48 protein-coding genes and 1 tRNA gene (1 of these 49 running past the window's edge) are annotated in these 57,671 nt (G+C 62.4%); 24 read left to right on the forward strand and 25 right to left on the reverse strand.

Annotated elements, in window-relative coordinates:
- Positions 1-122 precede the first annotated feature (122 nt).
- Positions 123-1,013 (reverse strand): UTP--glucose-1-phosphate uridylyltransferase GalU, encoded by an 891-nt coding sequence (gene galU / locus BM216_RS30750; RefSeq protein WP_093003805.1) that lies wholly within the window; start codon positions 1,011-1,013, stop codon positions 123-125.
- Positions 1,014-1,214: 201 nt separating this feature from the next.
- Here galU and BM216_RS30755 point away from each other — a divergent pair, with 201 nt between their 5' ends.
- Together BM216_RS30755 and BM216_RS30760 are read left to right on the forward strand one after the other, a co-directional pair.
- Complete coding sequence (locus BM216_RS30755; RefSeq protein ID WP_093003807.1) at positions 1,215-2,435, forward strand: lytic murein transglycosylase; 1,221 nt, start codon at positions 1,215-1,217, stop codon at positions 2,433-2,435.
- Between the two features lie 145 nt (positions 2,436-2,580).
- Positions 2,581-3,687, forward strand: a complete 1,107-nt coding sequence (locus tag BM216_RS30760; protein ID WP_244530419.1) for an SGNH/GDSL hydrolase family protein — start codon at positions 2,581-2,583, stop codon at positions 3,685-3,687.
- Between the two features lie 28 nt (positions 3,688-3,715).
- Here BM216_RS30760 and BM216_RS30765 read toward each other — a convergent pair whose 3' ends face one another.
- The 5 genes from BM216_RS30765 to gltB all read right to left on the reverse strand — a co-directional run bounded on the left by BM216_RS30765 (position 3,716) and on the right by gltB (position 12,256).
- Positions 3,716-4,180 (reverse strand): hypothetical protein, encoded by a 465-nt coding sequence (locus tag BM216_RS30765; RefSeq protein ID WP_093003811.1) that lies wholly within the window; start codon positions 4,178-4,180, stop codon positions 3,716-3,718.
- A gap of 48 nt (positions 4,181-4,228) precedes the next feature.
- Positions 4,229-5,734 carry a DASS family sodium-coupled anion symporter gene (locus tag BM216_RS30770; RefSeq protein WP_093003813.1) on the reverse strand — a complete coding sequence of 502 codons (1,506 nt, stop codon included), beginning with the start codon at positions 5,732-5,734 and terminating at the stop codon, positions 4,229-4,231.
- Positions 5,735-5,906: 172 nt separating this feature from the next.
- A complete protein-coding gene (locus BM216_RS30775; protein WP_093003815.1) occupies positions 5,907-7,361 on the reverse strand; it encodes a glutamate synthase subunit beta in 1,455 nt (484 codons plus the stop codon).
- 12 nt (positions 7,362-7,373) lie between these two features.
- Positions 7,374-7,532, reverse strand: coding sequence for a hypothetical protein (locus BM216_RS34375; RefSeq protein ID WP_177230997.1), 159 nt, complete (start codon positions 7,530-7,532; stop codon positions 7,374-7,376).
- Between the two features lie 5 nt (positions 7,533-7,537).
- Positions 7,538-12,256 carry a glutamate synthase large subunit gene (gene gltB, locus BM216_RS30780; RefSeq protein ID WP_177230998.1) on the reverse strand — a complete coding sequence of 1,573 codons (4,719 nt, stop codon included), beginning with the start codon at positions 12,254-12,256 and terminating at the stop codon, positions 7,538-7,540.
- A gap of 477 nt (positions 12,257-12,733) precedes the next feature.
- Between gltB and BM216_RS30785 the strand changes: the two genes are divergently transcribed.
- Positions 12,734-13,786, forward strand: a complete 1,053-nt coding sequence (locus tag BM216_RS30785) for a threonine aldolase family protein (protein ID WP_093003819.1) — start codon at positions 12,734-12,736, stop codon at positions 13,784-13,786.
- 4 nt (positions 13,787-13,790) lie between these two features.
- Here BM216_RS30785 and BM216_RS30790 read toward each other — a convergent pair whose 3' ends face one another.
- The gene (locus BM216_RS30790; RefSeq protein ID WP_093003821.1) at positions 13,791-14,645 is read right to left on the reverse strand and encodes a LysR family transcriptional regulator; all 855 of its coding nucleotides are present in this window, start codon (positions 14,643-14,645) and stop codon (positions 13,791-13,793) included.
- A 189-nt stretch (positions 14,646-14,834) separates the two neighbouring features.
- On the opposite strand from BM216_RS30790, the gene BM216_RS30795 reads away from it, so the two are divergent.
- Positions 14,835-15,833, forward strand: a complete 999-nt coding sequence (locus BM216_RS30795; protein ID WP_093003823.1) for a bile acid:sodium symporter family protein — start codon at positions 14,835-14,837, stop codon at positions 15,831-15,833.
- Between the two features lie 5 nt (positions 15,834-15,838).
- Here BM216_RS30795 and mazF read toward each other — a convergent pair whose 3' ends face one another.
- From mazF to BM216_RS30810, 3 genes are all read right to left on the reverse strand, one after another.
- A complete protein-coding gene (mazF, locus tag BM216_RS30800) occupies positions 15,839-16,177 on the reverse strand; it encodes an endoribonuclease MazF (RefSeq protein ID WP_093003825.1) in 339 nt (112 codons plus the stop codon).
- Positions 16,174-16,416 carry an AbrB/MazE/SpoVT family DNA-binding domain-containing protein gene (locus tag BM216_RS30805; protein ID WP_093003922.1) on the reverse strand — a complete coding sequence of 81 codons (243 nt, stop codon included), beginning with the start codon at positions 16,414-16,416 and terminating at the stop codon, positions 16,174-16,176. The genes mazF and BM216_RS30805 overlap by 4 nt, the downstream gene beginning before the upstream one ends.
- Before the next feature lie 140 nt (positions 16,417-16,556).
- Positions 16,557-17,039, reverse strand: coding sequence for an Hsp20 family protein (locus BM216_RS30810; protein WP_093003827.1), 483 nt, complete (start codon positions 17,037-17,039; stop codon positions 16,557-16,559).
- A gap of 305 nt (positions 17,040-17,344) precedes the next feature.
- Between BM216_RS30810 and BM216_RS30815 the strand changes: the two genes are divergently transcribed.
- The gene (locus BM216_RS30815; protein ID WP_244530420.1) at positions 17,345-18,508 is read left to right on the forward strand and encodes a hypothetical protein; all 1,164 of its coding nucleotides are present in this window, start codon (positions 17,345-17,347) and stop codon (positions 18,506-18,508) included.
- Positions 18,509-18,752: 244 nt separating this feature from the next.
- Here the strand turns inward: BM216_RS30815 and BM216_RS30820 are convergent, their stop codons facing one another.
- Entirely contained in the window at positions 18,753-19,742 is a 990-nt protein-coding gene (locus BM216_RS30820) for an AraC family transcriptional regulator (RefSeq protein ID WP_093003829.1), read from the reverse strand.
- Between the two features lie 183 nt (positions 19,743-19,925).
- Here BM216_RS30820 and BM216_RS30825 point away from each other — a divergent pair, with 183 nt between their 5' ends.
- Complete coding sequence (locus BM216_RS30825; protein ID WP_093003924.1) at positions 19,926-20,816, forward strand: SDR family oxidoreductase; 891 nt, start codon at positions 19,926-19,928, stop codon at positions 20,814-20,816.
- A 60-nt stretch (positions 20,817-20,876) separates the two neighbouring features.
- Here the strand turns inward: BM216_RS30825 and BM216_RS30830 are convergent, their stop codons facing one another.
- Both BM216_RS30830 and BM216_RS30835 read right to left on the reverse strand, forming a co-directional pair.
- Complete coding sequence (locus BM216_RS30830; RefSeq protein WP_093003831.1) at positions 20,877-22,076, reverse strand: metallochaperone AztD; 1,200 nt, start codon at positions 22,074-22,076, stop codon at positions 20,877-20,879.
- 152 nt (positions 22,077-22,228) lie between these two features.
- Complete coding sequence (locus BM216_RS30835) at positions 22,229-23,068, reverse strand: enoyl-CoA hydratase/isomerase family protein (RefSeq protein WP_093003833.1); 840 nt, start codon at positions 23,066-23,068, stop codon at positions 22,229-22,231.
- Between the two features lie 102 nt (positions 23,069-23,170).
- On the opposite strand from BM216_RS30835, the gene BM216_RS30840 reads away from it, so the two are divergent.
- Complete coding sequence (locus tag BM216_RS30840; protein WP_093003835.1) at positions 23,171-23,572, forward strand: winged helix-turn-helix transcriptional regulator; 402 nt, start codon at positions 23,171-23,173, stop codon at positions 23,570-23,572.
- A 69-nt stretch (positions 23,573-23,641) separates the two neighbouring features.
- Positions 23,642-24,631, forward strand: a complete 990-nt coding sequence (locus BM216_RS30845; protein WP_093003837.1) for an alpha/beta fold hydrolase — start codon at positions 23,642-23,644, stop codon at positions 24,629-24,631.
- A gap of 34 nt (positions 24,632-24,665) precedes the next feature.
- On the opposite strand, the gene hisN is transcribed toward BM216_RS30845, so the two are convergent.
- Both hisN and BM216_RS30855 read right to left on the reverse strand, forming a co-directional pair.
- Entirely contained in the window at positions 24,666-25,442 is a 777-nt protein-coding gene (gene hisN, locus BM216_RS30850) for a histidinol-phosphatase (RefSeq protein WP_093003839.1), read from the reverse strand.
- Between the two features lie 365 nt (positions 25,443-25,807).
- Positions 25,808-26,683, reverse strand: coding sequence for an N-formylglutamate amidohydrolase (locus tag BM216_RS30855; protein ID WP_244530421.1), 876 nt, complete (start codon positions 26,681-26,683; stop codon positions 25,808-25,810).
- 212 nt (positions 26,684-26,895) lie between these two features.
- Here BM216_RS30855 and cpdR1 point away from each other — a divergent pair, with 212 nt between their 5' ends.
- Positions 26,896-27,261, forward strand: coding sequence for a response regulator CpdR1 (gene cpdR1 / locus BM216_RS30860; RefSeq protein ID WP_093003843.1), 366 nt, complete (start codon positions 26,896-26,898; stop codon positions 27,259-27,261).
- Positions 27,262-27,446: 185 nt separating this feature from the next.
- Positions 27,447-27,521, forward strand: a tRNA-Val gene (locus BM216_RS30865).
- A 151-nt stretch (positions 27,522-27,672) separates the two neighbouring features.
- Here the strand turns inward: BM216_RS30865 and BM216_RS30870 are convergent.
- Positions 27,673-29,760, reverse strand: coding sequence for a methyl-accepting chemotaxis protein (locus BM216_RS30870; protein WP_177231000.1), 2,088 nt, complete (start codon positions 29,758-29,760; stop codon positions 27,673-27,675).
- 306 nt (positions 29,761-30,066) lie between these two features.
- On the opposite strand from BM216_RS30870, the gene BM216_RS30875 reads away from it, so the two are divergent.
- Positions 30,067-30,303 (forward strand): hypothetical protein, encoded by a 237-nt coding sequence (locus BM216_RS30875; RefSeq protein ID WP_093003847.1) that lies wholly within the window; start codon positions 30,067-30,069, stop codon positions 30,301-30,303.
- Positions 30,304-30,380: 77 nt separating this feature from the next.
- On the opposite strand, the gene BM216_RS30880 is transcribed toward BM216_RS30875, so the two are convergent.
- The 4 genes from BM216_RS30880 to BM216_RS30895 all read right to left on the reverse strand — a co-directional run bounded on the left by BM216_RS30880 (position 30,381) and on the right by BM216_RS30895 (position 34,429).
- Positions 30,381-30,554 (reverse strand): DUF1328 domain-containing protein, encoded by a 174-nt coding sequence (locus tag BM216_RS30880; protein WP_093003849.1) that lies wholly within the window; start codon positions 30,552-30,554, stop codon positions 30,381-30,383.
- A gap of 73 nt (positions 30,555-30,627) precedes the next feature.
- Positions 30,628-31,662 carry an ABC transporter ATP-binding protein gene (locus BM216_RS30885; protein WP_093003851.1) on the reverse strand — a complete coding sequence of 345 codons (1,035 nt, stop codon included), beginning with the start codon at positions 31,660-31,662 and terminating at the stop codon, positions 30,628-30,630.
- Positions 31,659-33,200, reverse strand: a complete 1,542-nt coding sequence (locus BM216_RS30890) for an ABC transporter permease (protein ID WP_244530424.1) — start codon at positions 33,198-33,200, stop codon at positions 31,659-31,661. Before BM216_RS30890 ends, BM216_RS30885 begins: the two co-directional genes overlap by 4 nt.
- Positions 33,201-33,406: 206 nt before the next feature.
- Positions 33,407-34,429 carry an iron ABC transporter substrate-binding protein gene (locus BM216_RS30895; RefSeq protein ID WP_244530422.1) on the reverse strand — a complete coding sequence of 341 codons (1,023 nt, stop codon included), beginning with the start codon at positions 34,427-34,429 and terminating at the stop codon, positions 33,407-33,409.
- A gap of 202 nt (positions 34,430-34,631) precedes the next feature.
- Here BM216_RS30895 and BM216_RS30900 point away from each other — a divergent pair, with 202 nt between their 5' ends.
- From BM216_RS30900 to BM216_RS30920, 5 genes are all read left to right on the forward strand, one after another.
- Complete coding sequence (locus BM216_RS30900; protein ID WP_093003858.1) at positions 34,632-35,171, forward strand: RNA polymerase sigma factor; 540 nt, start codon at positions 34,632-34,634, stop codon at positions 35,169-35,171.
- The gene (locus tag BM216_RS30905; protein ID WP_093003860.1) at positions 35,168-35,980 is read left to right on the forward strand and encodes an anti-sigma factor family protein; all 813 of its coding nucleotides are present in this window, start codon (positions 35,168-35,170) and stop codon (positions 35,978-35,980) included. Before BM216_RS30900 ends, BM216_RS30905 begins: the two co-directional genes overlap by 4 nt.
- 70 nt (positions 35,981-36,050) lie before the next feature.
- Positions 36,051-38,120: an ATP-dependent helicase gene (locus BM216_RS30910; protein WP_093003926.1), complete on the forward strand. Its 2,070-nt coding sequence runs from the start codon at positions 36,051-36,053 to the stop codon at positions 38,118-38,120.
- Positions 38,121-38,204: 84 nt separating this feature from the next.
- On the forward strand, positions 38,205-38,480 hold the full coding sequence (locus BM216_RS30915; RefSeq protein ID WP_093003862.1) for a DUF4242 domain-containing protein: 276 nt from the start codon (positions 38,205-38,207) through the stop codon (positions 38,478-38,480).
- Positions 38,481-38,622: 142 nt separating this feature from the next.
- Positions 38,623-38,889: a hypothetical protein gene (locus tag BM216_RS30920; protein WP_143102924.1), complete on the forward strand. Its 267-nt coding sequence runs from the start codon at positions 38,623-38,625 to the stop codon at positions 38,887-38,889.
- A 93-nt stretch (positions 38,890-38,982) separates the two neighbouring features.
- Here the strand turns inward: BM216_RS30920 and BM216_RS34910 are convergent, their stop codons facing one another.
- From BM216_RS34910 to BM216_RS30940, 5 genes are all read right to left on the reverse strand, one after another.
- A complete protein-coding gene (locus BM216_RS34910) occupies positions 38,983-39,471 on the reverse strand; it encodes an alpha/beta hydrolase (RefSeq protein WP_244530423.1) in 489 nt (162 codons plus the stop codon).
- Positions 39,472-39,683: 212 nt separating this feature from the next.
- Positions 39,684-39,995: a hypothetical protein gene (locus BM216_RS33845; RefSeq protein ID WP_143102926.1), complete on the reverse strand. Its 312-nt coding sequence runs from the start codon at positions 39,993-39,995 to the stop codon at positions 39,684-39,686.
- Between the two features lie 38 nt (positions 39,996-40,033).
- A complete protein-coding gene (locus BM216_RS30930) occupies positions 40,034-40,582 on the reverse strand; it encodes a hypothetical protein (RefSeq protein WP_093003868.1) in 549 nt (182 codons plus the stop codon).
- Between the two features lie 120 nt (positions 40,583-40,702).
- Entirely contained in the window at positions 40,703-41,422 is a 720-nt protein-coding gene (locus BM216_RS30935; protein WP_093003870.1) for a DUF1003 domain-containing protein, read from the reverse strand.
- Positions 41,419-43,275: an ABC transporter ATP-binding protein/permease gene (locus BM216_RS30940; protein ID WP_093003872.1), complete on the reverse strand. Its 1,857-nt coding sequence runs from the start codon at positions 43,273-43,275 to the stop codon at positions 41,419-41,421. The genes BM216_RS30935 and BM216_RS30940 overlap by 4 nt, the downstream gene beginning before the upstream one ends.
- 146 nt (positions 43,276-43,421) lie before the next feature.
- Here BM216_RS30940 and BM216_RS30945 point away from each other — a divergent pair, with 146 nt between their 5' ends.
- The 8 genes from BM216_RS30945 to glgC all read left to right on the forward strand — a co-directional run.
- Positions 43,422-43,874, forward strand: a complete 453-nt coding sequence (locus BM216_RS30945) for a cupin domain-containing protein (protein ID WP_093003874.1) — start codon at positions 43,422-43,424, stop codon at positions 43,872-43,874.
- 143 nt (positions 43,875-44,017) lie between these two features.
- Positions 44,018-47,374 (forward strand): transglutaminase family protein, encoded by a 3,357-nt coding sequence (locus BM216_RS30950; RefSeq protein ID WP_093003876.1) that lies wholly within the window; start codon positions 44,018-44,020, stop codon positions 47,372-47,374.
- A gap of 6 nt (positions 47,375-47,380) precedes the next feature.
- Positions 47,381-49,801 carry a circularly permuted type 2 ATP-grasp protein gene (locus BM216_RS30955; RefSeq protein WP_093003878.1) on the forward strand — a complete coding sequence of 807 codons (2,421 nt, stop codon included), beginning with the start codon at positions 47,381-47,383 and terminating at the stop codon, positions 49,799-49,801.
- Positions 49,802-49,822: 21 nt separating this feature from the next.
- Complete coding sequence (locus tag BM216_RS30960) at positions 49,823-50,716, forward strand: transglutaminase family protein (RefSeq protein ID WP_093003880.1); 894 nt, start codon at positions 49,823-49,825, stop codon at positions 50,714-50,716.
- Positions 50,717-50,848: 132 nt separating this feature from the next.
- On the forward strand, positions 50,849-52,018 hold the full coding sequence (locus BM216_RS30965) for a vWA domain-containing protein (RefSeq protein ID WP_093003882.1): 1,170 nt from the start codon (positions 50,849-50,851) through the stop codon (positions 52,016-52,018).
- A gap of 327 nt (positions 52,019-52,345) precedes the next feature.
- Complete coding sequence (locus BM216_RS30970; protein WP_093003884.1) at positions 52,346-54,808, forward strand: glycogen/starch/alpha-glucan phosphorylase; 2,463 nt, start codon at positions 52,346-52,348, stop codon at positions 54,806-54,808.
- Complete coding sequence (gene glgB, locus BM216_RS30975) at positions 54,808-57,042, forward strand: 1,4-alpha-glucan branching protein GlgB (protein ID WP_093003886.1); 2,235 nt, start codon at positions 54,808-54,810, stop codon at positions 57,040-57,042. The genes BM216_RS30970 and glgB overlap by 1 nt, the downstream gene beginning before the upstream one ends.
- Positions 57,039-57,671, forward strand: partial view of a glucose-1-phosphate adenylyltransferase gene (gene glgC, locus BM216_RS30980; protein ID WP_093003888.1) — the 5' portion only. The gene runs 630 nt beyond the window's last position; only the first 633 of its 1,263 coding nucleotides appear in the window; it begins with the start codon at positions 57,039-57,041; its stop codon lies beyond the right edge, outside the window. The genes glgB and glgC overlap by 4 nt, the downstream gene beginning before the upstream one ends.

Here is a 57,671-nt window from a genome sequence, read left to right on the forward strand (position 1 = left end):
AGGGCTGAGCCCTGTACAATACAGGACCCAGCCCTCAAAACTGCCCAGCGCCTAATCTGTCCAACTTAATGGGGTCAGTTCATGGCGGCGCGGGCTTTTTCGTGATCTGTATTTGCTGAGGCTTACTTCAGCTTGGAAACCAGCGCCTTCAGCGGCTCTTCGATCGCCGGACGGATATCCGCGCGCTGCAGCGCAAAGGCGATATTGGCCATGATGAAGCCGTCCTTGGCACCGCAGTCATAGGTCTCGCCGGTGAACGGATAGGCGGCGAATTCCTGTTGCTTGGCCAATGCCAGCATGCCGTCGGTCAGCTGGATCTCGTTGCCGGCGCCGCGCTCCTGGGTTTCCAGGATCTTGAAGATCTCCGGCTGCAGGATGTAGCGGCCGTTGATGAAGAAGTTCGACGGCGCGGTGCCCTTGGCCGGCTTTTCGACCATCTCGGTGATCTTGAACCCGCCGTCACCAACATCGGCGCCTTTGCCGACGATACCGTATTTATGTGCCTGTTCCGGAGCACATTCCTCGACGGCCAGAACGTTGCCGCCGGTCTTTTCGTAAAGCTCGACCATGCCCTTCAGGCAGCTTTTTTCCGACGACATGATCATGTCGGGCAGCAGAACGGCGAAGGGCTCGTCGCCAACGATGTCGCGGGCGCACCAGACGGCATGGCCGAGACCAAGCGGCACCTGCTGGCGGGTGAAGCTCGCGGTACCGGCCTTCGGCAGGATATGCGACAGGAGCGTCAGTTCGGCATTCTTGTTGCGCTCGCGCAGCATCTGCTCCAGCTCGAACTGGATGTCGAAATAGTCTTCGATGACCCCCTTGCCGCGACCGGTGACGAAGACGAAGTGCTCGATGCCCGCTTCGGCGGCTTCATCCACCACATACTGGATGACCGGCTTGTCGACGACGGTCAGCATTTCCTTCGGCACGGCCTTGGTGGCGGGAAGAAAACGCGTTCCGAGCCCGGCTACCGGGAAGACCGCTTTACGAATTTTGCGCTGTTCAGACACTCATGCCTCCTGGATGCACATCATTGTGCGGATTTGAAACCTTCGGGGTTCTATTGTGCAATTGCTACCGTTTCGCAAAAGGCTCCCACGAACCCGTGATCTATGGTAAAGAATTTGTTGACTCTATTCTGATAAGACATCGATGAGCCGCATGCCAGTCTCGCCATGAATGGCGAATGAACAGAATGGATACGACTGCCGATGACCAAACCCCGCACCCAACGTTCGCGTAGCCTCGCTCTTTTGCTTGCTGCCAGCCTTGTCGCCGGAATATGGCCATTAGAAGCCCAGGCCGATGCCGGCTTCAAGTCGTGGGTTGCCAATTTTTACGCTACAGCTGCAAAGAGCGGCATCAGCAAGTCGACCTATAACAAGGCCTTCGCCGGCATCAACGGCCCGGACGAGGACGTGCTGCAGAAGGCCCAGTACCAGCCGGAATTCAAGTCCAGGATCTGGGAATATGTCGACAGCCGCGTCAATCCCTATACGGTCAAGATCGGCCGCGAGATGGCCGCCCGCCATGGCCAGACGCTGAACGCGATCGAGCGCCATTTCGGCGTCGACAAGCATATCCTTCTCGCCATCTGGTCGATGGAATCCAACTACGGCGCCGTGCTGGAAAAGCCGGACCGCCTGCATCACGTGCCGCAGGCTCTGGCAACGCTCGCCTGGGCCGACCCGAAGCGCGCCAAGTTCGCCCGCACACAGCTGATCGCGGCGCTCAAGATCCTGCAGAACGGCGACGTCACGCCGAAGCAGCTGACCGGTTCCTGGGCCGGCGCCATGGGCCATACGCAGTTCATCCCGACCAGTTACCTGCTCTACGCGATCGATGCCGACGGCAACGGCAAGCGCGACATCTGGCATTCGATCCCGGACGCACTGGCCACCTCCGCCAACCTGCTCGCCAAGAACGGCTGGACCACGGGCAAGACCTGGGGTTACGAAGCCGTGCTCCCGGCCGGTGCAGCCAGGTATGAAGGCCAGACCAAGACGCTTGCCCAGTGGGCGGCGCTCGGCTTTGCACGCCCGAACGGCAAGGGCTTTCCACGCGGCAGCGATCGCGCCGAACTCAAGCTCATGGCCGGTTCGGATGGCCCGGCCTTCCTGATGATGAAAAACTTCTTCACCATCAAGAAATACAACGCCGCCGACAGCTACGCGCTGGCCGTCGGCCTGCTCGCCGATGAGATCGCCGGTTATGGCGGCATGCAGCAGTCCTGGCCGCGTCCGCACGGCACGCTCGACATGAAGGAAAAATTCGAGCTGCAGTCGCGCATGAAGGAACTTGGCTACTACGATGGCGAGATCGACGGCAATTTCGGCTCCGGCTCGAAGGCTGCCATTTCCGCCATCCAGAAGCGCCTCGGCATGAGCCAGGACGGCGAGCCGTCGCAATCGCTTCTCAAAGCAATTCGTTGACTTGTAGAGATAGCGGCGCAAAATCCCCGGCAATGACCGCCGGGCAGGACTGGAAATGGTGATGGGCAGGCCGAAACAGAAAAGAGCGTGGCAGCGTATCGGCTGCACACTCACGGCTGGCCTTATCTTGGCGACGAGCCTGCCATTGACGGCTAGCGCCCAGGAGCGCTGGCCTCGCCGCAACCTTTTCGAGATGCTTTTCGGCGGCCCTCGCTACGAGAGAGAAGAGCCGCCGCGTCAATATAATCGACGCGGCGACGGCGTCATCGAGATGGCGCCGCGCAGGGAGCGCAATCGCAGCACCCGAGTAGCCGCGCCCCGCCCGCCTGCCCCCGTCGTCCCGCCCAAGCCGGAACCCGTCGCCAAGCTGGAAAACGCCCGCAAGATCCTCGTCGTCGGCGACTTCTTCGCCGGCAATATCGGCGGCGAACTTGAGACGACCTTCGAAGCCTCGCCAGGCGTTGCCGTCATCACCCGCAGCGATGGTTCCTCGGGCCTGGTACGCGACGACCACTACGACTGGCTGGGCGAACTCCCTGCAATTCTCGACGAAGCCAAACCCGCGATCGTCGTTGTCATGTTGGGTGCCAACGACCGCCAGCAGATGACCTCCGGCAAGCGTGAAAAATTCCGCACCGAGGAATGGTTCACCGAATACAAGCGCCGCGTTTCCGAGCTTGCCAAGACGGTCGCCACCCGCAAGGTGCCGCTGCTCTGGGTCGGCCTGCCCGCCTTCCAATCGCCTTCCATGATGGCAGACGCGGTAACGCTGAACGCCATCTATCGCGCCCGCACGGAAGAGGTCGGCGGCGAATTCGTCGATATCTGGGACGGTTTCGTCAGCGAGGACGGCAAGTTCATCGTCACCGGCTCCGACGTCAGCGGCCAGCAGGTGCGCCTGCGCGGCTCGGACGGCATCACCTTCACCAAGGCCGGCAAGCAGAAGCTCGCCTTCTACGTGGAAAAGCTCGCCCGTCGCCACCTGGGTGACATGGCAAGCCCCGAACTGGTCAATCTCGACGCCGACAGCCTTCCCGAGCTCGGCCTGCCGGCGACTGCGAGCAAGGCGCTTCTCGCTCACCCGATCAGCCTCTCCGACCCGGAACTGGACGGCGGCAAGGAGCTTCTGGGCGCGATGCCGAATACCGACATCCAGTCTCAGTCCCCGCGCGACAAACTGGTCAAGCGCGGCGAGATGGAAGCCGCCCCCACCGGCCGCGTCGACGACTACAGGATCTCGACGACGCAGTAAGATCTCCCTCCGAGTTCACACCGCCCGCTTATAGCTTGAGCGTCGCATGCGCCCTCGCCATTCCCGTGGCATGGTCTATCCCATCGATGAATGCCTGCGCCCGCGGTATCGCGTCGTGCAGGTACTGATCCGGCCCCAGCATCTTGCGCTGGTTGAGCTCGGCCGTGTCGAGAAGATCGAACTCCACCGTCTCAAGCGTGCAGCTCCAGCCCGGACGATGCATCGACCAGCCTTTGGCGTGATGCGCCAGCAGCCTCTCCCGACTGGAATACCCGTGATAATCGAAGGCGATCAGGCCGTCGGTGACGTAGATGTGGTTACCCGCGAAACCGTCAGCAGGAATGATCCGCTCGGCTTGAAATCCCTTCATCGGCGGAGATCGCAGAAAAATGCCTGCCAGGATATGGCAGGCGCCGTGACCGAAGAAGATCATGTCCGGCAGAGCCCAGCGCCTGACCGGATCCTTCTTGATGCCGTGTTTCAGGATGTACATGCCGGAATGATCGGCTGATTCCGCCTGAACGCAAACATCTTTATTCCCTCACCAGTAGCCCAGCACCCGCCACCATGTCGCCCCGATGACAGCGAAGATCGCGAGGTTGACGATGCACATGACGAGACCGACGCCCCACCATTTGCCCATCGTCACATAGCCGCTGCCGAAGATGATCGGCGATGTTCCGGTCGCATAATGGGTCAATGTCATCATGATCGCCGAGGCGGCCACCATCATCAGCACGAAGAGAGGCTGGTATTCGACAGGGATGAGCAGGATTCCGACGCTGAGGAAAGCGAGCATCATGGCGCTGACATGCGCCGTCGTGCTTGCGAACATGTAGTGGGCGAAGGTGAAGATCAGCACCAGCACCGCCGCGGTCATCTCCCACCCCAGTTCGGCATGCGAGATCATGTCCTTCATGCCGTTCGAGAACCAGCCGATGACGCCGAGCTTGTTCAACTGGTCGGCCATCATCACCAGCGCCCCGAACCAGATCAGCGTATCCCAGGCGCTCTTCTCGCCGAGCACGTCATCCCAGTTGATCGTCCCGGTGATCAGCAGCGCGAACAGGCCGAGGATCGCAACCACGGTCGGATCGAGCGTATAGGCCGGCCCGAGGATCATCGCCGGCACATTGGCCCACAGCAGAAGCAGCATGGCGAAGGTGCCGATCATCACCATTTCCTTCGCCGAGACCGGCCCCATGGCCGCCAGTTCCTGCCGGGCATAGGCAACCGCATCCGGCGTCTTCTTCAGCTCCGGTGGCGAGATGAGATAGATCACCAATGGCATGACGATCAGTGCAATGACGCCGGGCACGAACATGGCCAGCGCCCAGCTGACCCAGGTCAGCTGGATCGCACCGCCGGTCGACTTCGCGACATATTCCAGCACTAGCGGGTTGGGCGCCGTCGCCGTCAGGAACATGGCCGAGGTGATCGGGTTGGCGTGATAATTCACCAGCGCCAGATAGGTGCCGACCCGTCCCTGCGTCCCCTTGGCCGGATCGGAATCGAAGGCGTTGGCGATCGACTTCATGACCGGATGGATGATGCCGCCGCCGCGCGCGGTATTGCTTGGGGTGAATGGCGCAAGCAGTAGTTCGCACAATACCAGACCATAACCGATGCCGATCGTCCGCTTGCCGAGAAGCGTGATGAAGACGAGACCGATCCTGCGTCCGAGCCCCGTTTTGCGCAGGCCGAGCGAGATCAGCACGGCGATGACGATGAGCCAGATCAGCGGGCTGGCGAAACTGCTCAACGCATCCGCCACCGCGCCCTTCGACGATGGGGAGGTAACCTGCGCCAACGAGACGATGACGATCGCCATGAGCGCCATCACGCCGATCGACATGACCTTGAGGATGATCGCGAGAATGGTCGTCAGGAAGATCGCCAGCATCTTCCAACCATTCTCGTCCAGGCCGGACGGCGCCGGCAGCGCCAGAAGCGTCAGGAGGAAGATGGTTGTCACGACCGCCGGCACGATCCTGAAGGGGACCACCCCCTTGAAGTAGGTATAGACAGCCGGAACATGTAAGCGCATTGCCGCGTCCTTCGGATAGCGTGACCTCCTCCACGCCGATCCGTTACATGTTCGAACTGCCCTCCCATTGATGTCGGTCAAAGTGACCGGACAACCTGCCTCAGACAGCAAAACAGCCCCTTCCCGCTGCGGCGGAAAGAGGCTGCTGGATAGTTTCTAGTTCGTCGCGCTGTTAACGCGGCAGGACGGAGCTCCCCATCAGAGCTTCGTCGATCGCGCGGGCGGCTTGGCGACCTTCGCGGATCGCCCAGACGACGAGCGACTGGCCGCGGCGCACGTCGCCCGCAGTCCAGAACTTGTCGACCGAGGTCTTGTAGTCGCGGTCGTTGGCAACGACGTTGGTCGAGCCGCGGCGGTCGACATTGAGCTCGAGCTTGCCGTCGAGTTCCTTCAGCACGCTGTCCGTCGCCGGGCCGGAAAAGCCGATGGCGATGAAAGCGAGATCGGCCTTGATGATGAAGTCCGTGCCGGCGATCGGCTTGCGGCGCTCGTCGACTTCGCAGCAGCGTACGCCGGTGAGCTGGCCGTCTTCACCGATGAATTCGAGCGTCGCCACCTGGAATTCGCGGATCGCGCCTTCGGCCTGGGAGGACGAGGTGCGCATCTTGGTGGCCCAGAAGGGCCAGACGGCAAGCTTGTCTTCCTTCTCCGGCGGCTGCGGGCGGATGTCGAGCTGGGTCACCTTGACGGCGCCCTGACGGAAGGCCGTGCCGACGCAGTCGGATGCCGTGTCACCGCCGCCGACGACGACGATATGCTTGCCGCCGGCGAGGATCGGCTCGGCCGCCCAGGCGACGCTGTCGATGTTTTCGCGGCCGATGCGGCGGTTCTGCTGCACGAGGTAAGGCATCGCGTCATAGACGCCATGCAGGTCGGTGCCCGGAATGCCGGCCGGACGCGGGGTCTCGGAACCGCCGCAATAAAGCACGGCGTCATGCTCCGCGGTCAGCTGCTCGACGGAAATGTCGACGCCGATATTGGCCCCGTAATGGAAGGTGACGCCCTCGCCCGTCATCTGCTCGACGCGGCGATCGATGAAGTTCTTCTCCATCTTGAAGTCCGGAATGCCGTAGCGCAGCAGGCCCCCGGCCTTCGACTCGCGCTCATAGAGATGCACCTCGTGGCCGGCGCGGGCGAGCTGCTGGGCCGCCGCCATGCCGGCCGGGCCGGAGCCGATGACGGCAACCTTCTTGCCCGTCTTCACCGTCGCCGGCTGCGGCACGATATGGCCGAGCTCATAGGCCTTGTCGGCAATCGCCTGCTCGACGGTCTTGATCGCGACCGGTGCATCCTCGAGGTTCAGCGTGCAGGCTTCCTCGCAAGGCGCCGGGCAGACGCGGCCGGTGAATTCCGGGAAATTGTTGGTGGAATGGAGGTTGCGGATCGCCTCCTCCCACTTGTTGTTATAGACGAGATCGTTCCAGTCCGGGATCTGGTTGTGCACCGGACAGCCGGTCGGGCCGTGGCAATAGGGGATGCCACAGTCCATGCAGCGGGCCGCCTGCTTCGTCACTTCTGCATCCGACATCGGGATCGTGAATTCGCGGAAATGGCGGATACGATCCGACGCAGGCTGATACTTCGCCACGCTCCGGTCGATTTCCATGAAACCCGTAACCTTGCCCATGTCATTCCCTCTTCAAAGCAGGGTGCCAGTCGGCCCCCAGTACCAGCAGGCGAAACCCATGGTCGCCCCCAATACGATGAATTCTATTGCGACAGTGCCGCTCGCCAGGAACACGGCCGCCGGAACAGCGACCGCGATGCTCACCGAAATCAGCCGGTGAACGTGCGCCATTTGGCTTATTCCGCCGCGATGCCCATCCGCATGCGTTCCATCTCGACCAGCGCGCGGCGGTATTCGACCGGCATGACCTTGCGGAACTTCGGCCGGTATTCACCCCAGCGATCCAAGATCTCCTTGGCGCGGGTCGAGCCGGTATAGTGCATGTGGTTGGAGATCAGCTGGTAAAGGCGCTCCTCGTCGTGGCGCGTCATGTCCTCGGACACGTCGACGCGTCCCTTGTGCATGATGTCGCCGCCGTGATGGTGCAGCTTCTCCAGCATGTCGTCCTCTTCCGGAACCGGCTCGAGTTCGACCATCGCCATGTTGCAGCGCTTGGCGAAATCGCCCTTCTCGTCGAGCACATAGGCCACGCCGCCCGACATGCCCGCCGCGAAGTTGCGGCCCGTCTCGCCGAGCACGACGACGATACCGCCGGTCATGTATTCGCAGCCGTGGTCACCGACGCCCTCGACGACTGCGATGGCGCCGGAATTGCGCACCGAGAACCGCTCGCCGGCAACGCCGCGGAAATAGCATTCCCCGGTCGTCGCGCCGTAGAGCACGGTATTGCCGACGATGATCGAGTTCTCCGCAACGATCTTCGACGTCTCCGGCGGGCGCACGATGATGCGGCCGCCAGACAGGCCCTTGCCGACATAGTCGTTGCCGTCGCCGACGAGATCAAAGGTGATGCCGCGGGCAAGGAAGGCGCCGAACGATTGGCCCGCCGTGCCCGTTAGGGTCACATGGATCGTGTCATCCTTCAGGCCCTTCTGGCCCCAGCGCTTGGCAAGCGCGCCCGAGAGCATCGCACCGGCCGAGCGGTCGACGTTCTTGATCGACGCTTCGATGACGACCGGCTCCTTGCTTTCGATCGAGGCCTGCGCCTTCTCGATCAGCTTGCGGTCGAGAATGTCGTCGATCGGATGCTTCTGGCGCTCGGTCCAGTAGGTCGCGCTTTTCGGCGCTTCCACCTTGTGGAAGATCTTCGAGAAATCGAGACCTTCCGACTTCCAGTGCGCCAGCATGTCGTCCTTCTCCAGCAGTTCGGAAAGGCCGATGATGTCGTCGAACTTGGTGAAGCCGAGCGATGCCAGGATTTCGCGCACTTCTTCGGCGACGAAGAAGAAGTAGTTGATAACGTGTTCCGGCGTGCCCTTGAAGCGCTTGCGCAGAACCGGGTCCTGGGTGGCGACGCCGACCGGGCAGGTGTTGAGATGGCACTTGCGCATCATGATGCAGCCGGCGGCGATGACCGGAGCAGTCGCGAAACCGAATTCGTCCGCACCAAGAAGCGCGCCGATGATGACGTCGCGGCCGGTCTTCAGGCCACCGTCGACCTGCAGCGCGATACGTGAACGCAGCCCGTTCAGCACCAGCGTCTGCTGGGTTTCGGCGAGGCCGATTTCCCAAGGTGAACCGGCATGCTTCAGCGAGGTGAGCGGAGACGCGCCCGTACCTCCGTCGAAGCCTGCGACCGTGATATGGTCGGCACGCGCCTTGGCGACACCGGCGGCAACCGTGCCGACGCCCACTTCGGACACCAGCTTGACGGAGATGTCAGACGTCGGGTTGACGTTCTTCAGGTCGTAGATCAGCTGCGCCAGATCTTCGATCGAATAGATATCATGGTGCGGCGGCGGAGAAATGAGACCGACGCCCGGCGTCGAGTGACGGGTCTTGGCGACGGTCGCATCCACCTTGTGGCCGGGCAGCTGACCGCCCTCGCCGGGCTTTGCCCCCTGCGCCACCTTGATCTGCAGCATGTCCGCATTGACCAGATATTCGGTCGTGACGCCGAAGCGGCCGGACGCGATCTGCTTGATCGCCGAACGCTCGGGGTTGGAAGAACCATCCGGCAGCGGCAGGTAGCGATCGCTCTCCTCGCCGCCCTCACCCGTGTTCGACTTGCCGCCGATCTTGTTCATGGCGATCGCCAGCGTCGTATGCGCCTCGCGGCTGATCGAGCCGAAGGACATGGCGCCGGTCGAGAACCGCTTGACGATATCGACCGCCGGCTCGACCTCGTCCAGCGAAACCGGCTTGCGGCCGAGAACCTCGGCGGACTTGATCTTGAACAGACCGCGGATCGTGTTCATCCGAACCGCCGTCTCGTTCACCATCTGGGCGAACTCGCGGTAGCGGTCCTGGCTGTTGCCGCGCACGGCATGCTGCAGGGTCGCCACCACATCCGGCGTCCAGGCATGGCTTTCGCCACGCATGCGGTAGGCGTATTCGCCACCGATATCGAGCGTCGAGGCGAGAACCGGGTCCTTGCCGAAGGCCGCCTGGTGACGGAACACGGTTTCTTCCGCAATCTCAGTCAGGCCGATGCCTTCGATCGAGGTCGCCGTGCCGAAGAAATACTGGTTGACCAGTTCGGTGGACAGGCCGACAGCGTCGAAGATCTGGCCGCCGCAATAGGACTGGTAGGTCGAGATACCCATCTTGGACATGACCTTGAGGATGCCCTTACCGACTGCCTTGATGTAGCGGTAGACGATCTCCTGGCTGTCGACTTCCTTGGGGAACTCGCCGCGCATATGCATGTCGGTCAGCGTGTCGAAGGCGAGATAGGGGTTGATCGCCTCGGCGCCGAAGCCGGCGAGACAGCAGAAGTGATGGATTTCGCGCGGCTCGCCGGATTCCACCACGATACCGACCGAGGTGCGCAGGCCCTTGCGGATCAGGTGGTGATGTACGGCAGCGGTCGCCAGCAGCGCCGGGATGGCGATGCGGTCCGGGCCGATCTGGCGGTCGGAGAGCACGATGATATTGTAGCCGCCCTTGACCGCAGCCTCGGCGCGCTCGCAGAGGCGATCCAGCATTTCCGGCATGCCTTCGGCGCCGCGCTCGATGTCATAGGTGAAGTCGAGCGTCTTGGTGTCGAACCGGTCTTCCGTGTGGCCGATCGAGCGGATCTTTTCCAGATCGCCATTGGTCAGGATCGGCTGGCGCACTTCCAGACGCTTGGCATTGGCCATGCCCTCATGGTCGAGAATGTTCGGGCGCGGACCGATGAAGGACACGAGGCTCATGACCAGCTCTTCGCGGATCGGGTCGATCGGCGGGTTCGTCACCTGGGCAAAGTTCTGCTTGAAATAGGTGTAAAGCAGCTTCGACTTTTCCGACATGGCCGAGATCGGCGTGTCGGTGCCCATGGAGCCGACGGCTTCCTGGCCGGTCGTCGCCATCGGCGACATCAGGATCTTCGTGTCTTCCGACGTGTAGCCGAAGGCCTGCTGGCGATCGAGCAGCGAAACGTCCCGTCGCAGCGCACGCGGCTCCACCGGCTTCAGGTCTTCAAGGATGAGCTGGGTGCGGTCGAGCCACTTCTCGTAGGGGTGCTTGGTCGCAAGCGAGGTCTTCAGCTCCTCGTCGGAGATGATCTGGCCCTTTTCCATGTCGATCAGCAGCATCTTGCCCGGCTGCAGGCGCCACTTCTTGATGATGTTCTCTTCCGGCACCGGCAGCGTGCCTGCTTCGGAGGCAAGGATGATGCGGTCGTCATCGGTGACAAGATAACGCGCAGGACGCAGGCCGTTGCGGTCAAGCGTCGCGCCGATCTGCTTGCCGTCGGTAAAGCAGACGGCAGCCGGGCCGTCCCATGGCTCCATCAGGGCCGCATGGTATTCGTAGAACGCCTTGCGCTCCTTCGACATGGACTGGTTGCCGGCCCAGGCTTCCGGGATCAGCATCATCATCGCATGAGCCAGCGAGTAACCGCCGCGCTGCAGGAATTCGAGCGCGTTATCGAAGCACGCGGTATCCGACTGGCCTTCGTAGGAGATCGGCCAGAGCTTGGAAATGTCGTCACCGAAGAGCGGCGAGGAAACCGACGCCTGACGCGCCGCCATCCAGTTGACGTTGGAACGCAGCGTGTTGATCTCGCCGTTATGGGCGACCATGCGGTAAGGGTGCGCCAGCCTCCAGGACGGGAAGGTGTTGGTCGAGAAGCGCTGGTGAACGAGTGCCACCGCCGTCTCGAACCGCGGATCGGCCAGATCCTTGTAATAGGCGCCGACCTGATAGGCCAGGAACATGCCCTTGTAGACGATCGTCGAGGACGACAGCGAGACCGGATAGAAGCCGGTCTCCTGGCCGCCGAACTGATCGTAGATGCGGTTGGAAATCACCTTGCGGACGAGGAAAAGCTGGCGCTCGAATTCGGCATTGGTCGCGGCATCGCGCCCGGCACCGATGAAGACCTGCAGGTGATAGGGTTCAGTCGCGGCGATTTCCGGCGCCTTCGAAAGCGAGGAATTGTCGACCGGCACGTCGCGGAAGCCGAGGAACTGCTGCCCCTCCTCCGCGATAACATCAACGATGACCTTCTTGAAATGCTCGATCTGCTCGGCATCGCGCGGCAGGAAGAAGTGACCGACGGCATATTCGCCGGCCTTCGGCAGGGTGATGCCCTGCTTTGCCATTTCCTCGCGGAAGAAACGATCCGGGATCTGCACCAGAATACCTGCACCATCGCCCATCAGCGGGTCGGCACCGACGGCGCCGCGATGCGTCAGGTTTTCCAGGATGAACAGGCCGTCCTTGACGATCTGGTGCGACTTCTGGCCCTTCATGTGGGCGATGAAGCCGACGCCGCAGGCATCGTGCTCGTTGCGCGGGTCGTAGAGCCCCTGAGCCGCCGGAATGCCCGACGCGATGAAGGGCACGCCCTGCTCGGTTTTCGCCGAGGCCGTGTGGCTGGAACAGTGCACGTCAGTCTTCTTCGTCATCGTCATTCCTCCTGTTGGCCGCTTACCTTAAGCGAGCAAGGTGGCACTTCATCAATTCCGCCAAATGACAATCTCCTGCCATTCTCGGTCACGCGACGGCGCCGGCCCAGCGCCAGAGATGAGCCTTGATAAAGGCGCACCCTAACCCGGATCGGCGTCGAGATCAGCGGCAGAGGCGCGAGTTTTTGACCTCTTTCGCGAAAAGTAGGACAGAAAGACTGACCTAATTCCCAATCTGCTATCGCATGATTTTAACTTTCTAACAAGAGCGCCGCATCAAAAATTTAAGCCGTGAGAGACACTCCGTTACGATTGGCGTCATTTTCACGCAATTAAATTACGCACAGCAGCCCAATCATGCCGCTTCATTGCGAGGCCGATAGGGCCGCTGCCCCGCCGCGCCTTTCCCGTTGCGCCATTGGAAAAATGTCTTAATGTCCGCACCAACCTCCCAACGCGATACCAAGGTGCTTTCTCATGTTCTTCGCCTCCGACAACTGGGCAGGAGCCCATCCTGCCATCAACGAACGTCTGTCGAAGGAATCGACCCGATTTGCCGCCGCCTATGGAACGAGCGAACTCGACCGCGCCATTGAGCAGCGCTTCAATGAGGTCTTCGAGCGGGAAGTCGCCGTGTTTTTCGTCGCGACCGGCACTGCCGCCAATTCCCTGTCGCTTGCCAGCATCGCGCGTCCGGGCGGCCTCACCTTCTGTCATACGGAAGCCCATGTGATCGAAGACGAATGCGGTGCGCCGGACTTCTTCTCCGGCATGCGCATGGTGGGCGTCGAAGGCCCGGCCGGCAAGATGCTGCCGGAAAACCTGATCGAGCGCATCGCCCGTTATCCGCAGGACGCCGTCCACCACGGCCGCGCCGCCGCCGTCACCATGACCCAGGCAACCGAGGTCGGCACCATCTATACGCTTGACGAGATCGACGCGATTTCGAAGATCGCCAAGGACAACGGCCTGCCACTGCACATGGACGGCGCCCGCTTCGCCAACGCGCTCGTTTCGCTCGGCTGCTCGCCGGCCGAAATGACCTGGAAGCGCGGCGTCGACGTGCTCTCCTTCGGCGGCACCAAGAACGGCTGCTGGTGCGCCGAGGCGATTGTCTTCTTCGATCCGCAACTGGCCAAGGACTTCGCCTTCCTGCGCAAGCGCACCGCCCAGCTCTTCTCCAAGTCCCGCTTCATCGCCGCCCAGTTCGACGCCTATCTCAAGGACGACCTCTGGCTAGGCCTCGCCGGTCACGCCAACGCCATGGCCGATCGCTTGCGCGCAGGCTTCGGATCGCTGAACAGCGCCCGCCTCGCCTGGCCGACCGATTCGAACGAGGTCTTTGCCGTTTTGCCGAAGGCATATGCCAAGGCAGCGCAGGAAAAGGGTGCGAAGTTCTACGACTGGCTGGAACCGCGCGACATGCCTGAAAAGGTTACCGGCGACGAGGCCCTCATCCGCATGGTCACCTCCTTCGCCACCACCGAGGAAGACGTCGACCAGTTCCTGTCGATCTGCGCCTCCGCCTGACCACTCACGCTGATTGCGGCACGATGCGTGCCGCAATCAGGCTGGATAGCGCCTCCACCATTTCGGCATCCGCCCCGCGCCGCGGAATAAGGACGAATTCGACATCCTCGAGCTGCGGCAGGCGATCGCCCGGCAGTTCCCTTAAGCCTTCCGGCACCATGCTGCGCGGCTGCACCATCACGCCCATGCCGGCGCGAGCCGCAGCCGTCAGTCCGCTCAGGCTGCCGCAGGTGCAGACGACCCGCCAGGCAAGTCCCGCACCATCCAGCGCCTCCTGCACCACGCGCCGCGTGATCGACGGTGGCGGAAAGGCGATCAGCGGCAGCACCACATCCCGCGAGATGATGTGATCCGGATCACGCGCCAGCCAGACCAGCGGCTCGCGATAGAGAAACTTGCCGTGGGTATCACCCACATGCCGCTTGGCGAGCACCAGATCGAGATCGCCCGCATCTTGCATCTGGTTGAGCACGGCACTCAACGCTACCGTCAGCTCCAGATCGACCAGCGGATGTAGCCTAATGAAATCCTCCAGGATGCCCGTCAGCCGGTTGGCGACGACATCCTCGGAAACCCCGAGCCTCAGGCGGCCGCGCAGCCGGCTTTCGCCGAACAGCGACAGCACCCGCCCGTTGAGGTCGAGCATGCCGCGCGCATATCCGACGAGCGCCTCGCCATCGGCCGTGAGCTTTACCTGATGGGTATCGCGCAACACCAGCCTGCGCCCTAGCGCCTTCTCCAGTCGCTGGATATGCTGCGTGACCGTCGATTGTCCCACCCCCAGCCGCGCGGCCGCGTCGGTGAAGCTGCCGGTCTGCTGCAGCATCAAGAAGCTGTCGAGATGATGGAGATTCAGCATGGTTATCGCGCTTCGTGATAGCTGTTAGTGTTTGCATTATATTTCACGATAAGCGAAGCAGCAATCAAACCTGCCGTAGAGCAATTCCGCTTTTCTTCGAATCGCGAAACCGCTCTATTTCTCTGATTTCACGCAGTTCCGGACGCAAAACCGCTACGCACTTTTGCTGGACTGCTTTAGGAGTATTCGATGAAGCGTTTCCTACCCGACCGGTTCACCATCATGCTGGTCTGCACCGTCATCCTGGCGTCCATCCTGCCGATCCACGGCGTCTGGGCGGAATGGTTCGGCCTTGCGACGGATATCGCCATCGGCCTGCTCTTCTTCCTGCACGGCGCGCGCCTGGCACGGGAAACCGTCGTCGCCGGCGTCCTGCACTGGCGCCTGCACCTGACGATCGTGCTCACCACTTTCGCGCTCTTCCCGGTCCTCGGCCTCGCGCTCGGCTTCATCCCTGAAAGCATCCTGCCAGCACCGCTCTACCTCGGCATGCTCTTCCTCTGCGTGTTGCCCTCGACCGTCCAGTCCTCGATCGCCTTCACCTCGATGGCAGGCGGCAACGTGCCGGCGGCCATCGTCGCCGCATCGGGCTCCAACATCCTCGGCATGTTCCTGACGCCGGCACTGGTGGCCCTGCTTCTCTCCACCACCGGCGGCGGCGGCGTTTCGGCCGATGCGCTCGAGAAGATCGCGCTTCAGCTTCTCGCGCCCTTCATCGTCGGTCAGATCCTGCAGCCCTGGATTGGCAACTGGATACGCTCGAAGAAAAAGATCCTCATGCCGGTCGACCGCGGCTCGATCTTGATGGTCGTCTACCTCGCCTTCTCCACCGCCGTCATGGAAGGCATCTGGAGCACCTTCTCGCTCACCGACATCGCTGTCGTCATCGGCCTCGACATCCTGCTGCTCGTGATCGTGCTCAGTGTCACCATGTTCGGCAGCCGCGCGCTCGGCTTCTCCAAGGAAGACGAGATTACCATCACCTTCTGCGGCTCCAAGAAGTCGCTGGCATCCGGCGTGCCTATGGCCAACGCCATCTTCGCCGGCCACTCGACCTCGATCGGCGCCATCGTCCTGCCGATCATGCTCTTCCACCAGATCCAGCTGATGGCCTGCGCCGTCATCGCCCAGAAATACGCCCAGCGCCTGAAAGCGAAGGAAATCGCGGCGGAGCCCGCTGCGGCGTAATCAGCTCACGGCTTTCCGATCAGGGCCGAGGATTTGGCCCTGATTTGACTGAGTTCGGATGAAGACACCGCGCCCTTGCGCTGCGCATTCCGGGCTTTCCAGTCTAGGCTCTTGATCTGATCCGCAAGAGCCACGCCGCCTCGGCCGCTTTCGATCACAACCTCGAACGGGTACCCCTTCACCTTCGTTGTGAGGGGACAGCAAAGCATCAGCCCGAAGCGGTTGTAAGCGGCCGGGCTGAGAACCACCGCGGGCCGCCGGCCGGCCTGCTCATGGCCACTCTGCGGCGAGAAATCGAGCCAGACGATATCGCCCGCTTCCGGCACATATCCCGCGGCACTCACATCGCTTCCTTGCCGCTGGGCGCACCGAAATCAATCTCCTCGTGCCGATTATCCTCCGTGATGCCGGCGAGCAGTCGATCCAGATCAACGACGTCCTCACGCACCGGCTCGATGATCACCCGTCCGTTTTCCTCCGTAATATCGACGACAGTATCCAGCGTCAGCTTTGCCGCATCCATGATGGCGGCCGGAATCCTGACGGAAGCGCTATTGCCCCATTTCTTCACGGTGACACGCATATTCGGCTCCACGTATAAACAATGTAGATACGCTACTCCTCATCGCTTCTCCGGTCAATGAAACGAAAAACGCCCCTTCCCGGCGGGGGAAGAGGCGTCTGGCTGGCTATCCCTGACTGGAGGTCAAAGGGATGGGAGTGTTAGTTGACCTGCTGCGGAGCGATCTGGGCCTCGATCGTCTTGGCGGTATCGCCGGCTTCTGCGGCGATCGCGATGCGGCGGGGCTTCATAGCTTCCGGAATGTTCCGGACGAGATCGATATGAAGCAGGCCGTTCTTGAGCGAGGCGGTTTCGACTTCCACATGGTCGGCAAGCTGGAAGCGGCGCTCGAAGGCGCGCTTGGCGATGCCGCGATAGAGATATTCGCTCTGGTCGGCGCCATCTTCCTCGGTCTTTTCACCCTTCACGGTCAGCGCATGGGCCTGGAATTCGATCGAGAGTTCCTTCTCGTCGAAACCGGCAACGGCCATGGTGATGCGATAGGTGTTCTCGCCGGTCCGCTCGATATTGTAGGGCGGATAGCTCTGGCTCTGATCGGCAAAGTTGCGGTTGTCGAGCAGATTGAAAAGACGGTCGAAGCCGACGGTGGAGCGGTAGAGGGGAGAAAAATCGACGTGACGCATAATGTCCTCCATTGAAGCGACGGTGCGGTTTTGATGTGAGCGCCTTGATCCCGTTATGGCGATGAAGGCCCCGTTGAGCGGACCCTTTCGGCGCCCGCAGACTGCAGATGGGAATTGATTTCCGACCATTCAAGACCTTTTTCACCGTTCCGAAGGTGGGCTCGCCAGCCCGCCTTCCGCAGCATGCGGATTTGACGAAAATCAAACACTCAGTCAGAAAATTGGCTATCGTCAAAATTGCAGACCCGGATTATTCGGACGCCCTTGCCCCGGTCCTTGGCTGCCACATCGATAGGACCAAGACGATGCGTTCCGCGCTCCGAGCCGGATGGCTCACACCTGCGTTCATTCTTCTGGCCGGCGCCGATCCCGCCAGCGCCCACGTCAAATGGTTTGCACCCTACATCGTCGGCGCGCCGCCGCAGCCGATCGGCGCTACCCTGACCAATACCTGGTTCTGGCTCGGCATCGCCCTCGTGCTGGTCTTCTTTCTCGCCACCCGCGCCGTCGAGAAATCTCCCGCCGGCGAAACCATCCTGCGCGGCCTCGACCGCATGACCGATCCGATCTGGAACCGCATGGACGATTTCGTCCGGGCGGTCGTCGGCGCCTTCTTCATCGCCATCTTCGCCGTCGGCGGCGTCTACCTGACGCCCGATCTCAAGACGCCGTCGGAGATGGTTTCCTGGGGCCAGCTGCTGATCGCCATGCTGATCTTCTTCCGCGCCACCCAGCCGCTTGCCGCCCTCGGCATCGTCATCCTGTGGCTGCTGGCGCTGCGCGACTACGATATCTTCCACCTGCTCGACTACCTTGCGCTGGGCCCTGGCGTTGCCGCCTATCTCGTCATGGAAGCCTCGTCGAACGAGGAGTTGCGCAAGCACCGTTTCCAGGCCCTGCGCTGGGGCGTGGCAATCGCGCTCATGTGGTCGAGCCTCGAAAAATTCGCCTATCCCGACTGGTTCTATCCGCTGGTCGAGGAAAAGCCCTTCCTCACTTTCGGCCTGCCGCGCGACGTCTTCATCCCCATGGCCGGCGTCTCGGAATTCACCATGGGCTTCGGTCTGCTCTGGACCCCGATGGTACGCCGCCTCTCGGCCATCGCGCTCTTCGTCATCTTCAATGCCGCCGTCTACCCCTTCGGCCGCATCGACCTGATCGGCCACGCGCTGATCATGGCCGTCATCGTGGCAATTGCCGCCGATCATACCCGCGATGTCTTCTTCGTCCCGAACTTCAAGAAGATGATGGCAGGCGTCCCGATCGGCATCGCAGCCGCGCTGGTCATCTTCGTCTCGTCCTACTGGGGCCTGCATGTGGCGCTCTACGGCAGCGAGGGCGACATGAGCGCAGCTGTCCATCGCACCACCCACAGCCCCGACCCGGAACATCCGCACCCGACCGATGCGGCCGATGCCGGAACGCCGGTGGAGCACGACGACCACGGCGAGCCCGATCACAAGCATTGATCGACACCCTTGCAGAACCGAGAAATCCGCCATGGCCGTCCGATCGACCGGGGGGATTTCGCTGAACGCCATATGAATGATCGGTTCTGTCTCGGTTCAGGCCGGGCGCGCTAGAACATCATCACTGGAAGGCAAGACTGCCCTCCTTGGACCGGGGCACCATTCGTCCCTTCGCTTCGGTCAGCCTTGCCGGAACCGTGCTGTCCCCCGTATCGCCGGTTCCGGCCTTTCTTTTCCCGCTCACCTACCCAACCAGACTGCCGCCAAGGGCATCGGCGCCCTCCTCCATGCCGCCCGCAGCCTGCACCAGCCGGCGTCCGTACTGGCGCGGCGCGCAGCCCATGGTCTTCTTGAAGGCATTGCTGAAGGCGCTTTCGGATTCATAACCCAGCGAGATGCAGATCTGCGAGATCGGATCGCTCGTCCGGCTCAGCCTGTCCGCGGCAAGCAGCATGCGCCAGCGGGTGAGATAGTCCATCGGCGTCTCCCCCACCATTTCGCGGAATTTCAATGCAAATGTCGAGCGGGACATGCCTGCCTGCGCCGCAAGCTCCTGCAGTGTCCAGCGGCGGGGCGGGTCGGCATGGATGGCGGTCATTGCGGCACCGATCTGCCGGTCGCTGAGCGCCGAAAGCCATCCCGCTTCGCTGCCCCGGGCACTATCGCCGTCCCGCTCTCCACCCTGCGCCATATGCAGCCGCAGAGCCTCGACCAGCATCATCTGCGCCAATTGCTGCAACACAAGCAGACCACCGGCGCGAGGCTCGCGCAGTTCCTGCATCGTCCGCTCCACCGGCCACCGGAGTGCCGCCGTCTCAGGCCGGCCGCGGATATGCACGACCGGCGGCAGCATCCGCCGCAATCGTCCCGCATCACTGCCATCCAGCGCGAACCGGCTGCTGACGATGAAGCAGTCGCCGCCGCCGTTATGCGTCACGATCCCGCCATTGCGCGATTTCCAGAAGACTGAAGAGGCCTGCATAGCCGGCGCGGCAAGGTCGCTGCCGAGCCAGAAGGATTTGCCGCTCGCCAGCAGAAAGCAGTCTCCCTCGTCAAGCCGCACCGGCTCCATGTCCTCGACCATCAGCCAGCAATGCCCGGTCACCACGGCACCGGTCTTGATCCCCAGCCCCTGCTCGGGAAATTGGATGGCCCATGCCCCGCCGGCATCGAGGCCTGCGGACATATAGTTGCGAGGTTTGAGCAGCGAGAGAACGTCGGACAGCGGATCCATGGCAACCTTGGGATTGAAATGACGGCCTCAGCCTATCTCGCTTGGCTAATTAAGAACAGGCATTCGGACGATCGCGCATGAATGACGGACGCCACAGCATGGATCGTCCGCGATCCCCTGCTTACGCTTATTTATGTTGCTGCTTGCGCAGCACGCAAGACACGTTTCAGGAAGGACATATCCATGCGCGTATTCGTCACCGGCGCCACCGGTTTCGTCGGCTCCGCCGTCGTCCGCGAGCTCATCGGCGCGGGCCATCAGGTCACCGGCCTTGCCCGTTCGGAAAATGCTGCTGCGGCCCTCGCTGCCGCCGGCGCGGCCGCCCACCAAGGTCACCTCGAGGATCTGGACAGCCTGAGGCGCGGCGCGGATGCCGCCGACGCCACCATCCATTGCGGCTTCATCCACGATTTCTCCCGCTTCAGGGAAAATTGCGAGATCGATCGCCGCGCGGTGGATGCACTCGGCTCCACGCTTGCAGGCTCCAACCGTCTTCTGGTGGTCACCTCCGGCACCGGTCTCATCACTCCCGGCAGGATCGCGACCGAGGACGACCTGCCGACGCCCGGCGTCAATCCCCGCATCGCCTCGGAAGAAGCTGCAGCAGCGGTCGCGGCGAAAGGCACGCGGGTCTCGGTCATGCGCCTGCCCCCATCAGTCCACGGCGAAGGCGACCACGGCTTCGTGCCGATCCTGATCGATCTTGCCCGCCGCACCGGTATCTCGGCCTATGTCGGCAAGGGCGAGAACCGCTGGCCGGCCGTCCAGCGCCGTGATGCCGCCCGTCTCTACCGTGCCGTCGTCGAAAGCGACGTGGCGGCACCGCGCTATCATGCGGTGGCCGAGGAAGGCATCACGTTCCGGGAGATCGCCGAGATCGTCGCGGCCCAGCTCGGCGTGCCCATGGTCAGCAAGAGCCACGAGGAAGCGGCTGACCATTTCGGATGGTTCGCGCATTTCGCCCAGCTGGACGGCCCTGCCTCATCCGAACAGACGAGGCGCCTTACAGGCTGGCAGCCCCGCGAGACGGACCTGCTGGACGACCTCAGGCAACCCTATTACGTCGCCGCCTGACGATAAGCGAGGAACACCCGGGCGATCGCCTCGCCCGGGTGTTTCTGCTCTAACGGCTTTTTAGTGCACCGCGCCGGAGCCGCCGGCGGCGACCAGCGCGAACGGCTGGCCCGCGACAGCGATCGTCCGCTCTTCCTTCAGGCTGCTGCCATCAACGACACGGATCAGGCCGTTGCGCGGATCGGTGATGGCAAGCTTGCCGTCTGCGACCGCGATCCGCGGGCGCGGATCGCGCCAATGGCCGTCCTTGCTATAGGGCTCCGTCACCGTTTCCGACTTGACGATCTCGCCCTTCACCACATCGATGAGATGCAGCTTGCCATCCTCGGTCAGAACATAGGCATTGCGTGGCTCGGCCGGATCGAGCGCGAAATCTACCCGGCGCGTCGGCAGTTCGATCAGGCGATAGGGCTCGTCGGCGCTGTCCGGATCGATCAGCACGACCTTGTCCTCACCGTAGTTGCCGAGGAAGAACTGCATCGACTTGCCCCCGAGCAGCGTCGAGACTTTACCCTTGGGCAGCGTGTCGCCATAGCGCAGCATCTCGAGCTTCGGGCCGTCCATCCCGCCCGGACGGGCGATCAGCACGCCCTCCTCGCAACCGAAGCCGACGAGGCGTGCGGATGTCGCCTCCCCGTGCAGGCCGGTGCAGGCCGCGACCTCACCCACCTGGCTGCCCTCGTCATTAACGACGCGCAATCCGCGCCGCGGCGGCAATTCGCCTTCCTTCACCGGCGCCTCGATATTCGGCATCGATACGAGGAAATGATTGCGGACGGGCACGGCCACGCCGTGATGCGCAGCGATCGTATCGAAAGCCTTCAGTTGCGCATTGCCGCCCGCCAGCGCGTCCTCGCTGACGAGATCGAATTTCTGTTCGCGATCATAAAATACGGCGACCTGATCATCATGGGTCACCACATGCCCCGGCTTCTGCCCCCTGATAACCGTCGAAAGCAGCTTCGGTTCGTTGATCTCGATATCGCGATGCTCGCCATGGTCCGACAGTGCGATACCGGTCGAGATGGCATGAATGATGTTCTCGTCGCCCTGCACCGCAAACACCGTCTCGCCGCTCTCGCTCAGTGAAAGGGCTGCATAACCCTCAAGGTCGAAGCGGCCGATTTCCTTGCCCGACGCCATGTCGATGGCACGCACCACCGGCAGGCTGTGATCGGCGACGAACAGGCGCCAAGTTTCCGCATTCTCCTCTTCCGCATGGGCAATCGACATCAACGGCGCACCGGACGCCAAAAGCATGGCCGACAACCCCGCGGCCCGCAACAAATGGGACATATCCACTCCTATATGTAATAACATTACAGAAAGAGCGTTATACAGTTACATTCTATTTGTCCATCCGCCGGCGGAGCGGATGGACGTGGTGATCCCCAATTTCCCCCGGGCGATCCTTAGAGCGCGGCCAGAAGCACCTCCAGCCGACGTTCACCCTCACGCGTCTGCGCACCCGCAGCGAGCGCGGCCCGGGCAAGCTCCACCGCCCTCGGCACACCAAAAGTCTCGCCGAGCAGCCGGTTATTGGCGTCCAGTGCCACGTCGAGACTGGGCACTGCCGCATTCACGGCCCGCTTTGCGGCCCGCACCATGCCGGGTGCCCGGCTGGCAATGTCACGCGCCAGGTCATCAACGAAACCATCCAGTTCTTCCGCCGGCAGGGCCCTGTTGATCCATCCATAATGCTCCGCCAGATCGGCATCGACCATCCGCGCACCGGTAATGATCTCCAGCGCCCTTGCCCGCCCGACAAGCTGCGGCAGATAGGCGGTGCCGCCGGCGCCCGGAATGATCCCGACCAGCGCCTCCATCTGCCCGAGCCCCGCTTTGCCCTTGGCGGCGAACCGCATGTCGAGCGCCGAGAACAGTTCCGCTCCGCCGCCCCGCGCCAGCCCGGCAAGCTTGCCGATCGTCACCTGCGGAAGGGCACGGATCCGTTCATGCAGGCGCATCATGGGGTTCAGATGCTCGGTCCCCGGCTCGCCAAGCTGGAGCGCCAGAAAGGCCTCCGGCGCGATGGCGAAATTCATGTCGCCATGGACGATAAAGAAATCCGGATCAGCGCTCTGGAAGACGATGACGTCGATTGTCTCGTCCTTCGCAACCTTGGCGGCAAAATCGTCGAGCTCCAGCATCAGTTCGGCATCGAGAATGTTGAGCGGCGGATGGTCGAGGGTAAGCCAGGCGGCCCCACCCTCCGTGGTGATCTTGATCGTCCTGTAGTCTGAATAGGTCATGGTTGCGGAACTCCTTTCATGAGTTGCCGCAATGGTATAAATTGTATACCTAGCGTCAATTACGCACCTGAATGCTACAAGGTATACGGAAGTAAACTGCCCATGAGCGACCGTCTGACGACCCGAAAAGCTGATCGCACCTCCCCTCCGCAACAGCCGGCCGGCACGCGGCTGGCGTCGGACCGGCTCCTGCTCGACGAGATCGCCAGCAAATGGTCGATCCTCGTGCTCGGCGCGCTCTGCGACGGCCCGCTGCGCTTCAACCAGTTGCGCCGCGCCCTCGACGGCGTCACCCAGAAGGCGCTCACCCAATGCCTGAGACGGCTGGAGCGGGACGGCATCCTGACGAGAACCGTACTGCCCACCTCCCCGGTCTCCGTCCAATACGAGATCACCTCGCTCGGCCGCACCCTGGAAGCGCCGTTCAGGGCACTGGCTGACTGGACCGTGCATCACGGCGCCGCGGTGGCGGAAGCTCGTGCCCGGTTCGACGCCGACCCGTGACAGCTAAGTCATGACGCCTGAAACGAAATTTCCCTTGACGAAAACCTGCCCAAGTCTAAGCCTGCCGACATGACCGACGCGTCCCAGACCACCGACAGCATTCTCCGTTCCACGCCCGACAATCCGGCACCCGACGATGTCACCGCCGGCTATTTCACCGGCCATCGCGGCACAAAGATCCGCTATGCCCTGTTCCGTTCGGCCGTCGTGCCGGCGCGGGGCACCGTCGTGCTCATGCAGGGCCGCAACGAGTTCATCGAGAAATATTTCGAGACGATCCGCGATCTGAACGCCATGGGTCTTTGGGTCGCGACCTATGACCTGCGCGGCCAGGGCGGCTCCGATCGCCTGACGAAGAACCCGAACAAGGGCCATGTGCGCCGATTTGCCGATTACGAGCGGGATCTCGAAATCTTCCTCGAACAGATTGTCCTGCCCGATGCCCGCCTTCCCTTCTTCCTCGTTGCCCATTCCACCGGCGCGCTGATTGCGCTGTCGGCGGCGCCGCGCCTGTCGAACCGCATCAGCCGCATGGCGCTCTGCGCCCCCTATATCGGCTTCCACGGCCAGCCCTTGCCCGAGAAAGCCGTGCGGCCGCTGACCCGCCTGATGTCCTGGACCGGTTTCGGCGGCATTCAGATGGGGGGCGACAAGCGCATGATCCCTTTCGAAGGCAATGGCCTGACCGGAGATCGCCGCCGGTTCGATCGCAATATAGGCCTCTATAAGACATTTCGGGATATCACCGTCGGAGCCCCGACGGCCCGCTGGATCCACGAAACGCTGAAGGCCGCAACCCGCGTGTCGTCCCAGACGCATCTGACGGAAATCACCATCCCGACGCTCATCCTGGCGCCGGTTCTCGACGGCATCGTGCCCTACCGCCTGCAGGAAAACCTGTCGCGCAATTTTCGCGCCGGCCAGCTCATCACCGTCACCGGCGGCCGCCACGAACTGTTCCAGGAAAAGGATATCTACCGCGCTCAGGCCATGGCGGCGATCGAGGCCTTCATGCCCGGCCTCGACGGCGGCCTCAACCTGTCGGAAACGGAGACCTGAACAGGTCTCCACTACCTAACGTATCAAATCGGGATCAGCGTTTGGCGAGCAGCGCCATCGCCTCTTCATGCACGGCCTTCGATCCGGCCGCGATGATGTTGCCGCCATTTTCTGGCCGCCCACCGTCCCAGGTGGTGATCACACCGCCGGCCTGCTCGATCAGCGGGATCAGCGCTCCGACATCATAGGGCTGCAGGCTGTTTTCGACGACGAGGTCGATATTGCCCGATGCCAGCAGCGCATAGGCGTAGCAATCGCAGCCATAACGGAACAGCCGCACCTTCTCCTCCACCGATCGGTAAAGCTCGAGATCCCTGCCGGTAAAGATATGCGGCGAGGTGGTGAACAGGATCGCATCCTTCAGCGATCCGCAGTCACGCACCGAAATCTGCCGCTCGCCGCCCGGCCCCGAATACCAGGACTGCTGGCCGTCGGCGAAATAGCGCTCGCCGATAAACGGCTGGTCGACCAGACCCATCGATGCATGACCATTGGATCGCAACCCGATCAGCGTGCCCCAGACCGGCAGCCCGGAAATGAAGGCGCGCGTCCCGTCGATCGGATCGATCACCCAGACATGCTCACGGTCGAGACCGACATTGCCGTGTTCCTCGCCGAGGATACCATGCTCGGGAAAGCGCTCTTCAATCAGCGCCCGGATCGCCGTCTCGGCCGCACGATCCCCTTCGGTCACCGGATCAAAGCCGCCCGCCAGCTTGTTGACCACCGAAATGCCGGTTCGGAAGCGCGGCAGCGTCTCGCCCTTGGCTGCATCGGCAAGCGCGTAGAAAAAATCACGGTCTGGCAACATCGGCAGGCTCCTGAAAATCGCAAGAAGAAAGGGACGCCGCCTTCATAGGCTGTCCCGAAGCCCGTGAAAACCGCCTTTGGCGCAACCTGTGCCAAGACCTTAATCACAACGCACAAAAATGACGCAAATTTAATCACCGTAAAAATGTGCTTGACATTTGTGCATGGCTCGTCGTAATTTCTTCATACAGTCTTTGACTGTAAATACCCTCCTTGGGTGTTTCCTCCCTAGACTTAGCCGCGCGAACAGCGCGGTTTTTTTTTGCCCGCGATTCCGCCGGCAAGCCCATCGCGCAAGTAGCCATCGCCTCTCCACGGGCCGAGCAGGCTCCGTGGGACATCCTTCCAACCAACGGAAATGAAAGACTATTCGGCCGCGAGCGCGCTCATGCCGCCGGAGAAATCACCGACATATTCGGCCATCTGGCGCATGAAGGTGGAGAGTGCTGCGGCGATTACCGGAAACTCCCGCTTCTTTTCGAGCGTTGTCTCATCGACATAGAGCGCGCGGTTGATCTCGATCTGCAGCGCATGCAGCCCGCGCACGGGGCGACCGTAATGCTCGGTGATGAAACCGCCCGCATAAGGCTTGTTGCGCACCGCCGAAAAACCCATCCCGTCGAGAAAATCCAGCGCCGCGCGCGACAGTTCGGCCGAGGCACTGGTGCCGTAGCGGTCGCCGATGATGAAGTCCGGCCGCAGTTCGGAGCCGGACAGCCGTATATTGCCGGGCATCGAATGGCAGTCGATCAGGATCGCAAGCCCGAAACGGGCATGGGTGCGCGCGATCAGTCGGCGCAGGCAGGTATGATAAGGCTTGTAGATTGCCTCGATACGAGCCAGCCCCTCCTCCACCGACAGCCGCTTGCGGTAGATCTCCATATTCTCCGCGACGATGCGCGGGATCGTTCCGAGACCGCCGGCGACCCGCATCGAGCCGATATTCACGTAAGGGGGCAGCGGTCCGTCGAACATGCGAGGATCGAGTTCGTAAGGCTCGCGGTTCACATCGAGATAGGCGCGCGGAAAATGAGCGGCGAGAAGCGGCGCACCGAGTTCGGGAGCATCGGCGAAAAGCTCGTCGACATAATGGTCGGCGGAGCGTCGGATAGAGAGCGAATCGAGATTGCTATTAGCGATGAGATCCGCCGGATAGTGCCGGCCGCTATGGGGAGAGTTGAAGACGAAAGGTATGGTCTGCGCTACAGGCTCCCTGACTTCGAACTGCTGTCCGTCTTCCAACCGTTCAAAGTCTCCCGCGGCGTGATCCATCCTGCCTTTACCATGTCACGAACAAGTCCTGTGGGTATGTTGCCAGTTGCCTGACGGCAAGTCCATATATTATCTATACCCCACCAAACGCCGATCCCTGCCGGTTAAACGGAAATTTACCGTGTGCTGGCATCGTTGAAGGCTGACACAACCCCTGGCATGCACGGATAGCGATCCCGAAGATGATACAGAAAATCCTTCTCGCCGAAGACGACAACGATATGCGCCGTTTTCTGGTGAAGGCACTGGAAAAGGCCGGATACAAGGTCGATTCCTTCGATAACGGCGCAAGCGCCTATGATCGGCTGCGCGAAGAGCCCTTCTCGCTTCTGCTGACCGACATCGTCATGCCGGAAATGGACGGCATCGAGCTCGCCCGCCGCGCGACCGAACTCGACCCCGATCTGAAGGTCATGTTCATCACCGGTTTCGCCGCAGTCGCGCTGAATTCCGACTCGAAGGCACCGAAGGACGCGAAGGTCCTGTCGAAGCCCTTCCACCTGCGCGACCTCGTCGACGAAGTGAATAAGCTTCTCGCCGCCGCCTGATCCGGCATTACACGATCTGATTCCGGCCCGCCCGAAGACGGAAAATTCCGATTTCGGGACGCGCCACGCGGTCATCCACAACCGCGAAAACCTTTGAAATGCGGGGCTGTCAAAAAAGCTTCGCACTTCATAAAAAAACCGGTTGACGGCCCGACCGCTCTATGGTCTATGCGCCGACATCGGATGGGCGTGTAGCTCAGCGGGAGAGCACTACGTTGACATCGTAGGGGTCACAGGTTCAATCCCTGTCACGCCCACCATCCTTCCTCCTCGGAGGATAAGACAAGAGCCCCTTACGGGGCTTTTGCTTTTTCCGGCAATGACTTACCCAAACAAAAGCCCGGCTTGCGATGCAGCCGGGCTTGTTGGTTTCAGGGTGAATGTCGGCCGCTCGGAAGAGCCACTCCGCCGTCAGAATTCGTCCCAATCATCAGCGCCGCGAGAGCCGCCGCCGACTGCTGCAGCCGTCTTCGTCCCGAACGCATCTGCAAGCCTGTCGACCATGCCGCGGGCCGGTGAAGTCTTGGGCAGGGAATTCTCGCCGGCAGCCTTGACCGAGGCCATGCGGCGCAGGTCGGCTTTCAGCGACTGGGCGGTCGCGGAGAGCGGTGGGGATGCGGATCGGTGCGCTTCACCTCGCGCTTGCCCGGCTCCTGCCGGCGTGCCACCCTGGAAGCCGCCCCGTTGCGTCTGCGCAGCCTCACCCTCAGCGCCGAGTTCGAAGCGCGATACGAGCTCCCTCAGGCGTCCCGCCTCGTTGGCGAGCGTCGCACCGGCAGCATTGGCTTCTTCCACCATTGCGGCGTTCTGCTGGGTCACGTGGTCCATCTGGTTGACGGCATTGTTGACCTCCGCCAGACCCGTAGACTGTTCTCGTGCCGAGGTGGCGATGGCGTCCATATGCTGGTTGATCGTCACGATATAGGCTTCGATCGTCTTCAGCGCAGTGCCGGTGGCACTCACCAGCTTCACGCCATTGTCGACTTCCGCGGACGAATTGCGGATCAGGTCCTTGATCTCCTTTGCGGCGGTTGCCGAGCGCTGGGCGAGTTCACGCACCTCCTGGGCAACGACGGCAAAGCCCTTGCCCGCCTCCCCTGCCCGCGCCGCTTCGACGCCGGCATTGAGAGCCAGGAGATTGGTCTGGAAGGCGATGTCGTCGATCACCCCGATAATGTTGGAGATCTGGCCGGACGACTGTTCGATATGGCCCATGGCGGCAACCGCATCGGCCACCACGGCGCCGGACTGGCGGGCGCTGTCATTGGCCTGGATCGCCACGCCGCGCGCCTCGTCGGCGCGCTTCGATGCGTTGGAGACATTGGCTGTTATCTCGTCCAGCGCGGCCGCCGTCTCTTCCAGCGAGGCTGCCTGCTGCTCTGTGCGCTTCGACAGGTCGTCGGCGCTGTGGCTCACCTCGCGGGCGCCGCTGTCGATCGAACCGGTGGCGCTCGCAACAGCAGCCATCGTCTCGCGCAGCTGGTCGACGGTACGATTGAAATCCGCCCGCAGCCCTTCGAAATCATGGGCGAAGTTTTTGGTCAGGCGGAAGCTGAGGTCGCCCGCCGACAGATGCTTCAGCCCTTCGGCCAACCCTTGCGTCGCCTCGGCCATGGCCGCTGCGCGCTCGCGCTCCTGATTGGCATTTTTCTGCTGCTGTTCCTCGCTCTCGTTGCGTTGCGCCTCCGCATCCGCTTCGAGCGCCCGGGTGCGCAATCCGTTCTCCTTGAACACCTGCACCGCCCGCGCCATGCCGCCGATCTCGTCGCGGCGTGCGGCATCGGGAATCTCTGCGGAAAGATCGCCTCCCGAAAGTCGTCCCATCGCATCACCCAGCGCCTGGATCGGACGCACCAGCCATGCCCTGATGGCGACAAAGCTGACCGAGGAGATAACCAGCAGGGCGATCACGACGCCGCCGATCGTCGCCCAGTAGATGGTGCGGGAATCGGCGGTCAGCTCGGCGCTGCTGTCGCTGGCGCCCTTGGTCAGCTGGTCGACCTTGTCGTTCAGCGCCTTGGACATGACCTGGAACTGCGGCTGGCATTCGCGGAAGAACACGTCCATCGCGCTCTTCATGTCGAGATAGGTGAGCGCCTTCGTGCCGAGCGTCACCGCGCTGCCGCAGGATTGGTCGAGCACATTGACGGCCTGCGCCTTCAGCTCGGCCATCGCGCCGTCGCCTGGAAGTGCCGCGGCAGCCCGATCGACATAACCAATGAAGGACTGGCGGGCCGAAGCCAACTCCTCGACTGCCTTCTTCTCCTGCTCCTTGTTCGACGTCAGCAGGATATCGCCGACGGCGCCGCGGATGGTCTGGAACGTCTGGCTCGCCCGCGACAGCGAGGTCGAGGCTTCGCCTTCCGCCGTCACGAGGTGATAATAATGCGCGTCGACCCTGAGGATCTGGCTGCCCGCATAATAGGCGAGTGCCAGGGTGAACAGGCCGAAGGACGCAAGCAGCACGAAGAACTTGCCGGTGATCGAAATGTTTTTCATCGCAAACCCATGACGCGTGAAGGACGAAGCGTGAAGGCAAGGCGGCCCGACCCATCGAAAAGCCGATGGTCGCATATGCTGCAATGACGTTCCCCACTCCCAAGAACGCGAACATTCTAGCGCTACAACTTTTACCATGGGTTAAAAACGCCGCTCCTCATGCAACCTTTCGGGGATAAATATGACATGGCCGGCGGGTGAGGAGGCAACGTGTGAATTACCGTTTGGTCATATGTTCCGGCTAGTATCCCCGACCATCGAGGTCGCCCCTGTAAGCATGGGGGCCGGGCAGCAGGTGCGCGACACATGGCACAGTATAAATACCCACCCCACCTCGTCGAGGTGAAGTCCTGGGCCTTCGATCAGGAATGGAAGCCCGGTCAGGTGGTCAAGAATGCCGGCATCTACCGCTGTCGCACCTGCGGCGACGAGATCGTCGTCGACAAGGGCGCCGCCATTCCGAGCCATCACCACGAGCATACCCTGCTCGGGCCGGTCGTCTGGCAGCTTCTCGTCTTCGCCCAGAAACATCCCGGGCGGTAACTCGGCCTCTCCAACGAAAAAGCCGCCCATCACGGGCGGCTTCGTCATCTCGAAAGCCGTTCGGGATCTCTCGTGGCCTACATGATCGCGCTGCCAGCCATCAGGGCCAGCACGAGGAAGACCAGGAAGATCACCAGCGCGATGAAGAAGAGAATCTTTGCGATCCCGGCCGTCGCGGCGGAAATCCCGGAAAAGCCGAGGAAACCGGAAATCAGGGAAATAACGAGGAAAATCAGGGCCCATTTCAGCATGGATTTTGTCCTTCAGGTTGGATGGCCGGATAACGTCTTGCGAATGTTCCCGGTTCCAAGCGCTGGAACAAAATCAGGCGAAGACGTGCGCCTTGCCCGAAACCTGAAGGCCGATCTCTTCACCGATCGGTAAATCCCTCGAACTCGGCACCTCGATCGTCAGTGTTATCCCCTGGTCGTCGCACAGGACGATACGCAGCTCCGAAGCCGATCCGCGGAACCCCGCCTCGGCCACCTTCGCCCTCACGCCGCCTTCGCCCTCGACGAGGCCGATCTGCTCCGGCCGCAGCATGATAGTCGCCTGGCCGGCAAAACCATTGGCGACATCTGCCGGCAGACGGCCGAGAGCGCAATCCGCATGGCCGTCGCCGATCGTCGCCGGCAGGATGATCGCCTCGCCGAGAAATGCCGCGGTGGCCGGATCGACCGGCCGACCGTAGACCTCGCGCGGCGGGCCGAACTGCATCAGCCTGCCCGCGCGCATCACCGCCACCTGGTCGGCAAAGGCCAGCGCCTCGGCCTGGTCGTGCGTGACGAGCAGGGTCGCGATCCCTTCCGCCCGCAGCACATCGCCGACGGCCTTGCGCGTTGTCGCACGAAGGCCGGTGTCGAGCGCCGAGAACGGCTCGTCGAGCAGCATCAACCGCGGCTTGCGGGCAAGCGCACGGGCAAGCGCCACGCGCTGCTGCTGGCCGCCGGAAAGTTCGTCCGGTCGGCGCGTCAGCATCGAGCGATCGAGCCCGACCATCTCCATCAGTTCCCCCGCCCTCGCCTGCCTGATGGCGGCATCCTCCGTCATGCCGAAGGTGATGTTGCCGGCGACGGAAAGATGCGGAAACAGGCATCCGTCCTGCGCCACGATGCCGATATTGCGCTTGTGCGCCGGCACCGCTGCGGCACCGTCAACAACGGGCTCGCCATCGATCGCAATCCGCCCGGCATCCGCAGCCTCGAAACCTGCGATGAGACGCAGCAGCGTGGTCTTGCCGCAACCGGATGGGCCGACAACGACGGTGCGGCTGCCGCCCGCGATATCGAGATCGATCCCGTCGAGCGCCGTCACCGGCCCGAACTGTTTCCGCAATGCACGAATTTCGACAAAACTCATCGGCCGGCGATCTTCTTCGATTGGTGATGGAGGAGCGCCGTCATCGGCAGGGAAAACAAAATCATCAGCAGCGCATAGGGTGCGGCACCGGCATAGTCGATCTCGCTGGTCAGCGCCCAGAACGCCATGGCAAGCGTGCGCGTGCCGTTCGGCGCCAGCATCTGCGTCGCGGTCAGTTCGTTCATGATGCCGAGGGAGGAAAGCGCCACGCCGGCGGCAGCGCCGGGCGCGGCCAGCCGCACCGTCGTTGCCCACAGCGCCCGTGCAGGCGAGCGGCCTAGACTCGCCGCCGCCTGTTCCAGCTCGGCCGGCACCTGGGCAATGCTGGCACGCAGGCTGATGAGCGCCCGCGGCAGGAACATGATCATGTAGGCGATGACGATGGTCGCCACGGTCTGGTAAAGCGGCAGCGCCACCCGCACCGTGATCGTCACCAGCGCCAGCGCCACGACGACACCCGGCATCGAGCTCGCCAGATAATAGCAGCCCTCGATCACCCGGCTGCGGCGGCTCGGACGACGGACGGAAAGCCAGGCGATCGGCAGTGCCGCAGCCGTCGTCGCAAGCCCGCCGACAAGGCAGATGACCAGCGTCTGGCCGAGCGCCAGCCCGATCTCGTCCATCCGCCAGATCGCCGCGCCCCCGGCCACCAGCCAGCGCGACAAGGTGAGCGCCGGAACGCCGAGCGCGAAGAAGACGGCCGCGATGGGCAGGAGAAGGCAAGGATAGCGCCATGCGCCGAGTGAGGTCCTGCGTACCTGCCGTGCAACGCCCGGACCGATGCGGGCATAACGCCGCCTGCCCCTCAAGCCCGCGTCGACCGCCAGAAGCACGAGGCAGCAGAGAACCAGCACCAGCGCCAGCATGTTGGCGGCAACGCCGTTATAGGTCGACTGGAACTGGTCGACGATCGCGGTGGTAAAGGTGTCGAAGCGGATCATCGCATAGAGCCCGTATTCGGCAAGCAGATGCAGGCCCACCAGAAGACCGCCGCCGAGGATCGAGAGGCGCAGCTGCGGCAGCACGACACGACGGAAGACCGCCGCATCGGAAAGCCCGAGCGACGCCGCCTGATCTTCGAGCGCCGGATCGAGAAGCCGCAGAGCCGCCGAGATCGGCAGGTAGAGAAACGGGAAATAGGCGGTCACGGAGATGGCGATCCCCGCGGGCAACCCGTGGAAGCCCGGCCAGAGGCCGATCCAGGCATAGGAATGCACGAAGGCCGGAATGGCGAGCGGCGCGACGCAGAGCACCGACCAGAACCGCGCGAACGGCAGATCGCTGCGTTCCGTCAGCCAGGCAAGCACTGTCGCGAGGATCATGGTGACCGGCACGGTAACGATCACGAGCAGCAGCGTGTTGCCCATCAGCTCGCCGACCCGCGGCCGGAAGATGAGCTGTGACGCCGTCTCCCATCCCGTCACAGCCGTCGCCCAGAAGACGAAGCCGAGCGGCATCAGCGCGAAAAGCGCGATCACGATGGCGATCAGATAGGTCCCCCGCGTGCCCGCCAGAAACCAGGGTCGCGACACGAGCATGGGTCTGTTGTCTACGAATGACGTCATGGAATACCTAGAGCATGTCGCGCAAAAGTGCCCAGCGGTTTTGCGGCAACGACATGCGATCATGCAAAGACTTGAGGCGTGCGGAGCGACCCCGTAAGGAGCGCGACACGCTTCAAGACAGACGAGACATCGCAGGTACGCCCTGCGATGTCTCCGTGCAACTGGAATTGCGTGCCGGTTTAAAGGATGCCGGCGGCGGTCAGCATGTCGGTGACCTTGGCATTGTTGAGCTCGGTCGGCTCGACCTTCGGTGCCTGCAGGTCGGCGAGCGGCACCAGCGCCTTGTTGGAGGCCTCATCCTTGCCGACCGCATATTCGAACGACGTGCCGTCACGCAGGATCTTCTGGCCGCCCTTGCCGGCAACCCACTTCAGGAAGGCCTGCGCCTGTTCCTTGTGCTTCGAGGACGCCAGAATACCGCCGCCCGAGATCGACACGAAGGCGCCCGGATCCTGGTTCTTGAAGTAGTGCAGCGAGACGTTCTTGCTGTTCTCGCCGGTCTTCGCCTGATCGCCGAAATAATAGTAATGATAGATGACCGCGCCTTCGATCTGGCCGGCATTGACGGCCTTCATCGCGGTGGAGTTGCCGCGGATTGCGGTGAAGTTTTCCTTCATGCCCTTCAGCCACGCGGCGGTCTCTTCTTCGCCCTTCAGCTGCAGCAGCGCACCGACGATCGCCTGGAAATCGGCGCCCGACGGAGAAGCGGCCCAGCGGCCCTTCCATTCCGGCTTGGCGAGATCCATCATCGACTTCGGCAGTTTGTCTTCCGTCAGCTTCGTCTTGTCATAGGCAAACACGGTCGAGCGGGCGGCAATGCCGGTCCAGTGGCCATTGGCCGGGCGGAACTGTTCCGGTACCTCATCCAGCGTCGCCTTGTCGAGCGGCTCGAACAGGCCCTTGCCGTCCACCAGCGCCATGGCCGGCGAATTTTCGGTCAGGAACAAGTCGGCAGGCGAATTGGCGCCTTCCTGGACGATCTGGTTGGCAATTTCCATGTCGGAACCGTTGCGGATCGTCACCACGATGCCGGTCTCTTCGGTGAACGCGTCCACCCACTCCTTGGTCAGCCCTTCGTGCTGCGCGTTATAGATGGTGAGGCTGTCGGCCACCTGGGCCGATGCGGGCGTGGAAAGACCGAGAACGGCCAGAACCGACAAGACAGGCGCAGCGCCAGCCAGGAAGATGGAAGAAGTTTTCAAAATCGCCTCCGCGAATGATTTGGAAAAGGCTCCGACCGAGACCGGCGAGCCATGATCGGCCACTCTCCGGCGGTCGACAACGGGGTAAACACCGGACTTTGAGAAATATTCGATTTTTTTACTCATCTTTTCTCATCGCTCTGGACGCGGCTCGCCGAACGGCGTTAAGCGGTGATAAACTGGGCGGCAGGACGCCAGCATCATGGAGGCGGCAATCGCCAGTGAACAGGAAATCAGGACCGGCTTGAGCGAGCACGTCGCGCGGCTTTGGCGCTACGGCCTGACGCTGTCGCATCACCGCGACACGGCCGATGATCTCGTCCAGGCGACCTGCCTCAGGGCGCTGGAGCGGGCGGCGCAATTCGCCTCCGGCACCCGGCTCGATCACTGGCTCTTCTCCATCCTCCATTCGATCTGGCTGAACGAGGTGCGCTCACGCCGCGTGCGCCAGGGTCAGGGTTTCGTCGAGGCGGCCGAGGTGCTGACGTTCGACGGCGCCGCCGACACCGAGACCCATATCCTCGCCATCCAGGTGATGAACCACGTCCATGCCCTGCCCGAGGCGCAGCGTTCGGCGGTATTCCTCTGCTATGTCGAGGGCCTGTCCTACCGGGAAGTGGCCGAGGTCCTGCAGATCCCGATCGGCACCGTCATGAGCCGGCTGGCCGCCGCCCGTGCCCGCATCGCCGAGGTCACAGCGCCCAAATCTCCCGCCCTCCCAACCCGGGAGAAGGCGAAATGAGCGTCAAACCGACCGACGAAATGCTGACCGCCTATCTCGACGGAGAACTGGCAGCCGCCGATCGCGCCTCTCTCGAAGCGACGATGGCAGGCGATGGCGCCGCCGCGAACCGGCTGCGTTTCCTCAGCCACGGCAACCTCGCCTATGCCGAAGCCTTCGCGCCGATGCTTGACGAGGCACCGCGGAAAAAGCTGGAAGCCATGCTGGCGGACCTATCCGCGCCAAAAGCCAGGCCGGCCGCGGAAGCTCACCTTGCTTCACCGCGCATCGGTCGACGCGGCTTGATCGCGGCCGCCATCGGCTGTCTTGCCGCAGGCGTCGTCGCAGACCGCGCCTTCCTCGCGCTTCGCTCCTCGCTTTTCGAAGACGAGGATGCAGCACTCCGCCAGGAAGTGGCCGAATATCTGGCGCTCTATACGGCGGATTCACTCACCCATGCCCCATCCAGCACCGCCGAGCGCGAGGCTCAGCTTAAATTCGCCGGCCAGCGCCTCGGCCTGCCGCTCGATCCCGCCGCCATGAACCTCGGCGACCTGCAGATGCGCCGGGCCCAGATCCTGGAATATGACGGCAAGCCACTCGGCCAGATCCTCTATCTCGACCCGGCCCACGGCCCCGTCGCGCTCTGCATCGTCGCCGCATCCTCCGGCGCAAAACCGATCACCCGCGAACGCCGCGGCGGCCTCAACCTCATCTACTGGTCGAGCCCAACACACAGCTTCGTCATGGCCGCCCGCAATCCGATGGAAGATCTGACCGCAAGGGCTGAGCAAATGCAGGCGGAATTGGCGGGCCGCAGCCGGGCGTGATGCTCCATGTCCCTGTTCCCGAACGAATCAGCTATTGCTGATCGAACACATCGGGAACGTCGGAAGCGGAATGTCGGTCGCCTATCTGGAAAAACTCAATGATGCCCAGCGTCGCGCGGTGGAGCATGGCTCCGAAGTGCCGAATGGCGGCCCCGCCGGGCCGCTGCTGGTCATCGCCGGTGCCGGTTCCGGCAAGACCAACACGCTTGCCCATCGCGTTGCCCATCTGATCGTCTCGGGCGCCGATCCGCGCCGCATTCTGCTGATGACCTTTTCCCGCCGCGCAGCCTCCGAAATGGGCCGCCGCGTCGAGCGAATCTGCAAGCAGGTGCTCGGTGCCAATGCCTCGATCATGACCGATGCGCTCGCCTGGGCCGGCACCTTCCACGGCATTGGCTCGCGACTTCTGAGAATGTATGCCTATCAGATCGGCCTAGACCCGGATTTCACCATCCACGACCGCGAAGATTCCGCCGACCTGATGAACCTCGTCCGCCACGAGCTCGGCTTCTCCAAGATGGAAAGCCGGTTCCCGACCAAGGGCACCTGCCTCGCCATCTATTCCCGCGCCGTCAATTCCGAGACCCCGCTCGACGAGGTGCTGAAGACCTGGTTCCCCTGGTGCCAGGCCTGGGAGCCGCAGCTGCGCGAACTCTTCGCTTCCTATGTCGAGGCCAAGCAGACCCAGAACGTGCTCGACTACGACGACCTTCTGCTCTACTGGGCGCAGATGATGAGCGAGCCGTCGATCGCGGAAGATGTCGGCGCCCGCTTCGATCACGTCATGGTCGACGAATACCAGGATACGAACCGCCTGCAGTCCTCCATCCTGATGGGCATGAAGCCCGGCGGCCGCGGCCTCACCGTAGTCGGAGACGACGCGCAGTCGATCTATTCCTTCCGCGCCGCGACGATACGCAACATCCTCGATTTTCCGAATACCTTCGATCCGCCGGCCAATATCGTCACGCTCGACCGCAACTATCGCTCGACCAGCACGATCCTTGCCGCTGCCAACGGCGTGATCGAGCTTGCCCGCGAGCGCTTCACCAAGAACCTCTGGACCGACCGCCAGTCGGAAGAGCGCCCGCGCCTCGTCGCCGTCAAGGACGAGGCCGAGCAGGCCAATTACATCGTCGAGAAGGTGCTGGAAAACCGCGAGACCGGCATGACGCTGAAAAGCCAAGCCGTTCTGTTCCGCGCCTCGCACCATTCCGGCCCGCTGGAAGTGGAACTCACCCGCCGCAACATTCCCTTCGTCAAGTTCGGCGGCCTGAAATTCCTCGACAGCGCCCATGTGAAGGACATGCTGGCGGCCCTGCGTTTCGCCCAGAACCCGCGCGACCGTGTCGCCGGCTTCCGTCTGATGCAGCTCATCCCCGGTATCGGCCCGCAGACCGCCGGCAAGATTTTGGATGCCATGGCCTCCGATCCCGAGCCGCTGGCGGCCCTGCAGGAAATCCCGGCCCCGCCGCGCTCCGGCGCCGACTGGCCCGCCTTCGTCGAGATGCTGACCGCGATCCGCAAGAACGAAGGCTGGCCGGCGGAGATCGGCACCGCCCGCGAATGGTACCAGCCTCATCTCGAACGCGTCCACGAGGATGCCGAGACCCGCAAGGCCGACCTGCTGCAGCTCGAACAGATCGCCTCGGGTTATGCCTCACGCGAACGCTTCCTCACCGAACTGACGCTCGATCCGCCGGATGCGACGAGCGACCAGGCCGGCGTGCCGCTGCTCGACGAGGACTATCTCATCCTCTCGACCATCCACTCGGCCAAGGGCCAGGAATGGCGCTCGGTCTTCCTCCTGAACTGCGTCGACGGCTGCATTCCGTCCGATCTCGGCGTCGGCTCGACCGCCGAGATCGAGGAGGAGCGTCGGCTGCTCTATGTTGCGATGACCCGCGCCAAAGACCACCTCCATGTCATGACCCCTCAGCGCTTCTTCGTCCACGGCCAGCATTCCCAGGGCGACCGGCACGTCTATGCCGCCCGCACCCGCTTCATCCCGGCGACGCTGCTGCAATTCTTCGAAACCGCCGCCTGGCCGGTCGTCGCCCCGATGTCCGACGAGGAGCGCCGCCACCGCCAGCAGGTGCGGATCGACGTGACGGCAAGGATGCGCGGCATGTGGCGATAGCGCGCACGGGCGCTCACCCTAAGCGCCTGTTGACTTCCATCCATCAGAAGCGCCTCATATACGCTTCCTGAGGAGGAGGAAGACATGCCGACCTTCATCATCGAACGGGATATCCCCGGCGCGAGCAATCTCACCAAAAACGATCTCTGCGAGATTTCGGCCAAGTCGAACGAGGTCGTCGCCGGCCTTGACGTGCCCTATACCTGGATCACCAGCTATGTCGCAGGCGACAAGATTTACTGCGTCCACGAGGCACCGAGCGCCGACGTCATCCGCGAACACGCCGAACGCGGCGGCTTTCCAGCCAACAAGATCACTGAAGTCAGCGCGGTTATCGGGCCACAGACGGCCAACGCGTAGAGCAGGAGGCTGCGCGACCGGTTTAATAAGAAACCAGTAATTCACGCCTAAGCTTTGGTTAAAATGAGATTGACTCCATCATCGGATCTGAACTGACTTTTTGCCGGAGTTGAGCGTTTATAGCTCTATGACTGAGCTCCATATGACGTGGATAAGGGCAGTTGCCGAAACGGCAAGCTATAGACGAATGTATACGCTGGCGTCCGAGATCGCCGCCAGCGAAGGTGCCACGCGCGAAATGCGGCACGCCGCAAGGCGCGTCGTGCGCGCCCTGAAGCCCGTGATAGACCTGCCGATAGCCGACGCCGTCACTTTGGCAAGGGCGAGAAAACGGTTTGCCGAACTGGCCAAGGCCGTCGCCAGCTTCTCCCCCGCATTGGCCGACATGCCTAGGGCCAGTCGCCGATGAGAAGCCGGCGACTCCGCCTCACCCCTTCCGGATAATCGCGCTTCTCCGAAGGCTTCATGTGAAGCTGCGTTTGCTGATGGGTCCGGGGAAAAGCTACTGCGAGAATGTCGAAAGGGCGAGTGCGATCGCTCGGTTATGGATCGCCGACCGACTGATGCCGGGAGGATCGACACAGATATCCGGCTCGCTCGCCTTCCCCCACGGACTGCATTCGCACAGGAAACTGTAGTGGCCTGCATCGGCGCTCAACAGGTCCAATGTGCTATTTGCGAGATGTCGATGCAGCCATTCGGCACATAAGTCCGAGGGCGCCTCGAGATCTGATGCAACGGCTGCAATACCGATCGGTTCTATAATCTTCTTCAGGCTTTCAACGCTGAAGCCACGCACGGGCGAGGCCGGTGCGCACAGGAATGCGCCTTTGATCCGTTTGTCCTTGAATGAAGTCGCTTGCCTCTCCCAGGAGGCGCGGAACACCGGGCTGCTTTCAAGCAGCGGTTCGACTTGCGCACCAAGATGCGGGAATTCGCGCGGGCCATCACCCCATCCTCGCCCCTTGGACCATTCAAGGAACGGCGCCACCTGCGTGATCCCACCGAGCAGGGAAACGGCCGTATGGCCCCCGAGGGAAAAGCCGCTCACGAAAACCCGGTCAAGATCGAGTCGTCCGGCAAATGGGCCGCTCGCGTGATAATCGAGTATTACCGTGAGATCGCGAGCCCTTTCCCACCAACAAAGGAACCCCTCCGGTCTGTAGGGCTCCGATCCCGTATTCCCATGATGGTCGACGCCAATTACGAAAAAACCCCGCCGCGCCAAACCTCGAGCCAGCCATGCAAGGCTGGCTGCGGTCCCACCCGTTCCGTGAGACAACAGGAGAACAGGAGAACAGGAAAGGCAGGCATTCCACTTGCTGGAACCGCATTATTGATGGAAACGTCTGGAATAAAAATGCTTTGACTGGCATTCTCGAAGAGCGATGGAGCGCCTCCAGCATCATCCGTCGGATACCATGCGGACCAGAAAAGCGGACGCGCTGCCTTGCCGCTCCAGTCGCTCCGATCCGGATCTCGTATCCTGCCAGCTGTGAAGCCGACCTCCAGCATGATCTCTCCGACACCTGCTCTCTTGTCCGCGTCGCCGGTCAGAGAGACCGGCTGTAGTCGTGGCCGACCTTCTTCAACGCGTCGATGATGTCCGAATAGACAAGCTGGACCCTGTTCGGCTTGAGGCCGGTGACCATCGGGATCGTTTCCTCGCCATACTGGATGTAGACGGCCCCGCTCAGAAAATGAGCGGCGGTCATGCCCAGGCTCTCCAAATTGTTGCCGGCGGTGACGAAGCCGCCGGAGGCTTCGCAGCCGATGCTCGTCACATGTTCAAGCAGATAGGTCTTTCCGCCGAACGTAATGGTGTCCGCATCGATCTCGATCGGGACGACCTTGGGTTCGTTGCCCCAGCGGTACACCACCGTGAGCAGCCCGGCGCAGACGAGCGTGACCAGGAAGAAATAGCCGGAAGCCATCGTCAGGAAGAGCGAAATCAACCCGACGATCACGAGCGGGATGACGAGTACGGCGCCGATGACCTGCCGTGATCTGCTTATCGTCTTGGCATGATAGGTGATGCCCTTGCCATCCTTATGTATCGTGGAGTTCAGTTTCGGCTGAACGATGGTTCTGGCGTCTGCCATGCAAATCCCCTCTGCAATTCCTGCTGAAAACAAAAAAATCAATATGCGCAGGCATGCAATATTTGGTCATGGCGTCAAGTCTTGCAGATCGCTTTACAGTCTCGATGAAGCGAAATGTCTTCACCCCTTGCGCGGATCGTCCCTCTTCTCAAGCAACTCGATCTGGATCTGCTGTAGTTCCGCCAGACGTTCCCATTGCTTGGCCATCTGGTGGTCGATCTTTTCGTGCAGCTGGCGGATTTCGAGTTCGGCCCTGAGATTGATCATGTAGTCGTTCTCGGCGCGCAACCGGTCCTTCTCCTCCTGCCGCTTCTGGCTCATCATGATAACCGGCGCCTGCAATGCGGCAAGGCAGGAAAGCACGAGGTTGAGGAGGATGAAGGGGTACGGATCGAAGGGCTGCGCCATCAGCCCGATGGCATTCACCACCATCCAGATCACCAGAATGGCGACGAAGGAGAGGATGAAGGTCCAGGAACCGCCGAAGGACGCCACCTTGTCGGCCACCCGCTCGCCGAAACTCGACTTGCGGTCCATGACGCTCTCGGCGCTCGACTGTACCGTCAGCGTGCCCTTCTCGAAACTGTCGAGCACATGCCGGTCGAGATCGGAGAGTTCACCGCGCTCCTCTTCCAGCAGGTTCTCCACGTAGCGTCGCCGGAAGCGCGCCAGATCCTCGTCGCAGATCAGGCTTTCAGGACTGCATTCCTTTACCTCCTCGGCGATCATCTCGTAGAGACGCGGCCTGAGGCTGCCTGCCTTGTGCAGCTTGGAAAAAGGAAAGATCCGGCCACAGACGACGCAGCGTCCGGTCCTTGCCGAAGGCGAATGGCTGTTCATGGTGTTGTACCGCTGTCCTTGCTGTTATCGCCGCCGGCGATCTCGTTCCTGTCGCCGTCCCTCCCAGCCGTGCGATGGTTCCCCGCCCCGTTCGGATGCAACGGCGCCAGATGGAACGTCGTCGGCTGGAATGTCTTGGCAAATTCCTCCGACCGGCCGATATAGACGAGCGTCGAGCCTTCAAGCCCGGAAAGCACCTCCATCAGCCGCTCGCGCGTTTCCTGCTCCAGCCCTTCCAGCACGTCATCCATGATCAGCCAGTCGGGCTTGCGCAACACGGCGTTCGCCACCTGCAGTGCCGCCTCTTCCTCCTTGTCGAGCAGCCGGTCCCAGCGCTCCATGTCGTCCAGCCGGTCGACATAGCGGTCGAGCCCGACGGCCGTGAGCGCCTGCTGCAGTGCCTCGTCCGTCACCTGCGGCATGCTCGCCGGGCCGGTGGCGGGATAGGTCATCACCTCGCGCAGCGTCGCGGTCGGCAGATAGCCTTCCTGCGGCATCAGGATCATCCGCTCGGCCTGCGGCAGGCTGATCTCGCCCTTGCCCCAGGGCCAGATGCCGGCGATCGCCTGGAAGAACAGGTGCCGATCAGTGCCGGGGTCACCGTTGATCATCACCTTCTCGCCGGGCATGACCATGCAGACGTCTTCCTTGAGCCTGATGCCATGGCCCGCAGCCCCCTCGTCCGGCTCGCCATAGACCTCGACGGCGTGGATGCGCAGCCCCTCGTCCTTGTTCCCGAGGGCATAGGCAATGACATCGCCTTCCTTCGCCGGCGTATCGGTCATCAGAAGCGCATTGCGGAAGAAGGAGACACGCGCGAGCGTTGCCCTCCAGTCGGCAATGACGCTGAAATTCTGCACATACCAGCGCAGCGCCGTATTGACCTGGTTGAAGGCGCCGACGGCCATCATCAGCCCGCCGAAGGTCAGTTCGCCGGAAAAATACATCGGCGAGGCGATGATTATCGGCGCCACCAGCGCCAGCCAGCCGAATCCGGAGGAGACCCAGGTGAGGTTCGTCAGCGCCCAGGCGAGCTTGCGCAGCATGTCGAGCACACCGTCGATCGCGCCCTGCACGCGGACGAGCTCGTTCGGTTCGCCGCGCGCCAGCGTGATCGGCTTCAGGTTCTCGTTGGCGCGCACAAGCGCGGCGCGCAAATCCGCCTCCTTGGCGTAGCGGTCGGCATTCAGCCGCGCCAGCCTGCTGCCGACGACATTGCTGAGCACCGAACCGGTCAGCGCATAAAGGATCGTCGCCCACAGCATGTAGCCCGGAATGACCAGGTAATGGCCACCGATATGGAAGCCGAAATCGGTCGAGATTGCCCAGAGCACGCCGATGAAGCTGCCGAGCAGGATGGTCGAGTTGACGAGACCGATGGAAAGCGCCGTCGTGTTTTCCGCCAGGATGCGGGTGTCTTCATGCAGCCGCTGGTCGGGATTGTTGGCGATAACGCCGGCTCCACCGAGTTTCAGCGCCCGGCCGGGCGTCAGCCAGACGTTTGCGAGATCCCGCGCCAGCCCCTCGCGCATCTTCAGCGCCGTGATCTGGTTCAGCCATGTCTGGATCACGTTGAGCAGCGTCAGAGATAACGCAATTATCGCGAAGACGCCAAGCTGGCGCAGGAATTCCGGCATGTCGCGCCGTTCCAGCGCATCGTAGAACGGTCCGTTCCATTCGTTCAGCTTGTAGGTCGCATAGGTCGTCATGATGATGATGATGAGAAGTGCGATCGACAGCATCACCAGCTGCCGGCGCACCGGCGAGGACCAGAAGGCGCTCATCATCATCTTGAGCTGGCCGGAAAGCGAAAGTTCGAAGGGTTCTGTCACCCCTGCGGACATTTGCGACATCAAGCGAATCCTCCCGCCATGCCATGCGACGAAACCATCGCAGACTTACCATGACGACATGGGTTGTACAGGCCGCCGTGACAACGTTCGATTTCAGCCCGACGACCGCTATATGACGGAGGCAGATTATCAGCCGGGAGCCCGCCATGCCGAAGATCGATCTTGCCACTGTTCCGACCGAACAGGGCTCCGGCTATCCGCCGCCCTTCGCCGCCGCCTGTGCCGATCGCCTGCGGCAGCGGCTCGGCAATGCCGGCGGGCTTGCCGATTTCGGCATCAACCTCACACGCCTTCCACCCGGCAACTGGTCCAGCCAGCGCCACTGGCACTCCCATGAGGACGAGTTCGTCTATATCCTCGAAGGCCAGCTCGTGCTTGTCGAGAACGAGGGCGAAACGCTGCTGCGCGCCGGCGACTGTGCCGCCTTCCCGAAAAACACCGGCAACGGCCACCACATGATCAACCGCTCCGGTGAGGTCGCCATCTATCTCGAGATCGGCTCGCGCCACCCTGACGACATGACCACCTGTTCGGACGTGGACATGAAAAGCGCCAATGCGGATGGGCGTTTCGTGCATAAGGATGGGGCACCGTATTAGCGGCCTACTTGCCCGTTTTTTAACCACGCAAACATCCTTGCATTCTCGCCCTGCATTGCACAAACTCCCAGATGACAATGATGGTTCGGCCCGCTCAACGAGGCCGGCAAGGGGCGCCTGCAACAGGGCAATAAAGGGGTTCAATGTCGATCAAGGCGAGCATCTACCACCTCACCCATTACAAGTATGACAGACCCGTCCGTCTCGGACCGCAAATTATCCGCCTGAAACCCGCCGCCCATTCGCGCACCAAGGTGCTGAGCCATTCGCTCAAGGTCACGCCCGAAAATCACTTCGTCAACCTGCAGCAGGACCCCTACGGCAACTATCTCGCCCGCTTCGTCTTTCCCGACCCTGCGACCGAACTGAAGATCGAGGTCGATCTTGTCGCCGACATGACGGTCTATAATCCCTTCGACTTCTTCGTTGAGGAAGAGGCGACCAAGTGGCCCTTCGCGTATCCCGAAACGCTGGTCGAGGACCTTTCCATCTACCGCGAGCCGGAACCGGCGACGACGCGCCTGCAGGCCTTTCTCGATACGATCGACAGGACGGAAGGCCAGCCGACGGTCGACATGGTGGTCGGGCTCAACGCCCGCCTGCAGCAGCAGATCGGCTACGTCATCCGCATGGAACCGGGCGTACAGACGCCCGAAGAGACGCTGGAAAACGCCAGAGGCTCCTGCCGCGACACGAGCTGGCTTTTCGTGCAGATCCTGCGTCATCTCGGCTTTGCCGCCCGTTTCGTCTCCGGTTACCTGATCCAGCTGACGCCAGATCTGAAGGCGCTCGACGGCCCTTCCGGCACGGAAGTCGACTTCACCGACCTGCATGCCTGGGCGGAAGTCTATCTTCCCGGCGCCGGCTGGGTCGGGCTCGACCCGACATCCGGTCTTCTCACCGGCGAAAGCCATATCCCGCTCGCCGCCACCCCGCATTACCGCAATGCCGCGCCGATCTCCGGCGGCTATTTCGGCGAGGCAGAAACCTCGTTCGACTTCGCCATGAACGTCACCCGCGTCGCCGAGCATCCGCGCATCACCAAGCCGTTTTCCGACGAGAGCTGGGACGCGCTCAACGATCTCGGCGAACAGGTCGACCGGGTGCTCGAAGCGCAGGACGTACGCCTCACCATGGGCGGCGAACCGACGTTCGTCTCCATCGACGATTTCGAGTCTGGAGAATGGAATACCGACGCCGTCGGCCCGACCAAACGGGAAAAGGCAGACGTCCTGATCCGCAAGCTGCGCGAAAAATTCGCGCCCGGCGGCTTCCTGCATTACGGCCAGGGTAAGTGGTATCCGGGCGAAAGCCTGCCGCGCTGGACCTTCTCGCTCTATTGGCGCAAGGACGGCAACCCGATCTGGAAAAACCCGGATCTCGTTGCCCGCGAAGGCGGCGACTACAAGGTCGGCGAGGACGAGTCGCAGAAATTCCTCGCGGCACTCGCCGGCGAACTCGGTATCGGCGCCGACATGGTCGTGCCGGCCTACGAGGACCCGGCGGAATGGATCATCAAGGAAGGCTCGCTGCCCGACAATGTCGATCCGTCCAATTCCAAGCTCAAGGATCCGGAAGAGCGCAACCGCCTTGCCCGCGTCTTCGAACGCGGCCTGACGAAGCCTACCGGCCATGTCCTGCCGGTTCAGGCCTGGCAGGCCCAGGCGCGCGGAAAGCCCGGTGAAAAGCGCTGGATCAGCGAGAAATGGAACACCCGCCGCGGCCGCATCTTCCTCGTGCCCGGCGACAGTCCCGTCGGCTACCGTCTGCCGCTCGGCACCCTGCCCTATATTCCGCCATCGCAGTTTCCCTATATCCACGAGGCCGATCCCTCCATCCCCCGCTCCTCCTTGCCCGAGACCATCGTGCCCGCAGGGCGCGGGGCGACGGAAGGCCGGGCGATGCCGGAATCATCCTTCACGGCCGGCGATGCGGCCAATCCCGGCCGTGTCGAGCAGACCCTCGGCGACATCGGTGGCGCAGTACGCACCGCAATCTCCGTCGAACCGCGCGACGGCCGCCTCTGCGTCTTCATGCCGCCGGTGGAAAAGATCGAGGACTATCTCGAACTGATCGCCGCCGCTGAAAACGCGGCAACGGAACTCGGCCTGCCGGTCCATATCGAAGGTTATGCGCCACCCCATGACGAGCGCATCAACGTCATCCGCGTCGCCCCCGATCCCGGCGTCATCGAGGTCAACATCCATCCGGCCGCAAGCTGGAAGGAGACGGTCGACATCACAACGACCATCTACGAGGAAGCCCGCCAGACACGCCTAGGCGCCGACAAGTTCATGATCGACGGCCGCCATACCGGCACCGGCGGCGGCAACCATGTCGTGGTCGGCGGCGCCAATCCGAACGACAGCCCGTTCCTGCGCCGTCCAGACCTTTTGAAGAGCCTCGTGCTGCACTGGCAGCGCCACCCTTCGCTCTCCTATCTCTTCTCCGGTCTGTTCATCGGCCCGACCTCCCAGGCGCCGCGCATCGACGAGGCCCGTCATGATTCCATGTACGAGCTGGAGATCGCGCTGTCCCAGGTGCCGGCACCCGGACAGGGCCAGCCGCCTCTGCCCTGGCTTGTCGACCGCCTGTTCCGCAATCTCCTGACCGACGTCACCGGCAATACCCACCGTTCGGAAATCTGCATCGACAAGCTGTTCTCGCCGGATGGCCCGACGGGCCGCCTCGGCCTCGTCGAGTTCCGCGGTTTCGAAATGCCGCCGAATGCCCGCATGTCGCTCGCCCAGCAATTGCTGGTGCGCGCGCTGATCGCCCGCTTCTGGAAGAACCCGCTGCAGGGCAAGTTCGTCCGCTGGGGCACGGCGCTCGCCGACCGCTTCATGCTCGGCCATTACATCTGGGCCGATTTCATGGACGTGCTGCAGGACCTGCGCGAAAACGGCTTCGACCTGCGCCCCGAATGGTTCGAGGCGCAGCTGGAATTCCGCTTCCCCTTCTTCGGCGAGGTCGAATACGAAGGCGCGAAGCTGGAACTGCGTCAGGCGCTCGAACCCTGGCACGTCATGGGCGAACAGGGTGCGATCGGCGGCACGGTGCGTTATGTCGACAGCTCGGTCGAACGCCTCCAGGTGCGGCTGGAGACGACCAACCCGTCCCGCTACACCGTCGCCTGCAACGGCCGCGCCGTGCCGCTGACGGCCACCGGTCAGTCCGGCGTCTCGGTCGCCGGCGTCCGCTTCAAGGCCTGGCAGCCACGATCCGGCCTCCATCCGATGCTGCCGGTCAACTCGCCCTTGACCTTCGATGTCTACGATACCTGGTCGGCAAGGTCTGTTGGCGGCTGCAGATACCATGTTGCGCATCCGGGCGGTCGCAATTATGAGACCTTCCCAGTGAACGGCAACGAGGCGGAAGCGCGACGGCTGGCGCGGTTCGAGCCCTGGGGTCATACGGCGGGATCCTATCCCCTGATGCCGGAAACACCCTCGCCCGAATTCCCGCTGACGCTCGATCTTCGCCGCCCCCAAGGAGTATGACGTCTAGTGACCAAGGCACCGTTGAGCGAACGCCGCAGGGATGAGGAGATCGAAAACGATCCGATCCTCGGCTATGCCGCGTTTCCCGGTGTCGCCGACGAGATGCTGGACGCCGATGGCGAGATCAAGCCGGTCTGGCAGAACCTCATCGCCCGCCTCAGCCGTCTCAACGAAGGCGATCTCCACGAACGCTTCGCCCGTGCCGACCGTTACCTGCGCGATGCCGGTGTCTTCTACCGCACCTATGGCGGCCCCGGCGAAGGCGGATCGGGCGAGCGCAACTGGCCGCTCTCCCATATTCCGGTCCTGATCGACGAGAAGGAATGGGCCGGCATTGCCAGCGGCCTGAAGCAGCGCGCCGACGTGCTGGAAGCCATGATCGCCGATATCTACGGCGAGAACCGGCTGGTGCAGGAAGGCGTCCTGCCGCCCCAGCTCGTCGCCGCCAATCCGGAATTCCTGCGCCCGCTGGTCGGCGTGAAGCCGGTCGGAGGCCATTACCTGCATTTCTGTTCCTTCGAGATCGGCCGCGGGCCGGATGGCAACTGGTGGGTTCTGGCCGACCGCACCCAGGCACCGTCTGGCGCCGGCTTCGCGTTGGAAAACCGCGTCGCCACCACCCGTTCCTTCTCCGATATCTACGGCGAAACCCACGTCCATCGCCTCGCCTCCTTCTTCGGCGCCTTCCGCGATGCGCTGCAGTCGCGCAAGCAGTATCCGGATGACCGTATCGCCGTTCTCTCGCCCGGCCCGGCGAACGAGACCTATTTCGAACACGCCTATATCGCCCGCTATCTCGGCTTCATGCTGCTCGAAGGCGAAGACCTGACGGTCGTCAACGACCGCGTCATGGTGCGCACCGTGGCGGGTCTCAAACCGATCGGCGTGCTATGGCGCCGCCTCGACGCTTCATACGCCGATCCGCTGGAGCTCGACCAGAACTCCCATATCGGCACGCCCGGCATGGTGCAGGCGCTGCGCGCCGGCTCGCTGACGCTGGTCAATGCGCTCGGCTCCGGCATTCTGGAAACCCGTGCCTTCCTCGCCTTTGCGCCGATCATCTGCCGCCGCCTGCTCGGCGAGGATCTGCTCATGCCGTCGATAGCCACCTGGTGGTGCGGCCAGAAGTCCGAACGCGAGCATGTGGCCAAGAATATCGAGCGCATGGTCATCGGCCCCGCCTATTCCCGCCTGCCCTTCTTCGACGACAACGGCCAGTCCGTGCTCGGCTCGACGCTGCGCGAGACCGCGAAGGACACGGTCGGCGACTGGCTTGCCGGCGAAGGCGCAAAACTCGTCGGCCAGGAAGTCGTGACGCTCTCGACCACGCCCGCCTGGGTCAACGGCAAGCTGACCCCGCGGCCGATGTCGCTGCGCGTCTTCGCCGCCCGCACGGAAAACGGCTGGGAGATCATGCCCGGCGGTTTTGCCCGCATCGGCACCGGCGACGATGTCGCCGCGATCGCCATGCAGTCGGGCGGCGCCGCCGCCGATGTCTGGATCGTCTCGGAAAAGCCGGTTAGCAAGTCGACGCTGCTGCCGCCGGAGGAAAGCTTCACCCGCAACATGCCGGGCTCGCTGCCGAGCCGCGCCGCCGACAATCTCTACTGGCTCGGCCGCTATATCGAACGGTCCGAAGGCGCCTTGCGCATCCTGCGCGCCTGGCACCTGCGTTATGCGGAATCGGCCAATCCGAACGTGCCGCTGCTGGCCGATGTCGCGCGCTATCTGAAGTCCATCGACATGGACATGACGAAGGCGGTGCCGGCGCCGCTGCTCGCCAACATCAACAGCGCGATCTATTCGGCGAGCAACATCCGCGACCGTTTCTCGCCGGACGGATGGCTGGCGCTGACCGACCTCGCCAAGACCGCCAAGCGCTTCCATGAAGCGGCCCAGGCAGGCGACGATGCCGCCCATGCGATGACCATTCTCCTGCGCAAGCTCGCGGGCTTTGCCGGTCTGGTGCATGAAAACATGTATCGCTTCACCGGCTGGCGCTTCCTGTCGGTCGGCCGCCATCTGGAACGCGCCCTGCACATGACCCGCTTGCTCGGCCACATGTCCGGCCCGGATGCGCCGGACGGCGCGCTCGACATGCTGCTGGAGATCGGCGACAGCGTCATGACCCACCGCCGCCGCTACAACGTCAATACGGTACGCCTGACGGTGAACGACCTATTGGCGCTCGATCCGCTCAACCCGCGCTCGATCCTGTTCCAGCTGAACGAGATCCGCACCGAGGTGGAAAAGCTGCCCAACGCCTTCGTCAACGGTCAGATGTCGCCCTTCTACCGCGAAACGATGCGCCTGCATTCCGGCCTCGCGGTGATGACGCCGGAGACCATCGACAAGGACGTCTACCGGCGGCTGGAGAAGGATCTCGAAAACCTGTCCGACCTTTTCGGCCAGACCTATTTCCACTGACATCAGGAGAGGAACGCGCCGATGCTCTACGACCTCTCCCTTCATATGGGCTATGCCTACGACGTGCCGGCCTCCGGTGCCCGTCATGTCATCCGCGTGCTGCCGCTGTCGCTGCCCGACCGCCAGCGGCTGATCGCCGGCTCGGTCACCGTCTCGCCCACGGTCGACGAGAAAACGACGTTCATCGATTTCTTCGGCCAGCAGGCAACCTCGGTCTTCCTGCGCGCACCCCATGAGCGGCTCGACATCCGCATGCATGCGCGCGTCATGGTGGAGGCCCCGACCATGACGGCAGATCTTTCGCCCACACTGGACATGCTGCGCCGCGAACTCGCCGACATCTGGTCGGTCGACCCGTCCTCGCCCCATCACCTGACCGGCACCAGCCCGAGGCTGCCCGAGGACCCGGAAATCGCCGCCTATGTGCGCGACATCGCAAAGCCCGGCCGAGTAGACCGCGAGATGACGATCCGTGAGATCGCAACCGCGCTCTGCACCCGCATCCACAAGGACTTCAAATACGATTCCGAGGCGACGACGGTGGACTCGACGCCACGCGAGGCCTTCAGGCTGAAGCGCGGCGTCTGCCAGGATTTCGCCCATGTGATGATCGTGGGCTTGAGAAGCCTCGGCATTCCGGCAGGCTACGTTTCCGGCTTCCTGCGCACCATTCCGCCGCCGGGCAAGGAGCGTCTCGAAGGCGCCGACGCCATGCATGCCTGGGTGCGCGTCTGGTGCGGCGACGCGCTCGGTTATGTCGAGTTCGATCCGACCAATGACATCGCCGCCGGCAGCGACCATATCGTCGTCGCCTATGGCCGCGACTATTCCGACATCGCTCCCGTGATCGGGGTGCTCAAAGGTTACGGAAATCAAAAGGCCGACCAGGCAGTTGACGTGATTCCGGTCAAATAGACCCGTTTTGGTGCTGATTTCGGCCGATCGTTAAAACTTGACGATTGGTTTTAGGGCTTATTCAAGAGCTGAGGCCTAGGAAAATCCCCATCTGTTCGAATGACTCGAGCGCCGACCGGGGACCACCATATTATGTCCATTTTCAAGCGGCTCGCTGCCGACCGCAGCGGCAATTTTGGTATGATGACGGCAATCATGCTGCCGGTGCTTCTGGGGGGCGCTGGTCTCATGATCGATTTTTCGAACATGATGCTCTCACGCCACGAGCTTCAAAACGCCACGGACGCCGCAGCTTTGGCAGCGGCGACCTCGCTGGCGCGCGATTCTGCCGCCACTGCAGAGTCCGCGAAAACCATGGCCATCGATTTCGTCAAAGCCCAGATGTCCAACGTCGTCGGCAGCAAGACACTCGAAGATATTGTCAAATCGACCACAGCAACGGTAGCCACGACAACGACCTCGGATGGGAAGCGTTACGATATCGTCGTTTCGTCGAATTATACGCTCAGCCTTACGCCCCTGATGCAGGTTCTCGGCAAGAGCACGACCCAGATCGGCGCATCCAGTTCGACGACGAGTGGCATCAGCCAGACAAAAAGCGCTTTGTCGATGACCCTTGTCCTGGATGAATCCGGCTCGATGCTTGCCAATACCGGGGAGAAAATCCTGCCGGAAAAGAAATGCAACCAGTACAACGACAACGGCGCTCTCGTCAGCAGAAACGCCACCTGCTACGTCAAGAAGATCGAAGCGCTCAAGACCGCTGCCAATCTGCTCCTCGATCAGCTCGACAAGGCTGATCCGAAATCCAAATACGTCCGCACCAATGCGATCGCGTGGAGCAGCGAGATCCAGGATGACAGCGATTTCGCATGGGGCACGAACAAGACGAGAAATGACGTCATCGAGGACATGTCGGCGGGTGGCGGCACAGAATCCTACGTTCCGATGAAGCAGGCTTTCGATGATCTCACCAAGACCGGCTCGAAATCGGAGGAGAAGATTCATCTGGATGCGGGCAATACCAAACTGACCAAATACATCGTGTTCATGACCGACGGAAACAACAACAGTACTTGGTCTGACACATATACGCTCGCCACATGCAAATCCGCCAAGGACGCAGGCATTAAAATCTACTCGATAGCATTCATGGCACCCACCCGGGCTCAAAGCTTCCTCAACAGCTGCTCCAGTGGGGCTGGCTACTATTTCAAGGCAGAGAGCATGGATGATCTCCTCGGCGCGTTCAAAGCGATCGGTGAGGAAGCCAGCGCGAACAAGACACTGCTGACGCAATAGTCCGGGCAAAGACGGTATTCATCGCACCGCTGGTCGAGGCCTTCGGCGAGATCGCCGACAAGGCGGCCAAGCAGACGGTGCGCCTAACCAACTGATCCCGGCCTGCCCTTACCAAGGCCCCGCCCTCACCGGCGGGGTTTCTTGTTTCAACGCCGGACGGCATAGGACAGTATGTCGTCGCGAGAAAGCCATCACCCTGGGTTAGGGCTCGCAAATACGCCGTTGCAAGGCGTTCACATCGGTGCATAACTGTGCCGGTAACATTCTGCCATATCGACTGAATCGGACATTCCTCCACCCGCTCAACCGAGAACAATTGGCGACTTCATGAACAACACAACATCCCCCGTCGAACTTCCCTATCCGGCCCCGCGCTCGTCCCGTCCAGAGATCATGGCGGAAGAGATCATCGAGCGCCTGACCTACCGCATCGGCAAGGACGCCAAGGTCGCAAAGCCCCATGACTGGCTGACGGCAACGATCCTTGTCGTGCGAGACCGCATCATCGACCGGTGGATGGAAAGCACCCGCAAGGCCTATCGAACCGGCGCCAAGCGCGTCTATTACCTGTCTCTGGAATTCCTCATCGGCCGCCTGATGCGCGATGCCGTCAGCAATCTCGGCCTGATGGCCGAAATCCGCGACGCGCTGTCCTCGCTCGGCGTCGATGTCTCGGTCATTGCAGGCCTCGAGCCCGATGCGGCACTCGGCAACGGTGGTCTGGGCCGTCTCGCCGCCTGTTTCATGGAATCGATGGCGACGGTCGATATCCCGGCCTATGGCTACGGCATTCGCTACGTCCACGGCCTGTTCCGCCAGCAGATGGCCGATGGCTGGCAGGTCGAGCTGCCGGAAACCTGGCTCGCCCACGGCAATCCCTGGGAATTCGAGCGCCGCGAAAGTTCCTACGAAATCGGCTTCGGCGGCTCCGTCGAGACGATCGGCGGCTACGAGGACACGCCGCGCTACGTCTGGAAGCCGGCCGAGCGTGTCATCGCCATGGCCTATGACACGCCGATCGTCGGCTGGCGCGGCGAGCGCGTCAACACGCTGCGCCTCTGGTCGGCCCAGCCGATCGACCCGATCCTGCTCGACGCCTTCAACGCCGGCGACCATATCGGCGCGCTGCGCGAGAGCAACAAGGCGGAGGCCCTGACACGCGTTCTCTACCCGGCCGACGCCAACCCGGCCGGCCAGGAACTGCGCCTGCGCCAGGAATTCTTCTTCTCGTCGGCCTCGCTACAGGACATCCTGCGCCGCCACCTGCAGCAGTATCCGGACTTCACCAACCTGCATGAAAAGGTCGCGATCCAGCTCAACGACACCCATCCGGCGGTATCGATCGGCGAATTGATGCGCCTTCTCGTCGATATCCACGGCATGGATTTCGATCTGTCCTGGGAAATCGTCCGCCAGACCTTCTCCTACACCAACCACACGCTTCTGCCCGAAGCGCTGGAAACCTGGCCGGTGCCGCTGTTCGAGCGCCTGCTGCCGCGCCACATGCAGCTCGTCTATGCGATCAACGCCAAGATCCTGATGGAAGCCCGCAAGGAAAAGCGTTTCTCCGATACGCAGGTCCGCTCGATCTCGCTGATCGACGAGGGCGGCGAACGGCGCGTGCGCATGGGCAATCTCGCCTTTGTCGGGTCCCATTCGGTCAACGGCGTCTCGGCGCTGCATACCGACCTGATGAAGGTCACGGTCTTTGCCGACCTTCACACGCTCTACCCGACCCGCATCAACAACAAGACCAACGGCATCACTCCGCGCCGCTGGCTGATGCAGTGCAATCCGGGCCTCACCTCGCTCATCCAGGAAGCGATCGGCGACAAGTTCCTCGACAATACGGAGGCGCTGAACGAGCTCGACAAGTTCGCCGACGACGCGAGCTTCCAGGAAAAATTCGCCGCCGTGAAGCGGAAGAACAAGGTGGCGCTCGCCAATCTCGTCGGCAGCCGCATGGGCATCCGCCTCGATCCTTCGGCGCTGTTCGACATCCAGATCAAGCGCATCCACGAATACAAGCGCCAACTCTTGAACATCGTCGAGGCCGTCGCCCTGTATGACCAAATCCGCTCGCACCCCGAACTTGACTGGGTGCCACGTGTAAAGCTGTTCGCCGGCAAGGCGGCGCCGAGCTATCACAACGCCAAGCTGATCATCAAATTGGCGAATGACGTTGCCCGCGTAATCAACAACGACCCGTCGGTGCGTGGCCTGCTGAAGGTCGTCTTTGTGCCGAACTACAATGTCTCGCTGGCCGAAATCATGGTTCCGGCCGCCGACCTCTCGGAACAAATCTCGACCGCCGGCATGGAAGCATCCGGCACCGGCAACATGAAGTTCGGCCTGAACGGCGCATTGACCATCGGCACGCTCGACGGCGCCAATGTCGAGATGCTGGAACATGTCGGCGAGGACAATATCGTCATCTTCGGCCTCAAGGCGGACGAAGTGGCCAAGGTTCGCGCGGACGGCCATAACCCTCGCGCGGTGATCGAGCAGTCGCCGGAACTCGCCCAGGCGCTCAACGCCATCGCCACCGGCGTCTTCTCGCCCGACGACCGGTCACGCTTCGCCGAGCTGATCGACGGCATCTATAACCATGACTGGTTCATGGTTGCCGCCGACTTCGACGCCTATGCTGCGGCTCAGCGTACCGTTGACCAAATCTGGGCCGACCCTAAATCCTGGTATTCAAAAACAATTCGCAATACCGCCCGGATGGGCTGGTTCTCCTCGGACCGCACAATCCGCCAGTACGCGTCGGAAATCTGGAGAGCCTGATGACAAAATCGCCGCGTGGGCAGGATGACGGGAGGGCGCCTGGCGAAATCCCGCTGTCCGAGATCGAGGCGATTCTGGCAGGCAGGCATACAAACCCCTTCGCCGTGCTTGGCCTGCACAAGCTCGGCGATAAATTCCGCGCCCGCTGTTTCATCCCGGGCGCGGAAGAAGTGACGGTTCTCTCGCTGACCGGCGCCGAGCTCGGTGAACTCACCCGCCGCCACGAGGACGGTTATTTCGAAGGCCTCGTCGACGCCGCCAACCTTCAGCCCATCCGCTACCGTGCCCAGCGCGGCGATGTCGAATGGGCAGTGACCGATCCCTATTCCTTCGGCCCTGTCCTCGGCCCCATGGACGATTATTTCGTCCGCGAGGGTTCGCATCTGCGTCTCTTCGACAAGATGGGCGCGCACCCGATGAAGCACGAGGGCGTAGAGGGCTTTCACTTCGCCGTCTGGGCGCCGAATGCGAAGCGCGTCTCTGTCGTCGGTGAATTCAACAACTGGGATGGCCGCCGCCACGTCATGCGGTTGCGCTCCGACACCGGCATCTGGGAGATCTTCGCCCCCGATATCCTCGCCGGCTCCGCCTACAAGTTCGAGATCGTCGGCAAGGACGGCCGCCTGCAGCCCTTGAAGGCAGACCCCTATGCTCGCCGCGCAGAATTGCGGCCGAACACCGCTTCCGTCACCACGCCGGAGCTCGCTCAGGTCTGGGATGACGAAGCCCATCGCTCCCATTGGGAAAAGGCGGACCATCGCCGCCAGCCGATCTCGATCTACGAGGTCCATGCCGGCTCCTGGAACAAGCGCGACGACGGCACTTTTCTCAGCTGGGACGAACTCGCCTCACAGCTCATCCCATATTGCGTCGACATGGGCTTCACCCATATCGAATTCCTGCCCATCACCGAGCATCCCTTCGACCCGTCCTGGGGCTATCAGACGACCGGTCTCTACGCGCCGTCAGCCCGTTTCGGCGAGCCGGAAGGGTTCGCGCGCTTCGTCAACGGAGCCCACAAGGTCGGCCTCGGCGTCATCCTGGACTGGGTGCCGGCGCATTTCCCGACGGACGAACACGGCCTGCGCCGCTTTGACGGCACCGCGCTCTACGAGCACGAGGACCCGCGCCAGGGTTTCCACCCCGATTGGAACACGGCGATCTACAATTTCGGCCGGCAGGAAGTGCTGTCCTACCTCGTCAACAACGCCCTCTACTGGGCGGAAAAATACCATCTCGACGGTCTGCGCGTCGATGCGGTCGCTTCCATGCTTTACCTCGACTATTCGAGGAAGGAGGGCGAATGGGTGCCGAACGAATATGGCGGCCGGGAAAACCTCGAAGCCGTCCGCTTCCTGCAGAAGATGAATTCCCTCTCCTACGGCGCCCATCCCGGCATGATGACGATCGCCGAGGAATCGACCTCCTGGCCCAAGGTCTCGGCCCCTGTCCATGAAGGCGGGCTCGGCTTCGGCTTCAAGTGGAACATGGGCTTCATGCACGACACGCTGAGCTATCTCGCCCGCGAGCCCGTGCATCGCAAGCATCACCACCACGAACTGACCTTCGGCCTGATCTACGCCTATTCGGAAAACTTCGTTCTGCCGCTCAGCCACGACGAAGTGGTGCACGGCAAGGGCTCGCTGATCGCCAAGATGGCCGGCGACGACTGGCAGAAATTCGCCAACCTGCGCGCTTACTACGGCTTCATGTGGGGCTATCCGGGCAAGAAACTGCTGTTCATGGGCCAGGAATTCGCCCAGTGGAGCGAGTGGAGCGAGGCGAAGTCGCTCGACTGGAACCTGCTGGCCTACGCACCCCACGAAGGCATGCGCCGCCTCGTGCGCGATCTCAACTTCTGCTACCGCTCCAAGCCTGCATTGCATGCCCGCGACTGCGAGGGCGAAGGCTTCCGTTGGCTGATCGCCGACGATGCCGACAATTCCGTCTTTGCATGGCTGCGCATGGCGCCGGGAGAAAAGCCGGTCGCGGTCATCACCAATTTCACGCCCGTCTATCGGGAAAACTACCGCCTCCCCTTGCCAAACGAGGGAAGATGGCGGGAAATCCTCAATACCGATGCCGAGATCTACGGCGGTAGCGGCAAGGGGAATGGCGGACGCGTGCAGGCCGTGAATGCTGGAGGAAGCATTCAGGCCGAAATCACGCTGCCGCCTTTGGCAACGATCATGCTGGAACTGGAACAGCAAATTAATAACGGGAGGAATTCATGAACGACAAGCGCATCCAGCCCCTCTCCCGCGACGCCATGGCCTATGTTCTGGCCGGAGGACGCGGCAGTCGCCTCAAGGAACTGACCGACCGGCGCGCCAAGCCCGCCGTTTATTTCGGCGGCAAGGCCCGCATCATCGACTTCGCGCTCTCCAACGCGCTGAATTCCGGCATCCGCCGCATTGGCGTCGCCACCCAGTACAAGGCCCACTCGCTGATCCGTCACATGCAGCGCGGCTGGAACTTCTTCCGGCCGGAGCGCAACGAGAGCTTCGACATCCTGCCCGCCTCCCAGCGCGTCTCCGAGACGCAGTGGTATGAAGGCACGGCCGACGCCGTCTTCCAGAACATCGACATCATCGAGGGCTATGCGCCGGAATACATGGTCATCCTCGCCGGCGACCACGTCTACAAGATGGACTACGAGGTGATGCTGCAGCAGCACGTCAATTCCGGCGCCGACGTCACCGTCGGCTGCCTGGAAGTGCCGCGCATGGAAGCGACCGGCTTCGGCGTCATGCATGTCGACGAGAAGGACAGGATCATCGATTTCGTCGAGAAGCCCGCCGATCCGCCGGGCATTCCCGGCAAACCGGAATTCGCGCTGGCCTCCATGGGCATCTACGTCTTC

The sequence above is a fragment of the Rhizobium sp. NFR07 genome (genome assembly GCF_900111905.1).
Lineage (GTDB): Bacteria > Pseudomonadota > Alphaproteobacteria > Rhizobiales > Rhizobiaceae > Neorhizobium.

What these genes read in the sequence shown, in the direction of transcription:
- BM216_RS30755 (WP_093003807.1), top strand. Translation starts at nt 1,215, where the DNA reads ATGACCAAACCCCGCACCCAACGTTCGCGTAGCCTCGCTCTTTTGCTT.
- BM216_RS30765 (WP_093003811.1), bottom strand. Translation starts at nt 4,180, where the DNA reads ATGTACATCCTGAAACACGGCATCAAGAAGGATCCGGTCAGGCGCTGG.
- BM216_RS30770 (WP_093003813.1), bottom strand. Translation starts at nt 5,734, where the DNA reads ATGCGCTTACATGTTCCGGCTGTCTATACCTACTTCAAGGGGGTGGTC.
- BM216_RS30775 (WP_093003815.1), bottom strand. Translation starts at nt 7,361, where the DNA reads ATGGGCAAGGTTACGGGTTTCATGGAAATCGACCGGAGCGTGGCGAAG.
- BM216_RS34375 (WP_177230997.1), bottom strand. Translation starts at nt 7,532, where the DNA reads ATGGCGCACGTTCACCGGCTGATTTCGGTGAGCATCGCGGTCGCTGTT.
- gltB (WP_177230998.1), bottom strand. Translation starts at nt 12,256, where the DNA reads ATGACGAAGAAGACTGACGTGCACTGTTCCAGCCACACGGCCTCGGCG.
- BM216_RS30785 (WP_093003819.1), top strand. Translation starts at nt 12,734, where the DNA reads ATGTTCTTCGCCTCCGACAACTGGGCAGGAGCCCATCCTGCCATCAAC.
- BM216_RS30790 (WP_093003821.1), bottom strand. Translation starts at nt 14,645, where the DNA reads ATGCTGAATCTCCATCATCTCGACAGCTTCTTGATGCTGCAGCAGACC.
- BM216_RS30795 (WP_093003823.1), top strand. Translation starts at nt 14,835, where the DNA reads ATGAAGCGTTTCCTACCCGACCGGTTCACCATCATGCTGGTCTGCACC.
- BM216_RS30805 (WP_093003922.1), bottom strand. Translation starts at nt 16,416, where the DNA reads ATGCGTGTCACCGTGAAGAAATGGGGCAATAGCGCTTCCGTCAGGATT.
- BM216_RS30810 (WP_093003827.1), bottom strand. Translation starts at nt 17,039, where the DNA reads ATGCGTCACGTCGATTTTTCTCCCCTCTACCGCTCCACCGTCGGCTTC.
- BM216_RS30815 (WP_244530420.1), top strand. Translation starts at nt 17,345, where the DNA reads ATGCGTTCCGCGCTCCGAGCCGGATGGCTCACACCTGCGTTCATTCTT.
- BM216_RS30820 (WP_093003829.1), bottom strand. Translation starts at nt 19,742, where the DNA reads ATGGATCCGCTGTCCGACGTTCTCTCGCTGCTCAAACCTCGCAACTAT.
- BM216_RS30825 (WP_093003924.1), top strand. Translation starts at nt 19,926, where the DNA reads ATGCGCGTATTCGTCACCGGCGCCACCGGTTTCGTCGGCTCCGCCGTC.
- BM216_RS30830 (WP_093003831.1), bottom strand. Translation starts at nt 22,076, where the DNA reads ATGCTTTTGGCGTCCGGTGCGCCGTTGATGTCGATTGCCCATGCGGAA.
- BM216_RS30835 (WP_093003833.1), bottom strand. Translation starts at nt 23,068, where the DNA reads ATGACCTATTCAGACTACAGGACGATCAAGATCACCACGGAGGGTGGG.
- BM216_RS30840 (WP_093003835.1), top strand. Translation starts at nt 23,171, where the DNA reads ATGAGCGACCGTCTGACGACCCGAAAAGCTGATCGCACCTCCCCTCCG.
- BM216_RS30845 (WP_093003837.1), top strand. Translation starts at nt 23,642, where the DNA reads ATGACCGACGCGTCCCAGACCACCGACAGCATTCTCCGTTCCACGCCC.
- hisN (WP_093003839.1), bottom strand. Translation starts at nt 25,442, where the DNA reads ATGTTGCCAGACCGTGATTTTTTCTACGCGCTTGCCGATGCAGCCAAG.
- cpdR1 (WP_093003843.1), top strand. Translation starts at nt 26,896, where the DNA reads ATGATACAGAAAATCCTTCTCGCCGAAGACGACAACGATATGCGCCGT.
- BM216_RS30870 (WP_177231000.1), bottom strand. Translation starts at nt 29,760, where the DNA reads ATGAAAAACATTTCGATCACCGGCAAGTTCTTCGTGCTGCTTGCGTCC.
- BM216_RS30875 (WP_093003847.1), top strand. Translation starts at nt 30,067, where the DNA reads ATGGCACAGTATAAATACCCACCCCACCTCGTCGAGGTGAAGTCCTGG.
- BM216_RS30880 (WP_093003849.1), bottom strand. Translation starts at nt 30,554, where the DNA reads ATGCTGAAATGGGCCCTGATTTTCCTCGTTATTTCCCTGATTTCCGGT.
- BM216_RS30885 (WP_093003851.1), bottom strand. Translation starts at nt 31,662, where the DNA reads ATGAGTTTTGTCGAAATTCGTGCATTGCGGAAACAGTTCGGGCCGGTG.
- BM216_RS30890 (WP_244530424.1), bottom strand. Translation starts at nt 33,200, where the DNA reads ATGCTCGTGTCGCGACCCTGGTTTCTGGCGGGCACGCGGGGGACCTAT.
- BM216_RS30900 (WP_093003858.1), top strand. Translation starts at nt 34,632, where the DNA reads ATGGAGGCGGCAATCGCCAGTGAACAGGAAATCAGGACCGGCTTGAGC.
- BM216_RS30905 (WP_093003860.1), top strand. Translation starts at nt 35,168, where the DNA reads ATGAGCGTCAAACCGACCGACGAAATGCTGACCGCCTATCTCGACGGA.
- BM216_RS30910 (WP_093003926.1), top strand. Translation starts at nt 36,051, where the DNA reads ATGTCGGTCGCCTATCTGGAAAAACTCAATGATGCCCAGCGTCGCGCG.
- BM216_RS30915 (WP_093003862.1), top strand. Translation starts at nt 38,205, where the DNA reads ATGCCGACCTTCATCATCGAACGGGATATCCCCGGCGCGAGCAATCTC.
- BM216_RS30920 (WP_143102924.1), top strand. Translation starts at nt 38,623, where the DNA reads ATGACGTGGATAAGGGCAGTTGCCGAAACGGCAAGCTATAGACGAATG.
- BM216_RS33845 (WP_143102926.1), bottom strand. Translation starts at nt 39,995, where the DNA reads ATGCTGGAGGTCGGCTTCACAGCTGGCAGGATACGAGATCCGGATCGG.
- BM216_RS30930 (WP_093003868.1), bottom strand. Translation starts at nt 40,582, where the DNA reads ATGGCAGACGCCAGAACCATCGTTCAGCCGAAACTGAACTCCACGATA.
- BM216_RS30935 (WP_093003870.1), bottom strand. Translation starts at nt 41,422, where the DNA reads ATGAACAGCCATTCGCCTTCGGCAAGGACCGGACGCTGCGTCGTCTGT.
- BM216_RS30940 (WP_093003872.1), bottom strand. Translation starts at nt 43,275, where the DNA reads ATGTCGCAAATGTCCGCAGGGGTGACAGAACCCTTCGAACTTTCGCTT.
- BM216_RS30945 (WP_093003874.1), top strand. Translation starts at nt 43,422, where the DNA reads ATGCCGAAGATCGATCTTGCCACTGTTCCGACCGAACAGGGCTCCGGC.
- BM216_RS30950 (WP_093003876.1), top strand. Translation starts at nt 44,018, where the DNA reads ATGTCGATCAAGGCGAGCATCTACCACCTCACCCATTACAAGTATGAC.
- BM216_RS30960 (WP_093003880.1), top strand. Translation starts at nt 49,823, where the DNA reads ATGCTCTACGACCTCTCCCTTCATATGGGCTATGCCTACGACGTGCCG.
- BM216_RS30965 (WP_093003882.1), top strand. Translation starts at nt 50,849, where the DNA reads ATGTCCATTTTCAAGCGGCTCGCTGCCGACCGCAGCGGCAATTTTGGT.
- BM216_RS30970 (WP_093003884.1), top strand. Translation starts at nt 52,346, where the DNA reads ATGAACAACACAACATCCCCCGTCGAACTTCCCTATCCGGCCCCGCGC.
- glgB (WP_093003886.1), top strand. Translation starts at nt 54,808, where the DNA reads ATGACAAAATCGCCGCGTGGGCAGGATGACGGGAGGGCGCCTGGCGAA.